Genomic DNA, 57,671 nt, shown 5'->3' with positions numbered 1-57,671 from the left:
CTCAATATTGCCTTTCTTCGCGAGCGCGCGAATACGACGGATCACCTCGCTTGCCCGGGTTGCGTCTTCGATGATCCACTCCACCGAAGAGCGCGCAGCGGCAAGATTAGGAGCTTCCCGCCCCATCCAACCGAGGCACGCATCGGCGTTGCTGATAATAGCGGCGAGTGGCTGGCTTATTTCATGGGCGATGGAAGTTGTCAGCTCTCCTAAGGTCGTTATACGCGTTACATGCGCAAGCTCCGCTTGTGCCTTTCGTAGTTCTTGTTCGGCTTGATCGGCGCGAATGGTCGCGGTGATGTCAGTGCTGACGCCACGGTAGCCGAGAAAGTTCCCCTTTCCATCGAAAAAGGGCTTGCCACTCGTGCGGACGTAGATCGGAGAACCTGTCCGATTCACGGTGCGGTAGACGAGATCCCGAAACGGAAGATGGGCCTCCAACGTCGCCCGATGCTGCCGCCACTTCTCGGGCTCCTCCTCGAGGTCGCACGCAATGTCCCAGCGAAGCAGGCCGATCAATCCTGTCGCCAAAATTCCCGCAGCGTTGGTGTGCTCGGATAAGCGAGTGACCTGATGATCCGGCCCAGTCTCCCAGAGCCAGTCGGAAGCTGTTTCGGTGTAGTCGCGAAAGCGCTGTTCGCTTTCGCGCAGCGCGGCAAGTGTGTTTTCCAGGCGCTCCCTAGCTGCGTGTTGCTCGGTGACATCCATATGTGTTCCGATCAGCTCGCTGACGTTACCATCGCTGCCGACCACCACCTGCGCAACGGAGTGTATGCGTCGTATCCCGCCATCTGGTAGAAGGATACGAAAATCATATTCGAACCGCCCCTCCTTGTGTTCAATCGCCTGGCGCTGCACCTCCTCCAGCCGCGGCAAGTCGTCCGGATGGATGCGCGATCGAATGGCCTCGATTGATACCGGCTCTTGTGGGCGAAAGCCGAACAGACGATCGATCTCGGCGGAGCGATACACGAAATCTAGACCGTAGACGTCCCAGGACCAGCTGCCCGTGTGACTGAGATGCTGGGCTTCGGCCAGATAGGCCTCGCTGCGGCGCAGCTGTCGTTCTGCTCGCCTGACCGCCGTAATATCCGTAGCTGCCCCAACAAACTCGATCTCACCAGAGGCCGTTCTCGTCGCTCGTGCCTGCGCATGGATGTGCTTTACCGAGCCGTCTGGTAGCAGAAGCCGGTATTCGTGCTCGAAATCGCTCGGGTCTCGCATCGCGCGCTCGATAATTTCTTGAACCGAAGCCCTATCATCTGGATGAGTGCGCTCAACGACGAGCTGCGGCCCCGGCGGCGTCTGGGGATCTAATTGGAAAATCCGAAATGTCTCCTCTGACCAGAAGGCCTCGCCCGTGGTGGGGTTCCAGCTGAAGCTGCCTGTGTGACTCAACTCCTGCGCCTGGGCCAAATGTGCTTCGCTCCGCTGCAGGGCAAGTTCGGTCCGCCTTCGCTCCGTGATATCTTCGCAGGCGATAAGGACAATGGGCTGCTCATCCGCCCAGAGCATGGCTTTGGCGCTTTCACGTACCCACAAGACCGAGCCGTCCTTCCTGACCTTCTGGACGTTCCAAGTGCGCGTTTGTCCGAGATCCTCCAGGCACGTCCGAACGCATTCCCGAACGAACGCGCGATCCTCCTCGAGAAATACCTCCAGCACGGATTGACCGATCAGTTCAGCACGAGCATAGCCGAGTTGTGTCGCGCCGAATGTATTGACGTTGAGAACAGTGCCGGCTTCATCGACCATGAAGTACATGGCCGGATTGTGCTCGAAAATGGCGCGCCACTGCTTTTCGCGATCCTGCAAATCGGCCGCACTCCGCTGAAGCTTGGCCGCAATCACACGCGCAGCCTCTCTTTCCTGGCGGAGCTTACCGATCAGGTGCGCTCCCACAATCGAGGCAATAAAGAATGCAACAATCACCGGCAGATCTTGGGGGTCATCGATTCGTAGGCTGAATGCCGGCGGCGCAAAGTAGTAAGCGAGAGCGGCGATGGTTACGATGCAAAGCGCAGACGACGCGATGAAGCTGCCCATCAGCAAAAACAGCAAGATCACCAACAAATACGCGAACGCCGTCGTGGCGAAATGCGCGTGAAGGTACAAGCAGGCCAGTGTTACCACGGTCAGCGTATGCTGCCGAAGATAAACTGAAGGCCCGAACGTTCTGCTGCTGATTTGGCTGCGCATTCTGATGCCATCCGGCCTGTTCTCCGGCGGGAGATAGGGCGCGTACTCATAAAGCCACGACAATACCGGGCGCCACGTCAGTTGTCCGCGCAGTTCCGGTTCAAGCGGGTTTGCGGCGCAACCATCCCTTCATTTTGAGACCGTCCCGCATGTTGAGAGCAAGAAGTGTAATGTTTGTTGCGCCGGCGACGAGCTCGATCGCCTGCACAGCATAGAACGTGGCATCGAATTCTGCCCCCTGAGCCTTGGACGCAAGGAAGAGCGCAGACGGAATAAGAATCAGGATGCCGTTTCCAGCAATGAATGGCATGCGCTTGAATTTGGCTCCGATCAGTCCGGCCCGGCGCGCCTTTGCCAAGATGACACCCGTACCACCGGTCGCAGCGAGCGCCGGAATCAGCAACAAGAAGCCCCACGGTATGGTGCTCTTAACCGCTGCAACTGTGGCATGGGACGCGAACAGCTCGCTGAGTACCGTCGATAGCCAAAATGTGCCGATCGTTGCGATAGCCAAGGCGCCAGCGACAGGATGGATCAACTTGATCATGCGTATCTTCCCTTCCTAAAAGCAGCAGGGCTAGGCAACGCAGATGCCGGGCACGGCAACTTTCTGGAACAGATGAGGGGAGGCTATCGCCGAGGCCGGATAGCTTGCGATTTTTGCTAGAAAGTCAGGATGGGTAAAGGCCGCGCGGAAGTGTGCGGTGGATTCCCAGACCGCGTAGTTCAGATAGGTCGAGCTGTCTCCGAGAGCTCTGTGCAGCTGAGTGGAAATGAAGCCCGGCTGTCGCTTCATGAACGCTGCGTCGTCCTGCCAGGACTTGAGAAAAGCCGCCTCATCGGCTTTGTCGAGAGTGAATGGGTTCACCAGGACGACAGAATTTGCATCAATAGCGATCTGGCGGTCGATCGGAAAGGAAGGGTCGAGTGGGCGTAGCAGCGACATGAGTGCCTCCATGGCTATTTAATCTATGATGCCTAATTGGTATTATGACTACATAACAAATTGACGTCATGATGTCAATATAAAACGATGGTGACAAATGAAAAGAGCCAAGCGAACCCCCGAGGGTGACGCCCTGACCGACCTTGTTCTCGATCTGTTTAGGCTCGACAGCCTACTTCTGACGGCCGGCGACCGTCTGGTCGCCCCGCTTGGCCTAACAAGCGCACGCTGGCAGGTGCTTGGCGCCATTGTGTCCGCCGAACGTCCCCAACCGGTCGCTTGGCTCGCTCGCGACCTCGGTGGCAATCGTCAAAACGTGCAGCGGATTATCAATGATCTGCACAGGGAGGGCCTCGTATCTTTTGAGGTCAACCCGCATCACCGACGGGCGCAGCTCGTCGTACTCACTGAGAATGGACAGCGCGCCTTCGAAGCCGCAATGGAATTGCAGGCTCCCTGGATCAACGATCTTTCAGAAGGGCTGTCGGTCAAGGATATACGGATTGTCCATCGCGTGATCACGGCCTTGCGGGATAAACTTGAGGGCAGCCGTGAGGACAAGTCGGCCTGACATGCACGAGGACAGCGGCTGCAGTGCTGTCATGACGTTGAGCCGGAACAATCAGGCGCGCCTCGCCGAACCAGAAAGAACAAAGACAAGCTGCCGCCGGATCGGTCAGCGGAAGAAAGCGCAATGGTACTGTGCCCAGATACGAAAGCGAAGTTACGCGACTGCTTTGTTTGCCGTAGGGCCATCACGCCCTTGATGCGGAGGACTTGTCTCTGAGTGGTTGGCCGGAATCGAGCGCGTGCAGCGACGCCGAACGTCGTACGCACAGCTACGTGCGGCATGGTACGACCACGTTGTTTGCTGCACGCGATGTCTCCTTGGGGTTCATAATTGGCAAATGCTACAAGCTCCACCGAGCGGACGAGTTCTTGAAGTTTCTCAAAGAGATCGGTGTTCAAATCCCTGAAGGGCTCGATGTCCATATCGTCATGGACAACTACGCCACCCACAAGACACCTAAGATTAAAGCGTGGCTCGCTCGCCGGCCGCACTATCATGTCCACTTCACGCCGACTTCTGCGTCCTGGATCAACCAGGTTGAGTTTGCCGAACTTACCAGAAAGTAGATCCAGCGAGGCGTTCATACCTCCGTCAGGCAGCTCGAGGCCGGCATCCGCATCTTCATCGAACTCCACAACAAAAACCCGAAGCCATTTCAAATGGACCAAGTCCGCCGACCAGATTTTGGCATCCGTCAAACGCTTCTGTCACAAAGCCCAACAGACTTTATGTGGCGAACTTTAGATTCACGTGACTAGCTGGGGTATCGATTGCTTTAGTGGGGTGACTGCTGATCTTGGAGAGGCTCTTCGACCTCATACGTCCGCGAATAAGCCACCCCGATTACATTTTTAGAAATAAGTAACTCGAGCGAAAACGTGCGATTTGCCTTGGACACGTGTCCTGATCGCGCAAAGATATCAATTTCCACGTCCTGGAACTCCAGAAACTGGCGATCCATTGGAAAGCACGCCTTATACACCGCCTCTTTCAAAACAAAGAGATCGCGCCGCTCGAGCGTGTGTAGATCGTACATTCGCCGTTCATTAGGAGTGGCAATCAATTCGATCAGATTTTCCGGCAGAGGTTCATTAGGCTCAATGTCGACGCCGAGAGCTGCAATCCTTTTCGTTCCTGCAATAGCGGCGGCTGCGACTGTATCGTGGTGGGCCAAAGATCCGACCACGCCGGCTGGCCAGACCGGAACACCAGAGCGCGTCTTGGGAATCGCCATTGGTGGGAATCCCAATTGCCCAAGAAGTGTTCGGGCAGCTACTCTTGCGGCACCGCTTTCGCGACGGACTTTGGCAACGGCGCGTCCCATGGACATAACTTCGGAAGCGTACAGAGTGGATCCGTCGCAGCGTTCTATCGGACGGATACCGACCATGATGTTCCGTTGATCAATTGTGACAATCTCCATTACTTGGTCCGGCTAGCTTTTCGAACATTTGAGGGTCGACCAGAGCGGCGACGGTCGCCCACATACGGACTGCTTCTGATCTGCGCCTGAATTTGATCGGGGGGCAGTTAGAGTCTCGGTGGTTTTGCAGCGAGATCGAAGTCTGGACCACCGAGCCGCTTGCCGACCTGTGGGGTATTTTGGGGCTTGAGACTGACCCTTCGAACCCAAGCTTTTCGAGAGAAAGTCCTTGTCTATTTAACAGTCCCGCTTAGCGCCCTTGAAATGGCCCGAGCCAGAACTTGCCGGTTTTCTGGATTGCTCACCATTGTCGTGTGATTGCCTGGCATCGGCACCGCATGAATGGCCGCGGCATCCAAAACCAAGTCCCAACCCTTCTTTGGCGAGTTTGCCTTGTGATGCGGTTGTTCGTCGAGTGGTACCCCAGAGCTGATGAGAGGCTCGCTGGCATAAAACTGATGTATCTCGATCGGGAGCGGCGGAACTCGGTACGATTGTAGCGCCCGCTGAAATGCCACGGCCCTTTGATACATCGAAACATCGCTGTGGAGATCGTGATCTGGAGGTAACGCTCCTATTTGCTGCGCCTTTTCGAGCAACTCAGAAATGGAACATTGCTCCGTGCATCCTTCGAAAGCCTCGCCGTATTCATCCTGCGAGATTCTACAACGCTCCAAAACAAATTCTCGAGCCAAATTGATGTGTGATGCGTTTGAATAATCTGCAGGTGAACCAACATCGATGAACGCCATGAATGATACAACTTCGTCGATGCTCAGCAATTGCTCGGCAATTGCATAGGCCAGGATTGCACCTGATGAGTATCCAGCAAAACGGTATGGGCCTCGTGGCTGGATCTCTTTAATCGCACGGATCACCTCTGCGGCCATCGCCTCAAGAGTGGGTGAGCAAACGTCATTGAAGGGCGGCCATGGCAGGGCGTAGACGGGGCAATCTACATCCATTTCCGCCACCAAACCGAAGACATAGGAATAATCCCCAAAACCTGAGGGGACAAAGAAGAGCGGTGGCTGCGATCCGGTTGATCGAACGGAAACTACCCCTCGGCTACTGGGCTGTGGCTCCACATGAACCTTTGATGCAAATTCCTTCAGAACAGGGGTTTGGAAGAGATCGGCAGCGCTAAAGCTCAGCCCAAGTTCTAATGCTCGACCGAGCATCTGCACGGCCAAGAGCGAGTGGCCGCCCAGTTCGAAGAAGTGGTCGTTGCGCCCGATGCGCTCGAGACCGAGAAGCTCGGCCCAGATCTGCGCCAGCGCCGTCTCGACCGCACCCTGCGGCGCCTCATAGGCCGCCAGCGCATAGGCTGCATCGGCCGGCGCCGGCAGCGCGTTCCGATCGAGCTTGCCGTTCGGCGTCAGCGGCAGCGCCGCGATCGGCACGAACGCAGCCGGCACCATGTAGTCCGGCAGCCGGCTACTTAAGTGCGCGCGCAAGGCGTCCGCAAGCCCGCCTGCATCACCCTCGTCCGCAGCCCGCGGCGCGCAGACCACATAGGCGATCAGATGCTTGTCGCCGGCGCGGCTCTGGCGTGCCACCACCACCGCCTCGCGCACAAGGGCGTGCTCGCAAAGCTTTGCGACGATCTCGCCCGGCTCGATGCGGTAGCCGCGGATCTTCACCTGGTCGTCGTTGCGGCCCAAAAACTCAATATTGCCGTCCGGCAGGTAACGCCCGAGGTCTCCGGTCCGGTACAGCCGATCGCCCTCGACAAAGGGACTGGCGATGAACCGCTCGGCCGTCAGTTCAGGGCGGTTCAAATACCCGCGCGCCACTCCCGCCCCGCCAATGTAAAGCTCGCCGACCGCACCAAACGGCACGGGCGCGCCATGACCGTCCAGCAGGTACACCCGCGTGTTGGCGATTGGACGCCCGATCGGAACCACTGTCCCATCAAAATCAGCCGGGCAATTCCAGACCGTCGCGCAAACTGTTGTCTCGGTCGGGCCATACGCGTTGACAATTGATGCCGGGGCAAGACTTCGGATGAGTTCAGCCTTCGGCAGCTCGCCAGCAAGAATGAGAACTTGCGAAGCCAAACATCCCAGATTCTTACTTGCCGGTAGCAACGCGGGGGGTAACGTCGCATGGGTGATAGCTTCGCTTCGGAGATAATCCGATAGCTTGTTACTCGCTTGACGCATCTCGTCCGCTGGCAAGTGCAACGCGGCTCCAGAGCCAAACGCCATAACAAGCTCCCAAGCGCTTGCATCAAAACCAATGGAGGCGAACTGCACGACTCGGCTCTTGGAAGAAGCGCGAAAAAGGCCGACCTGAGCCGACAGCAGATTGACCAGCTCCCGATGCTGGACCATGACGCCCTTTGGGGTTCCCGTGGATCCTGAGGTGTAGATCACATAGGCGAGATGGCTGGACGTGAGACCAAGCGCGCGTGGGTCAGGGTCCGAATCCGGCCGTTCGGCCCAGGCCGGCGTGGCCGTTGCCAGATCGACCACCGTCACGGCATTCAGCACGTCGGGGCCGAGTGCTGCGCGTCCGGCGGCATCGCAAAGCAGCAGCCGCGGCGCGGCATCGTCGACAACCTGCCGCAGCCGCTCGCCGGGATAGGCCGGGTCCAGCGGCAGATAGGCACCGCCCGCCTTGAGGATCGCCAAAAGCCCGACCACCATCGCCAGACTACGTTCCAGGCAGATCGCCACTGGCTGGTCCGGCTTGACCCCGAGGGCGATCAGATGATGCGCCAGCCGGTTGGCCCTCGCGTTGAGCTCACCATAGCTCAGCCGCTCATCTTCGCAGACCAGCGCCACCGCCTCCGGTGCCTTTTGCACCTGCGCCTCGAACAGCTCATGGATGCACCGTTCCGACGGATAAGGCGCCGCGGTTCGGTTCAATTCCTCCAGCAGATAGCTGCGCTCCTCGGCCGGCAGGATGTCGAGCTCGCGCACCGGCATGTTGGGGGCATGCTCCAGCGCCTCGGCCAGTTGCTCGAGCGCCCGCTGCATGTGGCCGCAGACCCGATCAGCAGAAACAGGCTCCGCCACCTGCGCCGTCAGGCCGAGCGCTTCGCCATAATCCTCGACCGACAAGTTTACGGGATAGTTGGTGCGCTCCTCGCCGCCGAGCCATTCCACGCCCGACAGGACATCATCCGTTCCGAGGCCGGGCGTGGCCGCCGGCCTGTTGTGACGGTAGTTCAACAGCGCGCTGAACAGCGGCGCCGGCGCCGCAACGCCGCTGCAGCGTTGCGCCAGCGCCAGCGAAGCATGCTCATGCGCAAGCAGCTCGGAAAGCTGCGCGTGGGTACTGCGCACGCTCGCCGCAACCCCGGTCTCGTCCAGGGCAAGCCGCACAGGCAGCGTGTTGATGAACAGGCCCATTGTACGGTCGGCGCCCGCGCCCGCATGCATTCGGCCGAACAGCACCGTGCCGAACACCACCTGCTCTCGGCCGCTGCTGCGCGCCACCACCTGCCCCCAGGCCAGATGGCACAGGCTGGCCAAGCTCACCCCGAGCCGTTGCGCCTGTTCGCGCAGCCGCTCGTTGAGCGCCGGCGGCAGCATCCGATGCGCCTCACTGAGCCCGCTGCCGTCGCCGTAGACCTCGCTTAGCCCAAACGGCATGGTCGGCTCGTCGATGTCGGCCAGCATCTTTCGGAAGAATTCTTCGTGCGCTTCCGCACTCACGCCCAGCCGCGTTTGCATGACCAGATTGCGGAACGGCTGCGGCTCTGACAACTCATGCGCACGCCCCTCGAGCACGGCGCGCACCTCGGTATGCATCACCTCCAGCGTCGTGTGATCGCCGATCAAATGGTGCTGCAACTGCAGCAGCAGCCAGCGCCTGCTGGCGGGCTCGCGCGCGATCACAAACCGCAACAAGGGCGCCTGGCCAATTTCGATGCGCTGCCGGCGCGGATCAAACCGGCGCCGGAGCTCATCGGCACCGGAGCTTTCGCAGCCGTCCAGCTCGACCTCGCTCACGTGTAGCGGCGCGCGCCGCCAGACGACCTGGACCGGGCTCGACAGCCCCTCCCAAACAAACGCCGTACGCAGGATATCGTGCCGATCCACCACCTGCTGAACCGCACCAAGATAACGCTCCAACAGGGCACGCTCGGCAAACGCCACCTGCGACACCATCAGGTAGGGATCGCCCCGACTGGCTAGCAGATGATGGAACAGGATGCCGTCTTGCAGCGGCGACAGGCCATAGATGTCCTGGATGTTGCTGACGCCGCCGGGCACTGTGGCGATGATCCGATCGATCTCGCCCTGTGTCAGCTCAATCAGCGGCAGCATCGGCGGCGTAATGGCGGTGTTTTGCTCGGTGATCAGGTTGACGGGGGCTGCCACCTCGTGATGGCTGCCAAGGCTGGCGGCAAGATCGGCCAGCACCGGCCTGGCGAACAAGGTGCGTACCTCGACCCCGAGCGACAGCCGCCGCAGCCGCTCCAAGACCTGCACAGCCAAGAGCGAGTGGCCGCCCAGTTCGAAGAAGTGGTCGTGGCGGCTGATGCGCTCGACACCGAGCAGCTCGGCCCAGATCCGCGCCAGCGCGGTCTCGACCGCGCCCTGCGGCGCCTCATAGGCCGCCAGCGCATAGGCTTCATCGGCCGGCGCCGGCAGCGCGTTGCGATCGAGCTTGCCGTTCGGCGTCAGCGGCAGCGCTGCGATCGGCACGAACGCAACCGGCACCATGTAGTCTGGCAGCCGGCTACTCAAGTGCGCGCGCAAGGCGCCCGCAAGCCCGCCTCCATCGCCCCCGTCCGAGCCGGCCTCGGGGGTGCCGGTCTCGGGCGCGCAGACCACATAGGCGATCAGATGCTTGTCGCCGGCGCGGCTCTGGCGCGCCACCACCACCGCCTCGCGCACAAGGGCGTGCTCGCACAGCTTTGCTACGATCTCGCCCGGCTCGATGCGGTAGCCGCGGATCTTCACCTGGTCGTCGTTGCGGCCCAAAAACTCAATATTGCCGTCCGGCAGATAACGCCCGAGGTCACCGGTCCGGTACAGCCGATCGCCCTCGCCAAAGGGACTGGCGATGAACCGCTCGGCCGTCAGTTCAGGGCGGTTCAAATACCCGCGCGCCATCCCCGCCCCGCCGATGTAAAGCTCGCCCACCGCGCCGAACGGCACGGGCGCGCCATGACCGTCCAGCAGGTACACCCGCGTGTTGGCGATCGGGCGGCCGATCGGGATCACCGATCCATCAAAATCAGTCGGACAAGTCCAGGCGGTCACGTCGATAGCAGCTTCCGTGGGACCGTACAGATTGTGCAGACCAGTCCAGGGCAATACGCGACGAACCTTCTGCGCAAGGCAGGCAGAAAGCGCCTCACCACTACAGATGAGACGCTTCAGCGATGTGCAGCGATCAACCCCCTTCGCGTCCATGAAGCTGATCAGCATCGATGGTACAAAGTGTGCTGTGGTGATGCGTTGGCTGACTATCAAGTTGACAAGCGCATCAGGGTCTCTGTGCGCACCAGGAAGCGCCAGCACCAGGCTCGCCCCTTCAAGCAACGTCCAGAAGAATTCCCAGGCCGAGACATCGAAGCCAAATGAGGTCTTCTGCAAGACAACGTCAGTCGCATTGAGTGCGTAGGCTTTTTGCATCCAGATCAGGCGATTGATAATAGCCCGATGCTCATTCTGCGCTCCTTTGGGCGTTCCGGTTGAGCCTGAGGTGTAGATCACATAGGCGAGATGGCTGGACGTGAGACCAAGCGCGCGTGGGTCAGGGTCCGAATCCGGCCGTTCGGCCCAGGCCGGCGTGGCCGTTGCCAGATCGACCACCGTCACGGCATTCAGCACGTCGGGGCCGAGTGCTGCGCGTCCGGCGGCATCGCAAAGCAGCAGCCGCGGCGCTGCATCGTCGACAACCTGCCGCAGCCGCTCGCCGGGATAGGCCGGGTCCAGCGGCAGATAGGCACCGCTCGCCTTGAGGATTGCCAAGAGCCCGATCACCATCGCCAGGCTGCGTTCCAGGCAGATCGCCACCGGCTGGTCCGGCTTGACCCCGAGGGCGATCAGATGATGCGCCAGCCGGTTGGCCCGTGCGTTGAGCTCACCATAGCTCAGCCTCTCATGTTCGCAGACCAGCGCCACCGCCTCCGGCGCCTTTTGCACCTGCGCCTCGAACAGCTCATGGATGCACCGCTCCGACGGATAAGGCGCCGCCGTCCGGTTCAACTCCTCCAAGAGATAGCTGCGCTCCTCGGCCGGCAGGATGTCGATGCGGCCGACCTCTTGCTGCGCATCGGCAGCCATCGCTTGCAGCAGCGCCAGCAGATAACCACGCTGCCGCTCGATGGTCGCGCGATCGAACAGCGCCGTAACATAACCCAGTGTTCCGGCGATCTCCCCGCCATGCTCGCCAAGGCTCAGCTCCAGGTCGAACTTGATCTGATCGATCTCGGAGACAGCCTCTACACTCAGCCCCGGCAGCTCCAATGACCCAACCGCATTGTTCTCCCAAGCCAGCATCACCTGCAACAACGGCGTGTGATCAAGAGCCCGGGGCGGCTGCACGATCTCCACCACCTGCTCGAACGGCAGGTCCTGATGCTCCTGCGCAGCCAGCACCGTGCGCCGCGTCCGCTCCAGAAGCTCCGACACGCTTGGCTCGCCTGACAGGTCCAACCGAAGCGCCAGGGTGTTAACGAAGAACCCGATCAGCTCTTCGATCTCGCGGTGCCCCCGATTGGCGCTCGGCACGCCGATCACAAGATCGTCCTGTCCCGACAGACGCGACAGCACCGCCGCCCAGGCCGCCAGCACCGTCATGAACAAGGTCGTGCCATGCTGCAGGCACAGCCGCTTCAGCTCCCGCGTCAGATCCGCATCGATGACGATCGGGACCGTGGCCGCGGCAAACGACTGCTGGGCCGGCCGCACACGGTCAGTCGGCAAGACAAGACGGGTCGTGCCTGCCAGGGCATCGCGCCAATACTGCGCCTGCTTCTGCAGCCGTTCCCCCGACAGCCATTGGCGTTGCCAGGCGGCGTAATCCGGATACTGGATCGCCAGCGCCGGCAAAGGATCGTCCTGACCAGCCCCGAATGCCCGGTAAAGCTGGCTGAGTTCACGCAGCAGCACGCCCATCGACCAGCCGTCCGAGACGATGTGATGCTGGGTCAGCAGGAAGACGTGCTCATCATCCGACATCCGCACCAGATGCCCGCGGATCAGCGGACCGCGCGCAAGATCGAATGGCGTACGCGCCTCTTCTTGGCACAGATCCAAAAGTGCCGCTTCCGCATCAGCTCTGTGCCGAAGATCGTGCTCAAGTACCGGCAATCCCGCATCCGGCGGCAGGATCTCAACGCGGGGCTTGCCTTGCGTCGCGACAAAGACGCTGCGCAGCGCCTCATGACGCGCAAACAGACGGTCAAGGCTGCGCTGCCAGGCGCGGCCGTCAAGCACTCCGCGCAGTCGCAGGGCCAGCGGAATGTGATAGTTCGTGCTGCCTACGTTCAGCTGCGCCAAAAACCATAGCCGCTGCTGCGCAAACGACAGCACCAGCGGCTCATGCCGCGACACGACCGCAATCGACGGCAGCTGTTGCGGACCGGAGCGGCTCAACAGCTCGACGATGCTTGCCGCCAGGTCAGCCAGCACCGGCCTTGCGAACAGCGTCGACAGCGGCAGTTCGACCCCAACAGCCCGTGACAGCCGGCTCGACACCTGCACGGCCAAGAGCGAGTGGCCGCCGAGTTCGAAGAAGTGGTCGTGGCGGCTGATGCGCTCGACACCGAGGAGCTCGGCCCAGATCCGCGCCAGCGCGATCTCGACCGCGCCTTGCGGCGCCTCATAGGCCGCCAGCGCATAGGCTTCATCCGCCGGCGCCGGCAGCGCGTTGCGATCGAGCTTGCCGTTCACCGTCAGCGGCAGCGCCGCGATCGGCACGAACGCCGCCGGCACCATGTAGTCCGGCAGCCGGCTACTCAAATGCGCGCGCAAGGCGCCGGCAAGCCCGCCTCCATTGCCCTCGTCCGAGCCGGTCTCTTGCGCCCCGGTCTCGGGCGCGCAGACCACATAGGCGATCAGATGCTTGTCGCCGGCGCGGCTCTCGCGCGCCACCACCACCGCCTCGCGCACAAGGGCGTGCTCGCACAGCTTTGCTACGATCTCGCCCGGTTCGATGCGGTAGCCGCGGATCTTCACCTGGTCGTCGTTGCGGCCCAGGAACTCCAGATTGCCGTCCGGCAGATAACGCCCGAGGTCGCCGGTCCGGTACAGCCGATCGCCCTCGACAAAGGGACTGGCGATGAACCGCTCGGCCGTCAGTTCAGGGCGGTTCAAATACCCGCGCGCCACCCCCGCCCCGCCAATGTAAAGCTCGCCCACTGCGCCGAACGGCACGGGCGCGCGATGACCGTCCAGCAGGTACACCCGCGTGTTGGCGATTGGACGCCCGATCGGGACCACCGACCCATCAAAATCAGCCGGACAAGTCCAGGCCGTCGCAAACGTCGTCGTCTCAGTGGGCCCGTAGCAGTGAATGAGACGTACGGGGCCTTTTTCTTTCAGCAATCTCAAAAATGAGGCGAGATCGCCGCGCTCACCTCCGCAGAGGAGGTACTTCAGCTGCGCCAACGTCGGAGCAATCGATGACGTATATTGGTTGAACAATGCTGTTGTCAGAAACAGTGATGTCACGCGGTACTGTTCTAGCACCCGGGCAAAACTGGAAGTATCCCTGACGGTGGCGGCATCCATTGCAACAATGCAACCACCGTTAAGCAGCGGTGCCCATACTTCGAATGTGCTTGCGTCGAAGGCGGGATTGCCAGCCCATGCCACCCGATCTCCTGCATCGACCTTCGCATAGCCACTGTTGATCACGAGCCGGTTGACGGCACGATGAGGAACAACAACGCCTTTCGGAAGGCCAGTTGAGCCGGAGGTGTACATGACGTATGCGGCAGTCTCAGCGCTCAACACCAGACCAGGATCGCTACTACATCCCGTTCCAACTATGAGCGGCTCAATAGCGAGAACAGGTATCGTCGCCTCAACCAGGTCATCCCCGCAAAGCACCAGGCGTGCAGCACAATCGGCCATCAACAATTCTTGTCGCGCAGATGGAAGGGCGCGATCGATCGGTACATACACTCCGCCCGCCTTCAGAATCGCCAACTGCGCCACCACAAGAGCGGCGGAGCGGTCCAGCACGGAGGCAATGCGATCCCCAGGCTTGACCCCGAGGGCGATCAGATGATGCGCCAGCCGGTTGGCCCTCGCGTTGAGTTCGCCATAGCTCAGCCGCTCATCTTCGCAGACCAGCGCCATTGCATCCGGCGCCCTTTGCACCTGCGCCTCGAACAGCTCATGGATGCATCGTTCCGACGGATAAGGCGCCGCGGTCCGGTTCAACTCCTCCAAGAGATAGCTGCGCTCCTCGGCCGGCAGGATGTCGATGCGGCCGACCACCTGGCCCGCATCGGCAGCCATCGCCCGCAGCAGCGCCAGCAAATAACCAATCTGCCGCTCGATCGTCGACTGATCAAACAGCGCCGTGACATAACCAAGGGTTCCGGCGATCTCCTCGCCATGCTCGCCAAGGCTCAGCTCCAGGTCAAACTCGACCTGGTCAATCTCCTCCCCGGCAACTTCGATACTCAGTCCCGGCAGGTCCAGTGACCCAACCGCATTGTTCTCCCAAGCCAGCATCACCTGCAACAACGGCGTGTGATCAAGAGCCCGGGGCGGCTGCACGATCTCCACCACCTGCTCGAACGGCAGGTCCTGATGCTCCTGCGCAGCCAGCACCGTGCGCCGCGTCCGCTCCAGAAGCTCCGACACGCTTGGCTCGCCTGACAGGTCCAACCGAATCGCCAGGGTGTTGACGAAGAACCCGATCAGCTCTTCGATCTCCCGATGCCCCCGATTGGCGCTCGGCACGCCGATCACAAGATCGTCCTGTCCCGACAGACGCGACAGCACCGCCGCCCAGGCCGCCAGCACCGTCATGAACAAGGTCGTGCCATGCTGCAGGCACAGCCGCTTCAGCTCCCGCGTCAGATCCGCATCGATGACGATCGGGACCGTGGCCGCGGCAAACGACTGCTGGGCCGGCCGCACACGGTCGGTCGGCAAGACAAGACGGGTCGTGCCCGCCAGGGCGCTGCGCCAATACTGCGCCTGCTTCTGCAGCCGTTCCCCCGACAGCCATTGGCGTTGCCAGGCGGCGTAATCCGGATACTGGATCGCCAGCGCCGGCAAAGGATCGTCCTGACCAGCCCCGAATGCCCGGTAAAGCTGGCTGAGTTCACGCAGCAGCACGCCCATCGACCAGCCGTCCGAGACGATGTGATGCTGGGTCAGCAGGAAGACGTGCTCATCATCCGACATCCGCACCAGATGCCCGCGGATCAGCGGACCGCGCGCAAGATCGAATGGCGTACGCGCCTCTTCTTGGCACAGATCCAAAAGTGCCGCTTCCGCATCAGCTCTGTGCCGAAGATCGTGCTCAAGTACCGGCAATCCCGCATCCGGCGGCAGGATCTCAACGCGGGGCTTGCCTTGCGTCGCGACAAAGACGCTGCGCAGCGCCTCATGACGCGCAAACAGACGGTCAAGGCTGCGCTGCCAGGCGCGGCCGTCAAGCACTCCGCGCAGTCGCAGGGCCAGCGGAATGTGATAGTTCGTGCTGCCTACGTTCAGCTGCGCCAAAAACCATAGCCGCTGCTGCGCAAACGACAGCACCAGCGGCTCATGCCGCGACACGACCGCAATCGACGGCAGCTGTTGCGGACCGGAGCGGCTCAACAGCTCGACGATGCTTGCCGCCAGGTCAGCCAGCACCGGCCTTGCGAACAGCGTCGACAGCGGCAGTTCGACCCCAACAGCCCGTGACAGCCGGCTCGACACCTGCACGGCCAAGAGCGAGTGGCCGCCGAGTTCGAAGAAGTGGTCGTGGCGGCTGATGCGCTCGACACCGAGGAGCTCGGCCCAGATCCGCGCCAGCGCGATCTCGACCGCGCCTTGCGGCGCCTCATAGGCCGCCAGCGCATAGGCTTCATCCGCCGGCGCCGGCAGCGCGTTGCGATCGAGCTTGCCATTTACCGTCAGCGGCAGCGCCGCGATCGGCACGAACGCCGCCGGCACCATGTAGTCCGGCAGCCGGCTACTCAAATGCGCGCGCAAGGCGCCGGCAAGCCCGCCTCCATTGCCCCCGTCCGAGCCGGTCTCGGGGGCGCCGGTCTCGGGCGCGCAGACCACATAGGCGATCAGATGCTTGTCGCCGGCGCGGCTCTGGCGCGCCACCACCACCGCCTCGCGCACAAGGGCGTGCTCGCACAGCTTTGCTACGATCTCGCCCGGTTCGATGCGGTAGCCGCGGATCTTCACCTGGTCGTCGTTGCGGCCCAGGAACTCCAGATTGCCGTCCGGCAGATAACGCCCGAGGTCACCGGTCCGGTACAGCCGGTCGCCCTCGACAAAGGGACTGGCGATGAACCGCTCGGCTGTCAGTTCAGGACGGTTCAAATACCCGCGCGCAACCCCTGCCCCGCCGATGTAAAGCTCGCCCACTGCGCCGAACGGCACGGGCGCGCCATGGCCATCCAGCAGGTAGACCCGCGTGTTGGCGATTGGACGCCCGATGTGAGGCATCTCGGGCCAACATGACGGATCAGCTGCAAGGTGGTGCTCGGAAATGACGCTGATTTCTGTGGACCCATATTGATTGATCAATCTCGCGTTCGGGTGTGCTTCGAAAAAAGCCCTAAGCAGTGGAGTGGCCTGCAATCGTTCGCCGGCTGTATAAAGCTCTCTTAAAGAGGGCAGCTGCACGCGCCGCGTGTTCCAGACTTCTGCAAGATGATTCAATGCCACGAATGGGAGGAAAAGCCGCTCGATCGCCTCCCGCTCGATAAACTCCAATAGGTCGGAGAAACGCCTCCGGGTCTCTTCTCCCAGGAGCACGAGTACTCCGCCGCCCTTCCAACAAATGAACAATTCCTGGCAGGACACATCGAAGTTCAGGGTCGCGAACTGAAGTGTACGCAGTTTTGAGGTGCCAATCCCCGCCAGCGAATTTACAAGCGAGCCGTGGGACATTTCAACGCCTTTGGGCGTTCCGGTTGAGCCTGAGGTGTAGATCACATAGGCGAGATGGCGCGATGTGAGACCAAGCGTGCGCGGGTCGGGATCCGAAGGCGGCCGCTCGCACCAGGCCCAGCTGCCAGTATCCAGATCGACCACGCTCACATTCGCGAGCGCCTCGCCGCCCAATGCGGTTCGACCGGCGGTATCGCAAAGCAGCAGCTGCGGTTCTGCATCGCCGACAATCTGCCGCAGCCGCGCCGGTGGATAGGTTGGATCCAGCGGCAGATAGGCGCCGCCCGCCTTCAGGATCGCCAAGACACCAACCACCATCGCCAGGCTGCGTTTAAGGCAGATCGCCACCGGCTGGTCCGGCTTGACCCCGAGCTCGATCAGATGATGCGCCAGCCGGTTGGCCTGCGCATTGAGTTCGCGATAGCTCAATCTCTCCTTCTCATGGACCACCGCCACCGCCTTCGGCGCCTTCTGCACCTGCGCCTCGAACAGCTCATGGATGCACAGCTCCGACGGATAAGGCGCCGCCGTCCGATTCAACTCCTCCAGTAGATAGGAGCGCTCGTCGGTCGACAGGATATCGATGCAGCCGAACGGCTGCCCCGCATTGGCCCTCACGTCATAAGTTTGCAAATGCTGCGTCATGCAGTCGATCTTCGCCTTGCTCAATATGTCGAGCCTGCCGGGTCGTTGAGCTTGTGGCGCTCGGTTCCGTTAAGGGGCGGGTTGAAGATGCTGACGAGGATCAGGTCCTTGTCCCGTCCCCCGCGCAGAAGATGCTTGTCATGCTTGTCAAGCACATACATGTCGCCCTTACGAATGGAGAAGACATTGCCGTCCATGTCCTCGACCTCGCCCTCTCCGGCGATGCAGTAGCAGGCTTCGAGGTGATTGCGGTATTGCAGAAGCGAAACGGTGTTAGCGCGGACCACAGTGTGGCAGACGCTAAAACCCATGCCGTCCTTATCCGTCAGAAGGCGGTGGCTCGTGCCATTGCCCCAATCGACGAAGTGATCGGTCGCTTCAACGTCGTGCAGGCTACGCACAATCATAGCGTTCGATTGCCGGATTCTCGTTGAATTCATTGTTGCGGCGGCTGGAGGTCGTTGTTTTTGATCTGCAAGCGCGGCTTCCGCGCACTGCCGAAGCATCGGCTACACCCAAAAGGCCTACCGAGCCCTCCCGGCGTCTAGACAAAAATATCGGCGTGAGGGTATTCCGCAGCCGAGCCGAAGGCGTGCACGTACCACCTTGATTTTCATCCTTCTTCGCGGTTCTGCCGCCTGCGTTGGTATGGTCGAGAACGCCGCTGGTGATGTTGCCGGCCAGACAAAGCGGCTCCGGTCGCAGATTTGGCAAGTTGTTTCCTTCCTTTCGCTGTGTCTCGCGGCGCGAATACAGCACCGCAGCCTCTCAGCTAACTGAGCAAACCCCATGCCACGGCCGCCCCAGATAAGAGACAAATGTGTGGCTGTTTCGGCCGGCTAGCGAGCGCAAAGGATTTAGCTGCGCGGCCAAGCCGGCTTCAACTTGCGACGGTAGCCAAGCCCTCAAGGCAGGCGGGGGTCTGCATTCTTCGCGCCAGCCAATGGTCAACAATTCGCAACATGTTCTTGTTGGCTTTGTCGGCTTCCAGACTTACTTAGGTTTCGGCGCACGCAGTCAGCCCAATCCATAGCGGCTTCAGGTTGACGTTGTCCTTCGTCGTTGTCGACAGGTGCAAGCGGACCTATCGCTTACGCCTCCGACATGGATGAAGGTGGGCTGCCATCGTCGGCGCTGTTTGGGTCGCTGTCCGCCTGAAACTTTGTCAGTGATCAGCCGTTTGGGATCCGTAGTACCGCTCCAGCGAGGCGTCCGACGCCGCCCCTCAAGCCCCAGGAGCGTGTCGCGCTGGAGCGTCAGGCCGCCATGTTGGACGCCATGCTCGCGTGCGCCCAACGGCTGTGCCAAGGGTGGGCATCACCTTGCTGCAACGTCGGCAAGCTGGACGTGGCGCTCAACGGCAGCAATGGAACCTCTCTTCAGGGCGCCCGTCGCCATTCGACGAGAATTGATACTGAGTCGGGCCTTCATGAAATCCGCCGAAGAACCGCACCTCGATGCAGGATTCAACACACGCTAGGCCGCTCATTGCATGAATGGGCACCAGAACATTCGTTAGGTTGATTGTTTCCGATCCAGCTCGCTCAGCATAGCGAGATCAACGCATAAGGCTCATTGATGACTGAAGGGGGTTTTGGGCAACGAGAAGGTATTCTCCCCGGAGACGATAAAGCATCCCGGGACGGTTTGTCAGCCGCGAGGATCGGCATTTGCGTGGATAGGCGCACACGAAACGGCAGCAGGCTCGGCGGGATGATCGCCATCTGGCTGCGCCGCTCGACCTTGCCCGGGCGTCGCAGATTCGAGCGATTTCCCTCACGGTCCTGGTTGAGAAACGATATCGGCTTAACCGAACACGTTGGACAATTGGCGATGGATCGAGCTGACGAGATGAGATTGAGGCATGGTGGATGGTTTTAGCTGCGCCCGACAATTAGTTTGCGGCAGGCCACTGGCTGGTTTGCATGGTCAAATGTGATCAGCAATCGCATGCCGCACTTTCTTCGCCCGGGAACTTCCGTGCCCAGCAACGCGCATTGTGGCGAAGGCCAATAACGGATTCGGTGGGTACCCTCGCCATCGCCGCAAACCCGGCCAACACGGCTGAGTTTTTGCCCGTTGGATCGCAATAATTTGGAGGTTCCGCCGGCAGGCGCGAATCAGAAACGCCCGGTCAACGCTCGCCCATCATTCACCACGGTATCCCCAGCCAAGCGAGCTCGACAGCGAGCATCCACGGAAGCAATCACTAGATCAGGTATCTGCAGGGTAAAACTTATTCACTCGCCCGCACGGAGCTGCGCAGTGCCGAAATGACGGATTCGGTTCATGCCCTGCGCTATGGAAAGTCTCCTTGCGATGCCTTGCCAACACCTCTTCCGCTCGGTGCATGGTGCAAAGTGCCCGCCGGATCTGGGAAGCGATTGAAGCAAGGTTGGTGGGAAAGAAATCGATAAACCCGAGCGCCGAGGCGAGCCAGCTCTTGCCGACGCCGGCGGGGCCGCAGATCAGCAGGTTGACGTGGTCGTCGATCCAGCGGCCCTCGACGAGGCTGGCGAACAGCGCGCGGTCGAGACCGCGCGGGGGGCGGTAGGCGACGTCCTCGACGCACGCCTGCTGGCGCAGCTTGGCGTGGCGCAGGCGGGTGGCGAGCCGCTTGTCGTGGCGCAGCGAGGCTTCGCGTTCGAGCAGTAGCGCGAGCCATTCGGCGTGACCGAGGCTATCGGCCTCGCCCGTGGCTTCGATGTCGACGAAGGCCTTGGCCATGCCATGCAGGCCGAGCGCATTGAGCCGGTCGAAGGTCGGATGAGTGAGCAAGGGATCATCTCCTAATTGTAGTAGCGCGGTCCGCGGATGTTGGCATGCAGGATCGGCGCGTCGTCCGCGGAGCGCTTGGGTGAAGGACGCCGATCGAGATTGTTGGCAAGGATCGACTTGACCGAGCCGTAGGTGCGCGCGCCGATGTCGATTGCCCGGGCGGCCGCAGCGTCGAGGCGCTCGCGCCCGTAGGACGCGGCGAGCCGCAGAATGCCGAGGCAGGCGCGGAACCCCTGTTCGGGTTGCGAGCGCTCGTCAAGGATGAGGTCGCACAACGCGCTGGTCGCCGGGCCGATCGCGGCGGCGTCCTGCCGGATGCGCGCGATGGTCCAGCCGGCGTAGCGGCGATGGCTCGAGGCCGTGTGCTCGGGCACGGTGGTATGCTTGTGATTGCCGCTCATGCGCTGATGCGCGGCGATCCGCTCGCCCTTGTGGAAGATCTCGACGGTGCGGGCGGTGAGCCGCACCTCGACCTCGGCGCGCGCGAAGCGATGCGGAACGCTGTAGTAATGCTTCTCCACGTCGACGTGGTAATCGATGCTGACGCGGACGGACCCGCCACTCGGCCGCAAACATCGCCGGCGACATGCGCATCACACCGTCCGCGATCGTTGGCCAAACAAACTTGCAACCTTCGAGGCGCTTGTGCACCAACACCAGGCCCGTTCGATCTCAGACCAAAATCTTGATCCGGTCCGCTCGCTTCGAGCGGAACACGAAGGCTGCGCCGCTGAACGGGTCGAGATCAAGCATCTCCTGCACCTTCGTCGCAAGCCCATCGTGTCCACAGCGGAAGTCAATCGGCCGCGTGGCAACGTAAATCTTCAGATCAGAACCGGCCGCGATCATCGTGACGCTCGCACCGCACGGATCACCCGGGATAGCTGGTCAGCATCTATGGCCGTATCCGTCCGCAGCACGACATCACCGATCGCGATCTCAAGCTTGATCGCCGGAGCCTGACGCTCCTCCAACGCATGGTCTACGACCAGCGGCGCAAATGTCGGCGGGGACGCCTCGCACGACGGCAACATACCTCGCTGTCGAAACCGCCGTCGCCAATCGTAGATCTGCCGGCGCGTCGCTCCGTGCTTGCGCGCCACCTCGAACACCTGAGCACCGGGTAACAGACTCTCGGCAGCGATCCGAGCTCTCTCAGCTTCCGAACGCACACGACGTCCTGACGGCCCTTCAAGGATCTCCAGCCGGCTCAGCGACCCCGCCGATGAGCCGTCTAAATGGACGTCCTTTTTGCTGTCCAATCCCATCCCAAACCTCCGTCCAACCCGGAGGCTTCTTCGCACGGCTATCCAGATCCCGAAGCAAGGGTTCTGGCTTAGCGCTTACTCCTGAGCGGACAGCGGCACAACATCAGGCCTTGTTACATCTTGTCGGTCAAGGCGACTGGTCGGATCAGCAAGCGTTGGGCAAGATCCGTGAGTTAGCGCTACCGGGCATCGAATGTCACGGAGAGATCGAAGCTTGGATCATCGATGATACGGGCTTTCCTAAGAAGGGGCGGCATTCGGTCGGCGTTGCACGGCAATTGCGGTCAGTTGGGCGAGCAAGACAATTGTCAGGTTGCCGTGACGCCTTCGCTCACGAACCATCATGCGGCTTGCCGGTTGCCTATCGACTCTATCTACCAAGGGAATGGGCGACGGACCGTGTACGTCGGCGCAAAACCGGAGTTCCCAAGGACATCACCTTCAAGACGAAGCCGGCAATTGCACTCGATCATGTGCGCTGGGCCTGTGCGTGGGCTTGCCGCGCGGCGTGGTCCTGATGGACGCCGGCTACGGCCCGATACCGCTCTGCGTGGGAGTATACCGAACTGGACCTGAGCTTGTGGCCAGCATCTTGCCAGAAACCTCGGTATGGGCGCTCAGAACCGGACCGCGGCCGCCGAAGAAGTGGTCGGGGAACGGACGATCTCCAAAACTGCTACGGCGTGATAGCAAACACCGACCGATTTCGGTCACGAAGCTTGCGATCGGTCCGCCAGCGCATGCTTGGCACAAGATCACGTGCCGTGAGGGCACGGCAGAACAGCTGTCTTCGCGTTTTGCCCGTGTGCGCGTCCGTCCGGCGCCCGTGCTGGTAAACTCGGGCGGGCCCTCTCTCGTATTGAGGAAACAGCCGTCAGGTTCGATGCGTCGAGGTCGTTTGCCGATGCAGCGGTCCCTTCGCCGCGATTAATCAAGCCCGCATCGCCGACTACAGTATGGATCTGCATATGGGGGTCCACTTGCTGCCAAGAACTAATGCCGACATTGATTGATGTACTCTTATTGGCTGCTAGTTGCACAAGAACTGAAAGGTTACGTGTGCCTTTCTGGTCGGCAAAGTCGCGAACTCACCTCCGATAGAACAACACGCGACCTAGGGGTATCAGTTGCAGCAGGTAATCGAAATCCGCGACATTGGCGGTGAGAACAGTGAATCCGGCTTTTTGGGCTTGCAGGAATAGAACGCTGTCCTGAAGCGCACGCAACTTGTCGTCCTTCTGATAGCCCTGCAGCCGGCAAAGCATGCCCGAGAGGAGCGCGGCGCGGCCAACAATCTCCACATCCGGAGCAAAGATTCGGTGAGACGGCATGCTCGAGATTGAGGCGCCGATCTGCTCGATAGCCGCGCGCGTCCCAGGATGTTTGGGATCTAGCACCCCGACTGTGTGCATCAGCTCCTGGATGGCCACAGTCGAGTGGTTGGCGTGCCGAAGGTCCAATAGGTCCGCGACGATGCTTGGTGCGCGCCCCTGAAGTCCATCGATGTAGACGCAGGTGTCGAGCAGAAGCTCCTGACCCGCCTCGGGCCTATCACCAAGGAACGGAAGTTCGTGATCGGCCTGCCTCGCCAGTGTCGCGCCAGGATCAAACCGCGCCCAACGAAGCGCCGCTGCGAAATCGAATTCCGCCACCTCAGAAGCCGAGCTTGAGGTTGGGGTCGACCGAACCCATCGTCTTCCGGAACGTCTCGCTGAAATTGTCGTCGAGCGCGAGGCTCGCGAGCGCAAATTCGATGAGATCCGTGTCCGCGGCGATACCGGTCTGCTGTTTCGCTCGCTGGATCAGCTCCCGGCTGGTCCGCCCAGCGATCCGCGCCCTCTTCTCTCCGAGCAGCCCCGAATGCTCTGCTGCGCTCATGACGGCGGTAACGCGCGAGGCCGCACCAACCCCGAGCTTACCGATCTTGGTCTTGTGGCCGAGTGTGGAACGCTTGCCGCGGGATGCGGGCTTCCTTGTGCTGATTTTCGGCATTGGTCGACCTTGTATAACAAAGCTCGATTTTGTTTAACATAGCGCCTTCCCTCCTCGCCTTCAAGTCGCAAGGGCGGTATCGTCGGAGACGATTTTCCATGAGGAGGCAGCTACCGCCGTTCCAATAGATTTTGGCGCTGCGCGTGGCTTCACGGGCAGGCACCAAGGCCCCCGCTGGACAGTAGCCAGCGAGATATCTTGAACGCGCTCGGATCGGCAGGGCTCCGGAAGGCTGTCGACGCCGTCTGAAGCGCACTCCGATGGAGGTGTAGCGAGACCGAACTTTGGACCAGTCAGAACTAGAGTTTTCGCCCTTGATCACGTTGGCGGGCTGGTGGCGCCGACATGGTTCTGCAGCAAAATCGGTGGTCTGTTGCCGATCGCCCCGTGGGGCCGTTCTTCGTTATAGTATCTGCACCAAGTCTCCACTTTTTCCTGGGCGTCCGCAAGGGACAGGAACCAGTGCGTGTTGAGGCATTCGGCCCGGAAGCGAGCGTTGAAGGCTTCGATGAACGCGTTGTCCGGCATGATGTAGCCGGTGTCCCGGTTTCCAGACTCGATCTAGCCCATTAGCGTAGACCGATCCGGGCCTCGGGGCACCGGGAGCACGCAAGTGCGGGCAGGCCGTCGCACCGACATGAACTGCGAGTTCGAGGTCGTTATCTGGCCGCCCCTACGACTAGCCCGGATGCGCTGCGAGCGCGATCCGTAATTGTCGTGTTGCCCGCAGCTCCCTTTCGCACTGACCATGGAGGGAGAGAGGGGCATCATTGGCATGGACATCCATCGCGTGGCGGCCGGGGCCGTGGCTCTGCTCGAGCGACATCTAACGAAGCTCGGCCGCATTCAGATGACCCGTGACAGCTTAGAGGCTTTCGCCAGGAAGGAACTTTACCCATGACGATCACGTGGTCGTCGAGGCGACTGGCAATGCCGCGGCCGTTGTCGAAGTTCTGGCTCCGTACGTCGACCGTGTTGTCATCGCCAACCCGAAGCAGGTGCGGTTGATCGCGCACGCAAAGATCAAGACGGATGCGATCGATGCCGCCGTGCTCGCGAAGTTATACGCCACAGGATTTCTTCCGGAGGTCTGGGTACCCGATGAGCGCACTATGGCCCTGCGACGGCAAGTTGCGCGCCGCACGCAGCTCGTGCGGCAGCGGGTACGCTTGAAAAACCTCATTCAGTCGATCCTTCACGCCCACTTCATTCCGCCCTGTCCACACCTCAACCTTGTAGGGATCAGCGGTCGCAGGTGGATCGCCGCCCAGAAGGTACCTGCCGACGAGCGTGCCGCAATGGAGCGGCACTTGGCGCAGATCGACCTGATCCAGGGTTCGTTGAAGGAGATCGAGGCGGATATCGCGCGTGAAGCGATGTCCGATCCGGTCATTCGGCGGCTGATGACGCTTTCGGGTGTGAATATGACGGTGGCTTGGGCGTGGCCGCGGCCGTCGGCGACATTCGGCGCTTTGCCGACCCGACCAGGCCTGGGCTAAACCCGAGCGTACGGCAGTCTGGCGAGGGCTCCGCCTACCTTGGCAGGATCACCAAGCAGGGCCGCGGCCAAGCTCGCGGAATGCTTGTCGAAGCAGCATGGGCTGCAGCCCGTTCGCCGGGACCGCTGCGTGCATTCTCCAGCGTGTGGCTTCACGACGCGGCAAGCACATCGCGGCAGTCGCGACGGCGCGGAAGCTGGCGATGATCATATGGCATATGCTGACCAAGAGCACCGACTAGATCTGGACCAGGCCGGCTATGCTGGCGCGCAAGTTCCGGAGCATCGAACTGCGCGCTGGACTACCTACCAGCCATGCCAAGCGTGGATCGGCCTATGACTACAATATCCCCGCGAAGAGGGCTGAGAAACGAGCACGCGTGGAATCCGCCGAGAAGGAGTATACCAGGCTCACGTCCCGGTGGCGGGCAAAGCCGCGATCCCGACAAAGCAAGGCTTCTGCGACATAGGGCTTGTCTACAACATCCGTGTCGGTTGGCTTAGCGGGCCGCGAGAAGTCCAGGGTGACACCGCGCTAGGACCGCTGTGGACGAATGATGGGTTTCGCGCGCACCTGGCCGACCGCACGTGCTTCAGCAACCCGAAGGTCCCCTCAATATCTCGGCGACATCGTCCTGGCCCCGCATGCTTGACAGCGGCCAAACCAGTTACAATCGGCAGAAGAACGGCTGGACGTTTTGCGTCGAGCTAGACACTGGCTCTGCCAAGCTGCCTAGTCTCCAACATCGTGGAGCGCCGAGCTGCAGGACAAGGCCGCCCCGTCTTGGCCGGTAAAGTGGGTCGTGGAGTCAAATCTCATCGACGAGATCCCTTAGCGAGCATTCATTCTGCAGCGTTACGGTTTTCGACCGCGCAAACGAGCAGGTCGAAGAAGGCCGCTCCTGAGAGGATGTCAGTTAGATGCCGGACCGGGTCTAAAACAGTAAACCAACATATGGCTTGAACCTCACGTAGCGTCAGATCGTAAGCTCCGAAGAGCACGCGCCATGCTCGCCGCAGCGGGTCATGACATCGGCAAGGCAGAATGTGAATGGCGTAAACTGTGATGAGTAATGATTAAGGTGCGCGTGCCAAGAGATCTGTGGACGATGTAAACGTGAGAATGCGTGAGGCCGCACCCGCGACTCAATCGTCTTATTGGCCTCGCAATCGCAAACAGCTCGAGCCGTAAATAGAAGCAGCTCGTCCCGAATAGGATTGTACATGCACTGTTGCTGAACGTGAAAACCGGAATTCCCTCTTATAGACGCTAGGCGCCTCCGGCGGAACCCAGGAATGACAGATGTTGGCACTTGACGCGGCAATAACTGAGATTGACCGTTCTCATCAAATACGTGAATTCTCAATCACCGTGCTCAAGCACGCAAAGCAGCTTCGGCCGGCGGATCAAACAGCGTTCCTGCAAAAGGCAGCTTCGCAGTTCCAGCTTAGATTTGTCGAATGCTTCGAGGAAAACATCCTCGCTGGGAAATCCTGGGACTATGCGACCACCTGCAATGCGATAAGCCGGGTGGGTGGGGGTGAGGCTGGGGTAACGGCCTGCGCGCGTATTGCTGCTCGCGTGTCACGGTTTGATAATGCGTTGATAAAGAAGATCGGATTCAGAGCCATTTCACTTCTCGCATCGTCCTTCAGTCGGCACTTCAGAGTGACCGAATGCTGTAATGGAGCGATCCGATTGGCCGAATTTTGTGGCGATCACGAGAGCGGATTCCAGGAATTGAACAGTCAAAGTCTGGCGTCGTTGGTGAATGGCTTCAGCAAGTGGCCGAAACAAGCAGCCTGCCAGCGAGCTACGGTCGTAATCGCGAAGGAAGTCATTCGCCGAGCGGGTCGTCCTGGCCGGCTCTCGGATTTTGCTCCGCAGGGACTCGCGAACTTGGTGAACGGTTTCAGCAAGTGGGAGGAGGATGCGGTCGTGCGCGAAGCCGCAGGGGTGATCGCAGCTGAGATTGTCGACGGTTCCATCGAGATATCCGAATTCACCCAGCAGCATTTGGCGAACCTGGTGAATGGTTTCAGCAAGTGGTCGGAAGACAAAGGCTCTCGGCAAGCCACAATCGTAATCGCGGACGAGATCCATCGTAGAGCCGCCGGGCAAGGCGATTTCAATCAGCAGGACCTCGCGAGCTTGGTGAACAGTTTTAGCAAGCGGCCAGAAGAGGCGGCCTGTCGGAAAGCCGGGGTCGCACTCGCCTGTCAAGTCCTTCACGCTGGGGCCGCCAGACGCTCTCAATATACTCCGCAGGGACTGACCAATCTGGTGAACGGTTTCAGCAAGTGGTGGAACGAGGCAGCTTGTCGCCAAGCCGCAGTCGCACTTGCCCATGAAATCATGGCGGCTCGGCTATCCCATTATACTGAGCAGGCATTGGCGAACCTGGTGAATGGTTTTAGCAAGTGGCCGCAAGAAGTGGCCGTTCGCGATGCCACAATTGCGATCGCGAGCGAAATCATTCGCCGTCCCCGACTCTCTCAATTTACTCAACAGGGACTGACAGACCTAGTGAACGGCTTCAGCAAGTGGCCCGAGGAGGTCGAGCTGCGGAAAGCTACGGTCGCAATCGCGAGCGATCTCGTTCACCACGACGCATGGCCTTCCAATTTTAATCAGAAGGAGCTCGCCAAGTTGGTCAACGGCTTCAGCAAGTGGCCGGAAGAGGCAGTCTTTCGTGAAGCGGTAGTTGCAATTGCGAGCAAGGTGGTCTGCCGCATCGGCTGGCTGTCCAATTTAGGGACGCAGGACCTGTCGAACCTGGTCAACGGTTTGAGCAAATGGCCCAACGAGGTGGCTTCTCGCCGAGGGACGATTGCGATCGCTGAGGAGGTCCTTCGCCGCTCCGCCAAATTATCCGATTGTACTCAGCAAGGATTGGTAAATCTGGTAAACGGCTTCAGCAAGTGGCCGGAAGATCAAGCCTGTCGCAAAGCGACGGTCGAACTGGCGCACGTCGTCCTTCGCTCTGATGTCGCTCAGTTCTCCGACTACACTCAGCAGGCGCTGGCTAATCTGGTAAACGGGTTCAGCAAGTGGCCTGAAGTAGCCACCTTATGCCAAGTGGCAGTCGAACTCGCTCGCGAGGTCCTTCGTCGCGCTGATCGTCTCTCTGATTTCACCCCGCAGGATATTGCCAATCTGGTGAACGGTTTCAGCAAATGGCCTGAGGAGGCGACCATTGGCCAAGCCGCGCTCGCACTTGCCGGCGAGGTCTATCATCGTGCCGCTCGTCTCTCAGGTTTTACTGAGCAGGGATTGGAGAATTTGATAACCGGCTTCTGCAAGTGGTCGAGAGAGCCGGCATGTCGCCAAGCTACAGTCGCGATTGCGACAGAAGTCGTTCGCCGCGCCCATCGCAAATAGTGGCTCTGCGACTTTGCTTCTCCGTGTTCGGGCTGCAGAGATGTCGTTCGCTCGGGCAAACTGGAAGACGGCCACTGATATCGTTGAAATAGCCTTGAATCGAACGCCACGTCAGGTTGTAGGCTTGGGCGCGACACCAGCCTTCTTCATGTCAGGCAGGTGAAGAAAGGATAAGTTGATGAAGGTGACGATTCTCGCTGCTCTGCTCGTTTCCGCCGGAATTGGACAGGCGAATGCTCAGACAGCGACGCGCGGACAATCGCAGTTCAATACCTGCAAGCCTTGCCACCAGGTGGGTGACAACGCCAGGAACGCCGTCGGCCCAACCCTCAACGGGCTGATTGGACGTAAGGCGGGATCGGTTGAGGGCTATTCCTATTCAGAGGCCATGAAGAACTCTGGGATCACCTGGACCGACCGCAACCTCTCCGACTACATCCACGATCCAAAGGCGACGGTTCCCGGCAATAAGATGGCTTTTGGTGGAATGAAGGACGATCAGACGATCTCAGACATCATCGACTACTTGCACACCTTCGATAAGGCGCCTGTTAAGCTTCGTCAGTGAATGGACGGGTCGGTCATGAGAACGTGAGAAAAGCTTCGAGCCGGCGGTAAGTCGTCAAGTTCGCGCTTCTCGGAGCGAGGCACCCATGATCAAGCTTGCACTGGTGCCAATATTTCCATCGGCATGGTCATCCGTAAGCCGTCGAATACGCGGCGGCTTAGCGGGTGATCGCCCGTATGTCGTGTTCTGGCGATCGAGCACAATGGCGGCGATCGCGACAAGATAGACCCTTATATCACCGGGTCTCCATGTTGTGAACCTCGAGTTCCAGACTTTTGCAGCGACCGCCCCATTCATGGTCATGACTGTCTTGGCATGGATCGCATCCCTCGTGGCTAAGGGTCACGTGCCGAGCATATCGTTGATCACCAGCGTCACCGTGTTGGCGTTCGTGTTTAGTCCCAAGCTTTGATGGTGCATTCTTGTCGCACGATTCGAAGGATGCGCTACGGGACAGGTTTTACACGGCTGCGCCACCACGACGGAGGCGGTCCGTCGAGCAATACAAAATAGTCAAGAGAACCTGATAATCGTCCTTGCTCATCGCCATGAGCGCATCACTCGTGATGCTGTGCATCGATGCAAGGTCAACCACTCTCTTGAGAGTCCTTCGGAGAAGCACCTCGACCATCTACCGAATCTCCCTTTCTCCGGCGTGATCATTGAGCATTTGCGGGATCGCGTGCTTTGGAAAATCGCTTGGCGCCTCACGGAAGTCCGAGCCGACGGCATGACCGACGGCGGGGTAAAGCCGCAACTCGCGGCGCGACCGATTGTCAGCCTGGGGATGGCGGCCGTCAGGTGTCCGCACCGGAAAGAATGGGTTCTTCGCCGAAGGGGCGGTTAATGATCGATAGCGCGTCGGGCGCGGTGAAGACGCGGTTGCGCGCATAGCCGGTACGCTCGTTCAAGATTTTATGCTCGACCAGTTGTTCTACCGCTTGCGAGGCTGCAGGCACCGTAATGCTGAGAAGCGAGGCCAGACGCTTGACGGTCAGCACCGGATAGTGCGGCAGAACATCGAGTGCGCGCAGGCTGGCTGAGCCCTGGCGAAACTTCCGCCGCTTCCGCCATAGATCGCCAAGAGCAGACAAGGCGTCGCGGGTCTTCAGGAGTTCATCTGTGGTGCCGACAATCGCGTCCGCCATGAAGCCGGCCGCTTCGTGCCATTCGAGGCGCTGCTGAACCGCCTTGAGCGATTCGTAGTAAGCTGTCTTGTGGGCTTCAATATACGGTGACAGGTAAATCGGCATCATGCCTTCAGCGGCCATCATCAATGGCAACAGCAGACGGCCAACGCGACCATTGCCATCACGAAACGGGTGGACTGCCTCGAAATGTGCATGCGCAACCGCCATTCGCACAATGAAGCTCTGGTACATCGCCTGCATGCCCTCGCAGCGCATATACTTTATCGTGTCCTCAAGACACGCGGCAATGTCCGACGGCGGCGTCGGATTGTAGGTCGAGTAAGCAATATCTCCTCTGCCGCCGATCCAGACCACAACCTGGCGAAGATCGCCGAGCTTGTCTTTGTATTCGGCGTCGCCGCGCATGACGGCGCGATGCAGATCCTGCACCAAACCGCTTGTAAAGATTTCCAGTTTCTCTTGTCTGGCCCGCGGCAGGAAGTCATCGAGCGCGAGCGCGTAGTCACGCACCTGAACTAGCGCCTCGCTCAGCTGGGAATCTTCGCTTTCTTCACCGGACAGCAATTCGTCAAGCGTGCTGTTGGTGCCTTCGATCGCCGAGCTGCTGACAGCTTCCCGCCGTGGCAAGATGCGGCTGATCAGATACGGGTCCTTTAGTTCGGCCGCGAGCGTCTCGATGCGCACCAAGGCTGTATCCGCCGCCCTGAGCCGGGCAAGGATCGACCCCACGGCAACGCCGTCCTCAGGCGGGGGCAGCGGAACCACGCCATAATGTGCCGCATAGGGCGCCGGTAGCCGCTTCAATCGTTCCCGCACGGCGTGAGTGAGATGATCGCGGTTCAACGGAAACCTTTCGCAGAGGAGCTAAGTCAAGATCCATAATAAAGGTTATTTATATATACTTCAATAAAATGGCCGACGCAGGATCCTACGTAAGGCTTGCTGAGTTCCTTTTCTAAGGAACCGCTTGCACGTGCTGTCGTTATGACTCATGTACCGTAACGACAGTACGGGGACGTTTCATCGCCGATCCTACGGTAGTCAGGCGAGTAAAACGCCAGCGCGACGTTCGCCTGGCTGAAGGCTGGCAGGAAGTTCGTGTGTGGGTGCCCACCGAGCAAGACGCAAACGACATCTGGAAGCTTCGATGCTTGTTCAGATATCGACTGCTCTATCAAGGAGACTTAGCTGACCTCCCGGAGCTTGGTTCGGGACTTTTTCCGGGACTGTGCGAGCCGCTTGACGGCGTCGGCGACGTCTTCGTCCAGGACGTGCGCATAGCGCAGCGTCGATTTGATGTCGGTGTGATTTAGAGCCTTCTTAACCAGCTCCAAGTTGCCGGTGAGGCGCAGAAGCTTCGTCCCGTGGTCGTGGCGGAAGTCATGGAAGCGGAAATCCACGAGGCCCGCGCTGGCGCGCAGCCGCTGCCAGGCGCTCTTAACCCCGTTGTAGGTCAAGCGGTAGCGCTGGCCGGCAACGCGGCCGACGCGCTTCGAATTGTCGGAGATCCAAGCAGATCGTGCGCCTCGGCAAGGGCGACAAGCGGGTGGTCGTATCGATCACTCCGACCATCCGTGAGATCCTGTTCCCGCTGCGTACGCATCCGGCCAGCACCCCGGGCAGTCGCGCCGGTCTGCCGCGGCGCCTCAGGCAGCAGCCGCTTTGGACTGTTGGGTCGCCTTCCAATTCCACGGGAGCAGGTCGGCGACTCTGTTGACGGGGTGATCTGGAAGCCTGGCCAACACGTCAGCGAGCCAGGCTTGCGGATCAACGTCGTTCATCTTGCAGGTTTCGATCAGGGTATAGACAGCGGCGGCACGATTGCCGCCAGCATCTGAACCGGCGAAGGTCCAATTTCGTCTTCCGACAGCCACACCGCGTAACGCTCGTTCGGCAGCGTTGTTCGAGAGGCAGATGCGGCCGTCGTCCAGGAAGCGGGTGAACGCGGCCCAGCGGTTGAGCAGGTAGTTGATCGCCTTTGCAGTATCGTTGCCTGATGAGAGCAACGTTCTCTGCTGGCGCATCCAGATTTCGAGATCGGCGACGATCGACCTCGACTTATCACAACGTACCGCAAGTCGCTGTTCCGGCGTTTTGCCGTTGATGGTCCGCTCGATCTCGAACAGGATATCGATGCGTCGCACGGCCTCGCTGGCAATCGGCGCCTCTCCAGATTTCGCCAGCTCGAAGAACTTTCTGCGGCCGTGGCTCCAACAGGCCGCTTCAAGGATCGGAGCCGGCTTCCTTTGGGCCTTGTAGAGCTGGTTATATCCATCAAAGGCATCGGCCTGCATCAGGCCCACATAGCCGGCAAGATGGTTTTGCGGATGCTCTCCAGCCCGGTTGCGTGAGTAGTAGAACAGGGCCGCAGGCGGATCCGAGCCGCCAAACGGCCGGTCATCGCGAACATAGGTCCAGATCCGACCGGTCACCGTCTTAAGCTTGGCCAGTACCGGCACCGTCGTATCGTCGGCGTGGATGCGTTCCGCGCTCATGACGTGGATCCGGATGGCCTCAATAATGGGATCGAGTGCTACCACGCAGGCGCCGACCCGATCCGCCAGGGTCGAGACGTCGATCTCGATCCCTTCGCGAGCATAGGTCTTGCTCTGTCGGTTCAACGGCTGATGCAGCAGGAACTTGTTGACCAGAACCATCGCCAGCAGGCTCGGCCCGGCAAAGCCTCGCGGGATCGGATGGGAGGGCGCCGGAGCCTCTGTGATCGCTTCGCAATCTCGGCAGGAGAACTTTTCGCGGACATGCTCGATAATCTTCCAGCGCCGCGGCTCGCATTCCAGGGTCTTCGATACCACCTCGCCGAGCTTGTGCAGTCGCTCGCTGCCGCACTTGCCGCATACGCAAGGCGCGGGTTCGACGACACGTTCGATGGGCAGATTGTCCGGCAGCGGATGTCGCGGCGGCCGCGGATCTTGCGCGCGCTTCTCCTTAGCGGCCCCTGGCGCGGCGATCTCCGCCTTGGTTTCCTGCTCGGCCTGGGTCTCTTCAAGATCCTCGATGGCGAGTTCGAGCTGCTCGACCAGCAGCTTGCCGCGCTCAGAAGATTGCCCGTACTGTTCGCGCCGTGCCTTGGCCAGCATCAGCTTCAGCCGCTCGATTTCCAGCCGGCCGACCGTCACCTCGCTCTTCGCCAGCGTCAGCTGCTCGCGTTGCGCAAGGATCATCGCGTGCGCAGCGGCAAGATCGGCGGGAAGCGGATCGGAGGGCATCGTCACGATGACCAACCAACCATATTCGCCGCAAAAAATCCCGCTGGATTCCTGCCGTGAGTCAAAGAGCCACAGCTTAACCGGAAGCCTGCGGACGCCAAGTTGCCTGCGGCATTCGCCAGTCGATGCCGGACAGGAGATAAGAGAGCTGCGCAACGCTGATCGTCACAACGCCGTCCGCCATTGACGGCCACAAAAAGCGGCCGCGCTCCAGCCGCTTCGTGAACAGACATGCGCCCTGGCCATCATGCCAAATGATCTTGATCAGGTCGCCGCGGCGGCCCCTAAAAACGTAAAGATCGCCAGCGTGTGGATCCCGCTTCAAGCTCTCCTGAACCAGACGCGCAAGGCTCGGGAAGCCTCGGCGCATATCGGTATGGCCGGTCGCAAGCCACACCCGTACATTACCCGGTATGGCGATCATCGGCGCTCAAGCACCTCGAGGACCCGCGCCAGTGCCTCCGGGTCGACGTGCGCATCCACCCGGATGCGTCGCCGGTTGCCAAGATCAATCTCGATCAATCCAGTACGCGCGGACGCTACGGAGCGCACCCGACCGTCACCCGCAGGCAAAAGCTTCGCAGTTTCCTCCACCTCCGTAGCGACGACCTGCACCGGCGCAAAAGATGGTACAACCTGCTCTGATGTCCGTGCTTGTCGACGCCAGGTAAACACCAGGCTGGCCGCGACTCCGTTGCGGCGCGCAACCTCAGTCACCTTCGCGCCCGGCACCAACGTCTCCTCGACAATCCGTGCCTTGTCGTCCTGCGACCAGCGCCGCCGCCGCTCCAGCCCGCCCAAAACCTCGACCCGCATCGCCTGATGACCTTAAAGCTAGACTTAAGGCTACACGCTTCGCGAATTACCTCGCGTCACGCAAGACGGCGCCCGTCGGATGCGTACCCCGCTGCAGGGGCAGCACCACGAGTTCGTGTTCAGGTTGGCCGCCGGGCCGCTTCTTGCCCTTGCCGGGCTTGGTGACGATGCCAGCCTCAGCCAGCGCGGCGCTGATGTCGCGCAGTGACGTGCGAGGCTGCTGCGCGCGCAGCTGTCGGGCCATCGCAACGGCCTCGGGATGGCTCTCGGCGATGGGCTTCCGCCCTTCTACGCGGACGCCGGTGCGGCGCTTACGCTCGCGGGCACCACGTAGCTTTGCTACCGTCATCGCCTTGTCGAATTGAGCCACGGCGCCGAGGATCTGCCGGACAAGCACGGCGGTCGGCGGCTCAAGCTCTTTGACAAGCTCGGGATGGCGATTGAGGACGGTAATGAGCTAGACCGTCGGACCGCTCGGTTCGACCAGACCTCGTTCATATTTGTCGAATGCACTCGGCCCGCCCCGGAAAACGGCGCCGGCCCTGCGTTGCGACAGACCAAGCTTGGTTCGGACCTTGCGGATCGTCTCCTCGAGCCCAGCGAAGGGCCTCGGCGAGGCGCAAAAAATTATTGGGGTTTGGGGTGTGAGCCGCCGCATGTGATGGATCGGCCTTGAGCCTCGGCTTCGATCCTGGGCGCCGACACGGTCGACGGCCATACTTCGACGACCATCGAAAAATAACGCGGGTGTGCGCGTGTGTGGGTGGCTGCGCCCACCACTCAGGCGGCTTCAGACTCTTGCGCGAGCGCGCGCTCCACGGCGTCCGGATCACGATCGATAATCGTCAGATAGGCGCGCGCGGTCTGATCGGGAGCATATCGCCCTTGCTCCCAATCTCGCAGGCTGGCGAGCTTGACAGAGAAGCGCAGGGCAAACTCCTCCTGCGTCAGTCCGACCTTCTTTCGAATTGCCTTCACATCGATCGTTGCCGGCACGAACGTCTTGTAAGTCGCCGGATCGGCCTCGCCGCGCGCGATCGCGCGGCCCTCCTTCGCCGACTGGATCAGCCGCTTACCAAGGGTGGTCATCGTTATCCCTCCAGACACACTCACACTTCATCACACCGAACACTCAAAACCCAACTACACACTCAATGACCTGAGATTGAAGCAACCTTGATCGCTACTCCTTTTCGATAGTCATCCGCATATCCCTCAAGTTCTTTCTTGAGGGCGTTCCGCTCCGCCTTGCTCAAATTTGCCGCCTCTCCCTTGTTGATTAAGGCCAGCAGCAGGACCGGCACGTCGTTGCCCGCGAAATAGTGGACGGTCCGATATCCGCCACTCTTGCCTTTACCGCGACCAGGGAAACGCACTTTGCGAGCTCCGCCGGTCCCCTTCATCATATCGCCCTGCGTCGGATCTTCGGCGATCGCGGTAACGATGGCCATCTGCTCCTCTTCCGAGAGGCCAGCCGATGCTGCGTCGGCAAGGAATGTCGGGTTCGGATCACGCTCTGCATGCGCACAATGTACGGGAAACCCGTAGTTATTTCAAGGGGGGGTCTTGGTCGTCGGATCAGAGAGGTAGACGTAGATCGACATTGGTCAGGATCGCTTTCAGTTATGCGATCCGAGCTGTGGGGATGTTTCCGGCCATTGCGGTAACGGAACCAACCTCCACCGCGCGGAATATCGCGGTTGGGATGATTCCCGTCACCAAGTGCGTCTTGGACCCGGAAGCGTCTCTTGGAATAGCCCGGCGCGGGCATCAAGAGCGTTGACCTGCTGGTTGCTCTAAAGCATCGAACTCCTGCGCCCGAAAGTGCAGGTCAGGAAACTGAATACCCTGATTCTCGGCATGCTTGGAAGCCAGCGCGCTCGCTCCGGCGGCGCGCTTCACCGCCTCATGGCGAACGCCTCGACCTCCTCGAGCGTGGCGGTGTACTGGCGGCCGGCCCAGCCGAGCAGAATGTGGCCGGATTGAAGTACCATGTAGCCGACACCGTAATGCTTGCGCAGCCAGGAGCGGGCTGGCGTCTTGGCCAGAGTATAGCCGCCCTTGGTCAGCCGCCGGCGGAGGCGATCTTCACGGATCTTGGTGGTGGTGGTGTTCATAGCAACGGTTTCCATCTATTTGGGTTTGCTACCGTTGCGATGAGCCGACTGGCGGTCAGGAGCGGATGACCGGGCGGCGGGGCATGATGCCTTGCCCATCGCTCAGAGCGATCCTGATCGCGTTTCAAGGGGGTGGCGCGACAGGATTGACGATGTCGCTGATGATGTTGGTGTCGAGAAGATAACGCGTCACAGATCGGCCTTACGCCCTTCTTCACGGGGGCGCGTCAGGTCGAGATCGGCACCAACGAGCGGCGAGCGACGCAACGCACTCAAGATGCCACCGGGCTTCGGTGGCTCGCCGGAAACGGCCTGTTGCGCCGCGCGTCGGAGATGCCCGGCTTCCGTCTGTCTGTTTCCGCTTGGACAAAGTCCCGCGCGGCCTTCTGTGCGGAATCATATGAGTTTGTCGCGGCAAGCCGTGTTGCCATCGTCGATAGGCCTGGCAGCCGTCGGATACACTGACGGGATTTCGCGGCAGGTTGACATGTCGAACGAAATCGAATCGGTCGTCGCCAAGTATTTTGGCGATGCCCGCAACGAGATGTGAGCCTGTCAGGAACCAGTCATCGGCAACGCCGTCGGAACATGTGCCTAGGTTGCGGTCTTGCCTGGTGTCGTGGGTCGCTTGGGTGTCGAATGCTGATCGAGACGGTGGCGACTACCACGCGCAGCACGGCCGACGCTTGGCAGATCACAAGCATCACCGCCAAAGGTCCGTGCTGATCGAGTCCGGCCGGGGCCCTTAGCGCTGGATCGCGCGGCGGGGCAAGCGCGTTAGTCCGCAAGGCGCTTGCGATTGTTCTGATATTGTGTTCGACCATCTCGATGTAGCTGGGAGCATTGCCATTCTCGTAGGTCAGGCTAACGGCGTTGACTTCCTTGGCGAGTAGCAAACTTTGCGGTAGCTTCAGCAAACGACGAGCCATCGGCAGCTGAAAGGGCAGCAGTATCTCCCACCTTCTCGATCGTTTTGCGCGGAAGCAACAATTCACGTCCCATCTTCCGTCACACCACCACGTGGTCCAATCCAGAAGCAAACAATCGGCGCTTCCCTCGATCGGATTGGTCGGCCAGCTTTCAAAGACCCAGAAGCTGAGCCCGTACTCGCGCATCACCTTCTTCTCTTCTCTGTCGACATTCGTGCTGAGAGGCTCGTCATAGGCGGCAAAATATAGTTCTAGTCGCCGCACCAATTCTGGCTCGGATATCAAAACGTCCAGAATGCGAGAATTCGGCGGTCCTCTCCAAGGGAGGCGTTCGCGGGTCTTTTCCGCGTTCAGCAAATCGTTTTCTGTGATTGGTCGCACGCGAAACCGTTCGTCGAACATCGTTCGAATTGAGGCCAAGCCGTCGGCATCGGTGATCAGCATTCGCCTCTATCGTAGTAGTGACGCATGAACCCAACCGGATACGGCGCCCGGAGCCCCGGCTGCAACCGTGGCCACATCGAAATCCGATCCGCGCCTGGTCAATCTGGTGCGCCTGCTTGCTCGGCAGACGAGCCATCCATTCCCAGAGGCGGACACAATCTTTCCAGTCACCTACCAAGCCTATCAATTGATCAACAAGACAGACACATGGCATGCATCCGCGTCCGTGAACCCCTCAAGAACATTGACCTCGATTTGGGTCGAGAAGAATGAAACGGCTGCTCCTGGGCACGATAGTCATCATCTTGCTGGTCGCAGCTGTCGCCGATCTGGCCGCGCGGCTCTGCCAGCGAAGCGGTTCAGACATCGGTATCAATCGCGGCGGTGGCCGTCGATGCTGGGAGTACGTCAACGCCGGAGATGTGGTCCGTGCGCAGCCTCCTGCCCTGACGTATCCTGGTGCGACAGGAGGCCCGCTCGGCGGTGAAATCGGCTTCCGCTGGCAGATCGCGAACTCGGTGTTCGGCATCGCGGTGAAAGGCAACTGCGCCAATCCCGAAGACTGTAACGCTAAACTCGTTCTGCCGGGCCTTCAGGATGAAAGCCAGATTGTTACAGGCGGCCCGGTTAAGGACCCGTTCGGTTACACCTGGAATGAGGTGCTTGTGTACGTAACAGGCGCTACTACAGTCGCCCGCAACAAATATCGGCTGCGCGAGCTTGCGACTCCGCTGCTCCTCGTCAACGGCAGCGAGGGCCAACGGGGCGGTGCAGCAGGGGTGAACGTAAAGCTTCTTTTTCTGCCCACTAGGCCGTCAGCGCTGAGTACGATTGCGTGTTCATGGGCCCTCCGATCATTGGCTTTTGCCCAACCGGAATCGCAGGCTTTTCAAACGGGCGCCGCAGGAACTGCCCGCATTGGGCAGGACATCAACATCGGATTGGTCCACGTGAACTAACGCATGGATGTCGCGGACGTCCTTGATCTTCGCTTTGGTGTGAATCTCTGTCGAGCGACGAGAGTAACTGATGTCCAGAATTTTGGCTGTTGGGACGGCTTTGCCACCGTTTCGTTTCTCTCAGACCGACGTCAAGGCATTGGCGGGTCACCACTTCGTATCCAGAATGGAGAAGCTGAAGAGATATCTTACAGTATTCGATCATGCGTTAGTCGATCAGCGCTTCTTTTGTGTTGAGCCCGAATGGCTTCTCAGCGAGCATCGCATAAGTGAGACCAACCAGATCTACTTGGATTGGGCGAAGGAGCTCGCGTGCAAAGCGACGGTGCTCTGTCTCGACCGGGCTGGGGTTAAGCCCGAGCAAGTCGATCGGGTTTTGTTCGTCTCCACGACAGGGATAGCGACCCCTAGTCTCGACGTGGACCTAATCTTCAAGGTCGGGTTGCGACCAGATGTAGGACGGACGCCGATTTTTGGCCTCGGATGCGCTGGGGGAGCATCAGGAGTTAGTTTAGCAGGAGCCCTTTGCCGGGCAACCAACGAACGCATTCTCATCGTTGCTGTGGAGCTGACTTCCCTTACATTCCAACCGAATGATCTCACCCCAAAGAACGTTGTCGCCTCAAGCCTCTTTGGAGATGGCGCTGCCGCGTTATTAATCGGGCCAGCTGAAAGCGGCTCTGGCAAGCTGGATATCGTGAGAAGTACGAGTTTGCTTCACCCGGACTCGACTTCTCTAATGGGTTGGCATTTTGGCGACTCCGGATTTGAGGTCGTGGTCTCCGAGCGCATTCCATCAATGATTAGCGAATTGATGCCAAGCGCAATGCGATCGTTGCTCGCGGAGGATGGCATCCTTCCCAGCCAAGTGAAGAGCTTTATCTTTCATCCCGGCGGGAGAAAAGTATTGGAAGTTTGTGAGCGGGGCCTCGGCAGGTCCTCTGAGAGCTTCTTTTCCAGCTATGAGACACTTCGACTTCATGGAAATATGTCCAGCGCAACTGTGCTATTCGTGCTGGAACACGTGCTGGCGCATGAGAAGCAAGCGCCTGGATCATTCGGTATCTTAGGCGCCTTCGGGCCAGGCTTCTCAGCCGAACTGACGCTACTGAAGTGGGCTGACACAGAAGCAGAACAGCCAAAGCCCGCCCACCTCGAGCTGTCGGGAAACCAATTGAAGCGGGTCGCCTAGTCGTCGCTGCTGGGTGCCGTGGAACAGAGCTGACCAGCGGCAGATCTCGGGCACGCGAGCGCTCGACAGCACCCGGCGGACAGTTTGGTGATGCCGTCTGCATGACCGCTTACAGTTTCAGCATCGCTCCGGAACCGATCTTGACTGTCCTCTCTTAGACAACCTCAGACGGCGAGTTGATCAATTTGGAGTCTCGTCACGGTTAAGGCGCTCATGCATTGCCCTGCTGGCCTTGAAGACCGGAAAGCGCTTTTGCTCGATTTGCACGTACTCGCCCGTTTGTGGATTACGGCCTAGGCGAGCCCGCCGATGGCTGACCGAAAATACTCCGAATCCCCTCAACTCGACCCGGTCACCGCGCGCGAGCCCCTCGACGATCTGATCGATGATTGCGTTCACAATATTGTTGACGACGCTCTGATAGAGATGCGGGTAGCTGTCGGCGATACGTTGAACGAGTGCGGACTTGATCATTGACACCGCTATTGCCATTTGGGGAGCGGCCATTTGCTCGAAAGCGTTGGCGACTGTCAAGATACCCCTATGCCGGCACTGAGCAAGGCATGTCATCGTGCGACGAAGAACCAGCGTTTTGCTAGCTGCCTCGCAGGTGAGCGCGACATGTCCTCGACTTACGCCTGATCGGCACACGGACCTTCAATGCCGCCGCCAAGAGATCCATAACGTTGCACGGCGGCACGCCTGTTGCAACGACCCCACCATCGGCTGCTCAAGCTCAAGCCATTTGCCAAAAACACTGTCTGTCTTTGTGTTGGTCGAATGGAATGCGAGCACCGACCGGTCAGGTGTCCGAGGCGACACGGAACGAGCCTCGGCGTCGATGGCAGCTGGATTCTCGGTCGATCATTGCAAAAAGCTTAGCTAGCATTGCTTCGCACTACAGCGACATGCAGCCATCCCGCGGCCGGTCAACTACCAATCCCAGCGATTGATCTTTCACCTTCGACTGATGAACGCTTCTCGCTCCGCCGAAGCGTCTAATCGAGCCGCCGACTCATCACCTTCGCAAAGGCTGCGCACTCTGGTCTGCTCCAGCAGCGCACTTTCCCTCCTCACGGAGACGCATGACGGCCTCTCAGCCGCAGTAGCCGGGCGCGCGGGATTCAAGGGCCTCTGGGCGGCGGGTCTATCGATCTCTTGCTCGCTGGGCTGCTGCGATGCCAATGAAGTATCGTGGAGTCAACTCGCCGACGCAGTCGAACGGATCGTTGACTCGACCGAACTGCCCGTCCTGGTCGACGGCGATAGCGGATTCGGCAATTTCGACAACGCCCGCCTGCTGGCGCGCAAACTCCATCAGCGCGGTGCTGGCGGGATTGCGCTGGAGGATAGCTGCTTTCCGAAGACAAACTCGCTTATCGGCGAGCGGCATCCCCTTGCGGATACCGCCGAGTTCGTAGGCCGTCTATGGGGGCAGTGAAAGACACAGTTGCAGAAGACTTGGTCCTGTTGGCCAGGATCGAGGCGTTGATCGCCGGCCGCGGAATAGACGACGCAATTTCGCGTGCTCATGCTTACGCGGATGCGGGTGCTGATGCTATGCTTATTCACTCCCGGAAGAGCAGCGCGGATGAGATCCTTTCGTGCGCGCACGCGTGGCGGAACCAGCTGCCTGCTCGTTCCAACGAAGTACTATCGAACACCGGCCTCTGAATATCGGAAAGCACGCATCTCCACGGTCATCTGGACCAATCATGCAAGTGGCGGCGATGCGGCGGGTCTGCCGTCGTATCCTAACCGAGGAGAGTACGACCGGCATAGAGCCCGACATCGCAACGCGCGACGAGGTGTTCGCTCGGCGCTTCATCACCCGCCCGGCATCAGTTGGGGAGGACCACGAGCCCATTGAGATCGCTGAATTTTGGCGACGGATCGAGTGCGACGCGTTTGCTCTGCATTGGGAAGCACATGGGCTCCATTACGGTCTCCTCAAGCTCATCGACAATTGGCTCGACCAGAGTCATGTCGTCGTCGCCAATGGCTCGCGCTCCGTAGTGCCCGAAGCACGTCGCCGCTATGCCAATCTACCGGTCATCCGGATTACGGCATCGCCAGCCGTGCTCGCGGAACGGCTGGCGATGCGCGGACGTGAGGGAAATAAAGCTCAAAAGGAGCGCATAGCGAGAAGCGGCACAATCAACATTGACCTCAACGACGCGCTGACGATTGACAACTCGGGCAACCTCATCTTTACCGGAAATCAGTTCATCGAAACTGTTCTGAGCGAATTGCCAGCAGATACTCATATTGAACAATATGCCGGACGCGGAAACGATGCATGAACTCAATACTGACGCGCGTTATCTGTTTGCGTCCGCCGCGCGAGCGAGTTGGATCCAAGGTCGCCGTGCCGGCACGAACGCCTCCAACGGTACCTCGATTCACCCGCTTTAATGACAATTGCGTGGCGCGAGCTCCGTCCGGAGACACGCAACTATCGCATCGATTCTTCGAGATCCAGAATGGCGGCCCGCCACCGTGGACCGCAGGTGTGGACGAGCACCTGCCAGAGACCGCAATTGAGACGACCTTCGCACTCTCTTCATTGCCCGGCGAGTACCAGGAACGAAAAATTCGTATTAGACAGGTGACCATTCAAATACCCGAGCACCGTAAATCCCTTTGTATAGGTGGATCTGGCAAAAACGTTGGTCCATTGGGTATAACCGTCACCCGCCAAACCGGTGCTGGTCAGTATCACCACCGGTGGGGTGCTGTAGCTCGTTAGCGAATTCAAACGTGAATGTCCCCGCTGCCTCACGCGAGACAGGAACCGTTTTGGCCGGAACTACGTCTAAGCCAAGTTGTGGTCCCTTACTATCATCGTAGCGGCCATAGCAAATTATCCTTGGATCGTTTGTCATTGCAAAACAGCTCCATGCTTCGGTGAGACTGGTTCGCGTGATTGAATATCCTCCCGACGTCGACTGTGTGACAGTGCGAACGACTTATCTATGGATAGGCGTAGCCATACACCCGACTTCCATTGAGCGTCCGTTCTGTACAAAGATTTGAACGCCGACAACGACACCATCTGTCAACATAACCATGCAGCGGGCATGGTCCGCACCGTGATGTTCGCTGTGAAACTGCACTCTCTCGCCCGTAGGAGCCGAAACTTGATCTGATTTGCGCCGGCGACACCTCTCAACGTTCATCTATGTGATCTGGGAAGACCTCGTTCCACAATTTCGACCAATGCAATCTGGAGCTATCTTCGACCAAGAACCGTGCACAGCTCTTTCGCTGCGGTATTGCAGCGGCATCGGCTATCTAGCGACTGAACCGATTTCGAACCTGATCCTCTCCTTACCTCCGACGGCCGACAGAACGATTGCGGATTGGCAACGAGTGAATAAGGGGGCCGCCGTCACTCGAACGTGGGATGTAAACCGGCGATTCTCTTCTGGTTGTTCATTGACATTCACTCACTCTGTGCGAGAGTAGTTGCGTTTTCGCAAAGAGGCCCTTCTGACCACTTCGAACCTATGCAGAGCTTGACGGCATTAGCAGCTCCTAACTGAGCATTTTGACCTTCGTTGTTCCGCCAATGATTTTGAGGGAGTGGATTATGATCCGGCTTGCGACGAACTTGGCCATCCTTGCCTGCGGCGCGGCTCTCAGCTGTTTTCACATAAGTGGTGCGCTTGCCTGGGGCGACGAAGGTCACGAAGTGGTGGCGCTCGTAGCGCAGTCATTCCTTGATGGAGATGTACGCAAGCGCGTCAATGCACTGCTTGCTGCCGATAACGACTCGCTTACGGCGCACGACATTGCGTCGGCGGCCACTTGGGCCGACAAGTTCCGGGACACGAACGCGAACAATGCTCGCGAGCGCACGCGGCAGTGGCATTTCGTTGACATCGAGATCACGGCTCCGAACCTTGACGATGCCTGCTTCAATCATCCCCCTGTGCCCAAGGGAACGCCCGCCTCCGATGGGCCTGCATCCGATTGTGTGGTCGACAAGATCGATCAATTCGCGAGCGAACTCGCCAACCCCGCCACCGATATCGAGGAACAAGTCGCCGCGCTCAAATTCTTGCTTCACTTCGTTGGCGACGTGCACCAGCCATTGCACAGCTCGGACGATCACGATCGTGGCGGCAATGCCAAGAGGGTCTCGGCGGCAGGGCTAAGCGCAGGCAATCTTCATCATTTTTGGGACACCGAATTCGTAGACCAGTTGGGGCCCGATCCGCAAACGATTGCCTCCGATCTCATCGGGCACATCACGAAGGATCAGCAGACGCAGTGGCAATCGGGAAGCCCCGCCGACTGGGCCAAGGAGACGTTCGCGCTGTCGAAGGACGATGCATATGGGCAGCTTCCAGCTCCCAACGCGCGTGGAAGCTTTCGGTTGACGGACGACTACGTCACGACCGCAACAAATGACGTCGGACTCCAGCTGAGCAAGGCGGGCGTGCGGCTGGCAATGATCCTGAACCAGGCACTGCACAAACCATAGGTTTTTGGCGACGGTGCGGCCTGCGAAATTCGCAGCCGGCCGAAGAGACAATGAGGCCTCCGCTCAGACGCATCGTTTCAGACCAAGGATGTAAGCTCGCTTGTCAGGACGCTATAGGCTGCCTGGAGGCGCAGGCGGTCGAGGAGAGAAATGCCATGACCCAACGCGACATCCATGCTGTTGTGCTCGTGATGCAGGACGGGCGCGAATCCGGCGTCGCATCATGGCCATGGCAATCGAAGCGACGCGGGTCGCTGACGCGACCGGGAGACGGCCGTGGCTAAGAGTGTGTTTGGCCGCTTTGGTGTTGGCATCCTGGGCGATGCGACGGTCAAGCTAGGCGCGGTCGAAACCCTGATGACGTGCTTGCCGGAAATTTCGACCGGCAGTCGGCAAAAGCTGCTTGATGGCATCATCGCTGCGGCCGCCGAACACGGGCCATTCGACTTAGAGTACGGCCAGCCTAGTAACCGACACCAGCTGACGCTCGACGCCGAACAAGTCATTTCGGTGTGCCGGGGCATTGTCGATCACGCTGATGCGACGGTGCGTCGAACCTTTGCCAATCGTCTCGCCCGTGCCGACTGGGTCGAGGCTATGCCGTTTCTAGGGTATCTAGCGACACCGACACGGGGGTTCGCCGGAGCGCCTATGCCGGCGTCAAACGACACGATCCGCCGCTCTTCCAGGCGCTAAAGACGATCGAGGAGTTACCCACCGCCGCCAGGCGATTTGCGCCATCGCCGACTTCTTTCGATGTGCTGTCTCTGTCACCTGACATCAAATTGGATACGCTGCCGGAGGACTCACCGACTAGCCAGAAGGACCCGCCGGAGGCGACGCGGCCGTTCACCGCCATCAAACGGCGTACCTGTCTCGGCTATGCCCCCGACCCCAAGGCTCCCGGCCAAGGGGAGATCACCTTGCTGCTTCGGGTGGAGGGGTCCGAGGACGCCGCACGCAGTCTGGACATCCGCGTGCCCGCTGGAAGGGATCACGCAACGCTGCTTTTGCACGTGAGCTCACAGTCCGCTTCCCTGAAGGTTGAGCCCGAGGTCCAGACGATCCGCGTTCCCCGCAATGGCGACAGCGACGAAGCCCGCCTGCGGGTCACGGCGCTGCACGCGATCAACGGCGAAGGCGAGGTGGCCATCACGGTTTTCGACGAGTTTCGCCTTGTCGGCAGCATCGCCGTCATGTTCCGAGCGGAGGTCCGTGATAGCACACTCATTCTCTTGAAGAGCCGCGATATGTTGTTCCGCGAAGCTGGCGACAGCGGAGCCGCGCCGTATATCGGTCCAACGATCCAGCTGTCGCTTACCAATGAAGCTCCTGCGCGCATCCAATTTCACATGCCGGCGCTGAACGAGTCGGGCCAATTAGAGCTGGTGCCGCTCGGCAGCTCTCGCGACGACTACGACGCTTTCGCGGTGCTCAATGCCCTCGCCGCGGCGAGCACGCGGATCGAAGGCATCGAGAAGAATCTCGGCAACCCGCGTAAGGTCGGGGTCGAGAGCGTCGACCAGGTGCTGGAACTACTGGCCATGGATTTCCATGGCATTGCGCGCGAGATCGTAGACAATCTGATCTCGCTGCAGACGCGGACCGTGCTGGCCCGCCTCGACACGAATGCGGTGGTACAATGGGTGCTCAAGAACCCGAAGCTTGACGCCGTTCCTTGGGAGCTTGGGTTTCAGACCGCCGCCCAGTCCACTCTCAAGGAGCCGATATTGCTGGTCCGGGTTCCGGTGCGTGACGACACCGGCGCAGCCGGCTCTCCGAGGACGGCCGCCAACGTGGCCGCATCACCGCAGACCAAACGGAGGCTTGTGTATGTGGTCGGCGATGGCGTGGCCTCCGACGCAACCACGCTGAATGGGGTGCTCGAGGTCGTCAACGTCGCCAGGAATAAGGACCTTGACGTTGTCCCCAACGTGACCGGCGGCGCCCGCGAGCCAATGAACCTGCTGAAGCTCAAGAACAGCGTCCCCCAGGCCGACATCATTCATTTTCTCTGTCACGGCATCGTCGAGTCCTCGGGCAATCTGTACCTCAAGATCGAGAACAACCTCGGCGGCCAATTGCTGCCGCACCACATCCGTACTTTCGCGCTTCCGAAACAGCCATTGGTGTTCGTCAATGCCTGCTCGTCGGCGGCAGCGACATTTGGCGCGGCCGGGTTCACCAGTTTCGCTCGCAGTTTTTTGGCCGCTGGTGCGTCGGCCTACATCGGAACGTTGGCCCCGGTCGTCACCGCGACGGCACTGCGCTTCGCGACCGCGTTCTTCGATGGCCTGCTGGGCAAGGGCCTCAGCATTGCCGGAGCGATGAACGCAGCGCACGAGGTTATGGCTGGCGACCCCGATCCGACGTGGCGTCTCTATGCGGTCTACGGCGACCTCGGCGTCGCCGGCGTGTCTGCGTCATGAAGACTGGGAGGGTCAGATGAATATGAAGGACTGGGTAATCGTCGTGCTGACGGCGGTGTTCGTAGCCCTGTATGTGTTTGCGCTCGCCAACAGATTAATGACACCCGGGACGAGCGGCAGCAGGCGGTAGACCAGAGAGACCGGGCGCAGATCGAGCGAAACGATGCCGTCCAGCAGCGTGAGAGGTTGGCGACGAAGATTGCCGATGCAAAGGCTGCACTGAGCGCCGCTGCACCGGCAGCTCCGCCCGAGCAACTCGCCGCAACCCTCAGCGGCGGCGGCGCCGCGGCGCCTGCCCCAGAGGCGGTGCAAAAGGCGGCCACGGCCGCCCTCAAGGTACTCGAAACCCCGTAAGCCGCCTCTACTCGACCATGTGGACGTCGCGATTCTGCTTGGCCGGGCCGGCAATTCAGAGCGTCTCAAATCGCACGATCGACGTCTTGCGCCAAGCGCTTCATGCAAACGGGTGGTATGGCAAACGCAACTTGCAAGGAGGATTTTACGATGCCGTTCGGAGACAACCAAGCGCCTCGACCTGAACGATCCTATCTCAATCTTTTTGAGCCCCCGCCACAGTTGGTTGAGCCCGCCGTCCGGGCCTGCCGGTTATTCAACACGACGCTGGACCTCATCTTCTACAATGTGCCGGCGTTAGCTATTCAGCTCGCCGAAAGAGACGCGCCGATGCGAGCCCGTGAGGAGAAACCTCCTTCCCGCATCGTCCAGTTCGATGCGCTCAGTGATCCGGAAGGCTCACTTCTCCTGATCGACGCCAATACCGCGCCCTACGTCCACAGATATACAGATGTGGAGCTGTTCCTGGCTTCACCTCACGCGGAGACGCGCGCTGTCGAGATCGCCACGATTACGGGAGTTGGGAGCTCGGCGCTCGGCAGCGCCGCGATGGCATGGGACATCTCTCGCGCGCTCGGAAAGCCCGTGCTTGCGATTGTTCCCGGATACGGCATGGCGGACGTCATGCTACAGGCACTTGGAGGGTGGTTCGGCTTCGGCCTCTACGACTATGTGCATGCAAAGAGCCTGACACTCTCGCCAATGCCACGCCCCGGACCGCGAGCATCGGCCGTCAACTGTCGGCGTCCACACCGGACGCGAAGACGCTTCATGGCGCACCCGTTTTTCGCCACGGGTCTGGCTCCTCGGACGTACTGCACGCGCTCCTCCTTCATCGCGAGACTCCGTTCAGGCTGCTGGTTGGACACAGCAAGGGCGCCCTGCAGATTGGAAATGCGATCCGTTCCCTTCCGCCGGAGCGAACGCGAGACCTCCACGTCGTGACGCTTGGCTGCCCGATCTCGAGTGATGTCGAAGGCGTGCGCTACTATCAATACCTTGGGCTGTTCGACGCCCTGGGACAGCTCAATATGTGGGGACACCTGCCAAACAAATGGCCGCCGACCTGGCACAGCACTAACCCCAAGTTGCCGCCCGCAATGGCGGCGGGAACATACACGGTAGACGCGTTCCTGCCTGCTCCAAGCCGAGATTCACCGTCCACTTAACTGCTGTGCGACATTCATCGGCAGCGAAAGCCTAGCTGATAGGGAGCTCGACAGGTCCAAGATTCCGGCCAATTCCCGTATTCCTCGTTTAGGAGGCGCTCTACATGCGACGAAAGCAACCGTGGCCAGAGGAGCGTTCAACGTTATGGAGGTCATTGGACCGGATGGAAGCTGTGCTCACCACTGCGCTCTACCTAGCTTGGCGCGAAGAGCGCGGCCACCACGAAGGTCCCCCTCTGCAAAGCGTGTGAGAAGCACAACGGTACGTTTCGTACCGGAATGCGGCGACGCCATTGCCAATTCCGAGTCTCAAACCACCAACCGTCTTGCCTCCTGTCGCGGCAGTCCCGCATAGACTTGCGAGCGTCCTTCCCGCAGAATGAAGCGAAGTTCGGATTCGGGACACTCGCGCACAGGTCCAGTCCAACCATGGCACTCGCACCGCTGATCGTCTACGCCCATGTCGGGAAGCGCTTTGCCGACGGTCACGACGGCGAACGCATCACAGCCGTTGACGATGTCTCGCTCGATATTGCCGCGGGCGAATTCCTGGCGATCGTCGGCGCATCCGGCTCCGGCAAATCCACCTTGTTGCGGCTCGCCAACCGCCTGCTCGATCCCGACAGCGGCTGCATCATGGTGGAGGGCCAGGACGTGCGCGACATCGATCCGGTGCGCTTGCGCCGGCGCATAGGCTACGTCTTCCAGAGCGGCGGGCTGTTTCCACACATGCGCGTTTTCGACAACATCGCCGTCACGCCGAGACTGCTCGGCTGGCCCACCGCCGAGATCGCCGCGCGGGTCGACGAGCTCCTCGACCTGGTGCGGCTCGATCGCTTCCTCCATCGCGATCGCCTTCCGCATGAACTGTCGGGCGGGCAGCAGCAGCGTGTAGGCGTGGCGCGGGCGCTCGCCGCCCGCCCCCGCATCATGCTGATGGATGAACCCTTCGGCGCCCTCGATCCGCTGACCCGCGATACCCTCGGCGAGGAGTACCGCGCGCTGCATCGCAGTCTCGCCTTGACCACGGTCATGGTAACCCATGACATGACAGAGGCGTTGCTGCTTGCCGATCGCATCGCGGTGATGCGGGCCGGACGGGTTATGGCGCAAGGCCAGCCGGCTGAGCTGTCAAACAATAACGACCCCTATGTGGCGGAGCTATTGCGTACGCCCAGGCGCCAGGCTGAGCGGCTAAACGCCCTGCTCCCGGGAGCAAGCGCGGGATGAGTTTCCTGACCGACCCTCGTTGGCGCGACGCTGCGGCGCACCTGCCGGATTACCTTGGCAGCCATGTTCAGGTCAGCCTGGCAGCGCTCGCGCTCGGGCTTGTGATCAGCCTGCCGCTCGCGATCCTCGCACGCAACGATGCCGTGATCCGCAGCATCCTGCTGGGCCTCGCCAGCGTCGTCCAGACCGTGCCAGGACTGGCGCTGCTCGCGCTGTTCTACCCGCTGCTGCTCGCCATTGCGTCGTTGACACTTCACTGGTTCGGCTTCGATTTCTCCGCGTTCGGATTTTTGCCCGCCATGCTGGCGCTGGCGCTTTACTCCATGCTGCCGGTGCTGCGCAACACCATCACCGGGCTGAACGGCGTCGATCCCGCGTTGCTTGAGGCGGCGCAAGGGGTCGGTATGACGCCGCGGCAATCGCTGTTCACGGTGGAATTGCCGTTGGCGCTGCCGGTGATCATGGCCGGCATTCGCACCTCGGCGGTGTGGGTGATCGGGACCGCGACATTATCGACGCCGATCGGGCAGACCAGCCTCGGCAATTACATCTTCGCCGGCTTGCAGACCCAAAATTGGGTGCTCGTGCTGTTCGGCTGCGTCGCCTCGGCGCTGCTGGCGCTCGCGGTCGATCAACTATTAACGCTCATCGAGCGCGGATTGCGCGAGCGCAAACGCCTCCGCACCATGCTCGGCAGCGTCGGGATCGCCGCACTGGTCGCGGCGACGCTGATCCCTTCGATGGCACGGACCCCATCGGCCTACGTCATCGGCGCCAAGACGTTTGCCGAGCAATATGTGCTCTCCGCGCTGATTGAGCAGCGGCTCCAGGCGGCGGGATTGCAGGCCTCGACGCGCGAGGGGCTCGGCTCCAGCGTGATTTTCCAGGCGCTCGCGGCCAACAACATCGACGTCTATGTGGATTATTCCGGCACGCTGTGGCTCAACCAGTTTCACCGCACCGATATGCCGCCGCGCGAAGCCTTGCTCGCCGAGTTGAAGGAGATCCTGGCAAAACAGGACATCACCCTGCTCGGCGCGCTCGGTTTCGAGAACGCCTATGCGCTGGTGATGCCGCGGCAGCGCGCCGATGCACTCGGTATTCACTCGATCGCCGACCTGGCCGCGCACGCGCCGACGCTGTCGATTGCGGGCGACTACGAGTTCTTCTCGCGCCCCGAATGGACCGCCCTGCACAAGGCTTACGGCCTCGCATTTCGCACGCAACGACAGATGCAGCCGGATTTCATGTATGCGGCCGTGGCGAGCGGCAACGTCGACGTCATTGCGGGTTATACCAGCGAGGGGCGGATCAAGGAATACGACCTGGTGACGCTGGCCGATCCCAAGCACGCGATCCCGCCCTATGATGCGGTCCTGCTGCTGGCACCGCGGCGGGCGCATGATGCGGCGTTGCAGGCGGCGCTGAAGCCGCTGCTTGGCCGGATCGACATCACGGCGATGCGCGAAGCTAATTTGCGTGCCAGTGGCCGCGATGCGAACTCCTCGCCCGCCGCGGTGGCGCGTTGGCTGTGGCAGGGGATCGGTGGGCCGTAGACGCAAGCTCAGAGTGTCAAAGGCGGTGGACAGAAAGCGGTTGCCCTTCGCGCTGGCCGAGCGGCGGCGAGCGAGGGCGTGATGTGCGGCCCATGGTCACGAAGATGTTAAGCATTCCAGACATTGACCTACACGGGCAAAACAGCGGAGGGGCAGCTGAGCCCCTAGCCGGCTGCTGCTGCAATGGCTGCGCGAGCGCATCGATGCGCAGATGGCCGCAGGGGACGACTGGCGCAGCGTGATCGATGCCATCAGGCCCCATACGCAGCGGCTCTGGCCTGCCGCTCGCTTCCGGGCGCCGTTTCCTCGAGCGCGCACGGGCCTGGTGCGACATCCACCGCCATCGCACGGCGTCTGAGGTGGAGATGCGCCTCGCCCACGCGTTATCATCGGAGCGTCTCGCTCTGGTGGCTGCGAAAGTCGCCGGCATCGAGCCGATGCGGCCGGCGCTCTGGTTCGCTATCGCCGGCGGGGGTCAACAAGATACCGCCAGCCTCCAGGTCGGCTTGATCGTCGATTGCACGGGCATCGTTAAGGATCCGCGGGCGACCAACAATCCAGTGATCCGTCGCCTGTTTGAGCAGGGCCTGGCACGAGCAGACGCCCTACAGATCGGCATCGACATCGCGGATGATTGCGCCGTAATCAACCGGAACGGGACTGCTTCGCGGCGTCTGTTCGCGGTGGGCCCCTGACCCGCGCCGCGTCTGGGAGATCGTCGCGATTCCCGACATCCGCAACCAGTGTGCCGAGCTGGCGGCGCGCGTCACGGCCGTCAGCGATCCGATCGTCGTTCCGCCGGACTTAGCGACGTTGAATGGAGAAGCGTCGTCGCCGACAGCGTCGATGCCCGCAACGCCGCTGTAAGGACCAGCTATACCGCGACTGCGTCTTTGGCAACCTTGAGCGGTGACGCTTTAACCGATTTGCTGGCAGGCTTGGCAGCGAATTTCATCGGCTCCTTCGTGAAGGGATTAACCCCCATGCGGGCCTCGGTAGCAGGCTTGTTCACGACCGACATTTTGACGAAGCCGGGAACGACGAACTCACCGGACTGATTCAATTCCTTGTAACCGATAGTCGCCAGCTCCTCGATGACGGCCTTTACGTCAGTCTTCGATAGCTGCGTTCCTTCAGCAATCGCGTCAATCACCTGGTTCTTGGTCATCTTGGCCATGATTAACTCCTTTGAGAGGCGCAGAACGGTTCATAACCCGATCAACCGATGTCCGAACGTGGTCGTGCCAGTGCACGAGGTCGAGCGGTTTGACCGCGAATTCGTGTCTCCTGTTCGCGATCGCCAGGCAGCGAGGGTGGCATTTCATGGCGGTCAAGAAAGAGCTCCAGGACGCCGGCGTCGAGCCCGTGTTCAATCCGAAAAAGATCGGGGCGGCGTTCTATCGGAGGGCGTTAATTTGCTGCAGCCCGGGTACTGGGACGCCAATTGCCGCGGAGCGGGACAGCCTCTTGCAAATAACATAATCTCAATTATAATAATTCAGATTATCATGGATTAGGCAAAATGACCGCTTTCATCGGACGCCACCAGGACCTTGCTGTTCTTGAACGTGAATTCGAAGCCCGCCGTGCATCATTAGTTATTCTGTACGGGCGACGCCGCGTCGGCAAATCAACGCTTATCCAAAAGGCATCCCTGGATCGGGCGGCCATCTATTTTCAAGCGACCCTTGTCGACGATTCCCTCAACCTCGCTGCCTTCAAAGGGGAGATATCCCGCGTTCTCGGGAGCGATCCGATAATCGATGGAATCTCCGATTGGCTCGGCGTCCTGCACTACGTCGCCAAAAAAGCCGAAAAAACCAAAGGGCTCATCCTTGCTCTTGACGAATTTCCTTACCTCGTCGGCGGCAACTCGGCGCTTCCGTCCATCATGCAAAAGTTCTGGGATTCGAAAGTCGCCGAGCCCGGCGCCTTGAAAATCGTTCTCTGCGGATCGTTGATCGCGCAGATGGAAGAACTCCTCGCTGAGCGCAATCCCTTATATGGCCGCAAGACGCTGGCCCGCGAAATCCTTCCCATGTCGCTCAGAGAGGCCGCCGAATTCGCGCCGCAATGGGATCCGGTCGACCAGATATCTCTCTTTTCTATCCTCGGCGGCGTTCCGTACTATTTGAGCATGTGCGACGCATCGCAGTCGCTTGCCCACAACGTCCAAAACTTGTTCCTCGTCCCCTCGGCGCCCCTTCAAGAGGAGCCGGAATTCTTACTTCGAGCCGAAGTCAATGAACCGCGTCGCTATGCGAGCGTCGCGGCCGCTATCGCAGATGGCGCGACCAAAGCCTCTGAAATCGTCGCCCGTGTCCCGGGGCTGAAAGAGGTAGCTCAGCTTTCGCCTTATCTCGTCCGCCTGCAGCAGATGCGCGTGATCGCGCGTGAGCGGTCTCTGGACGCCGATGAGCATGCGCGCAATCACAAATATTCGCTGCAGGATCCGCTCTTCAGGTTCTGGTATCGGTTCGTGCGCCCCAATCTCGGAGCTCTTGGCCGTGGATTCGGAGCCGAAGTTTGGAAGCGGAACATCCACCCTCAAATGAACAATTACATGGGACCGGCGTTCGAAACCGTCGCGCGCGATCACCTGCGTGATCATGCCCAAGAGCGCTTCGGCGTCCCGGCCTCCGAAATCGGCCGAGTCTGGGGGAATGATTTCGAGATCGACATCGCCGGCCGACTCCTCGACGGATCCGCGGTCTTCGGCGAGTGCAAGTGGGAAAACGCGATGATCGGCGAATCCATCCGGAAGCACCTCGAGGAGTGCATTGCAAAGACCCGATATGCGGAAGAGTCTCAAGCGAGACACCTTGTTTTCTTCGCTCGCAAGGGCTTTTCTGACGCCTTGCGGAAAGCGTCCGAGATTGACAGTAGCGTTCAGTTGATCGACCTGGAGGAGTTGGTGCAAACACCAGAACCGCATCCCGCGCCTCGCGGACCCTGAGGTTTTTGACATGTCGTGGATCGACGAAGTGAAAGACAGGCCCGACCGTCCAGCAGTTCATCGAAATCGCTGGTAAGGAGCGCATTGCCAAATTGCCTCATCGTTCCCCTGCGCTTCATTGCTGTTGGGAAGCAATCTATGTGAGGCAACAACTCAGCATTCAAGACCTTTCTGGCGACGCAATGCGTTTACGTTTTGAAAGGGTTTGCTGCTCTGTCCGATACGCGAGTGCCGAGCCGCGTCACTTACTGACTTCACTGTACAGCGCGCGCGGTAGGGACAGCGTCGGCTTCAATCGGCCGGCGACACTGTCGTGCGCAAAACGGGGACAGCAGAAGCCAGCAGATCCACGCTGAAGGTCCAGTGAGCGTTGAGGGTGCCAGTGTGGGAACAATCGATAAGCGGATTTGTGAAACGAGCATCGACGCAATTTCGGCGCGGCGGCGATGCATCAAGAGAGTGAGAAAGTCCCTGCCCCATCTCGCCCCGATGCGCCCGCTTGCGGTAATTGAGGCGAAGAACAGGGCCAGATTGCCTGTCTGGAACCGAGCTTCGTCCAGCACGACGACTGGCAAAGCCGCCTCCGATCGCAGATCAAGAGCATCGCCAAAATATTGATGGCCGTTGCTATGCTGCTCGCCGCGGCGGGCCTGGTCATCGAACGCGGAAAAAACGTGTTATGCGACACGTTGAATGTGTGCCCATCCAAAACCAGTCGCGCCATCGCGATTTGGCCGTTTGCCTCGCGTGCGGCGTCCCCGCCTGTTCTGGCCACCTACGAATCTTCCTGGGTAAGCGGCGGCGATACTGCCGAAGCCGCCTGCGCTTCGCGACGCCAGATGTACGCTAAGCAATATCCGGCTTACTCGATTGCCGTGGAAAGCCGGAGCGCGAGCAGGAAGGAGTTTCTCGGACACGTAAGCTACCGATTTTCGTGCCTCTATCATGCTTTGCCAAATGCAGGGAGTAGCTGATAGCGGCCGTTCCGAGTGTCGCTTGGCAGAACGACGAAGGCCCCGGTTTCAACCAGGGCGTTTTTGCTAATTCGCTCAAGCCTCATCGACGATAAATCCGTCATGCTTCCTGGTACTATCCGGCCGGAGGCAAGATCGGAGTGGAATATGGACAGCGAAACGTTTGCGCGCTTCTCGTGGAGAAAGTCACCCTGGTGGGACTGATCAAATTTCTCGATCAGAAGGGAATACTCAGCCAAGACCTCATCATCGAATTTCTCGAAAACGAGGCGGCCACCAGCGAGGCCGCGAGGGATGAGTTGTCCCCACTCATCGCCGACGCATTGAGGCTATGATTGCCTCGATTAGAGAGACCCAGCCATGGAAACCGACCGCGATCCAGGTGGGAAGCAATGAGGTTAGACTCGGCCCATCCCCAAGAACTCGTGAGGATCGACGTCCCACGCTTCGCCGCGATAAACATTCTCGGCAGAGTCCACGCAAACGGGCGTGAGCTTGACTTTTCCGGTCTGGCCGTTGGCCATCAAAGCCTCCGCGATATCCGAATACGGCAGTAGCAGGTGGGCACTTTGGCCGTCCGACAACGACACTGGCAAACGGGTATCGGGCATTCCGGGAAAGCGATCGGCGAGCATGGGCGCCAGGCGGGCGCCGCTCGGTGTCTCGAATGTTAGGGTCTTGACGGTTACGACCCGATGGCCGGTATTGACCGCCTCCAGTTTGGCATACGGCGGTCCAAGTTGATCGCCGTAGGTAGGCATTGCCGATGATGCGGTAACGGTAATCTCGCGCCGATCTTTTTTCAGGGCCTGCCGCCAGTTGAACGTCGAAAGCGCCGCGCCATAGATGGCGATCACGAACAGCACTACGTCCCTAACGACGGGAAACCACGCCTCCACTGACATCCCCAATTCCTGCTTTGACTGTAGCACAAGCCGCAACGCGTTAAGCTGATATTGAAGGAGGGCCAGTTTGCCTGCGTGAGCAAGCGGCGGCCGTTTTTCTTGGGTATCTGCGCTGCTCATCACTAGTCAAAATCCAAAGACAAGCATAGTGTACCGCAAGTATTTGAGACAATTTATGATTGAACCGCTGAATGGCTGTAATTCGCCACATAAAGATTGGCCGATTCCGGAGTATTTTTGAACTGGATTGGTATCCTGCCCCGGGAATCAACTGCCTGGTCGGGCCCGGCGATAGCGGGAAATCCACAATACTTGACGCTATCGACTACTGCCTAAATCCCCGTAGGTATCTGCAATTCTTCGAGAGTGACTTCCACCAGCTCAACAGCGCTGATTCGATCGTCATCGACATAACCATCGGAGACCTGGAACAAGAGCTGTTGAAACTTGAGTCCTATCTGAATTTCATGCGGGGTTTTAATGCCGCAGCGAAACGTATTGAGGACGAACCCGGACTGAACCTCGAACCAGTTTTAACGGTTCGGATGGAAGTCCTGGACGACCTTGTTCCCCGGTGGAGATTGTTTTCTGAAAGGACCGAAGCTCAAGCTGAAGCGCGCGACCTGGCCTACGGCGACCGAATTCGCATCTCGCCCAGTCGGCTTGGTTCTTACGCGGATTCACAACTGGCATGGGGCCAGCGGTCGATTCTAAACAAATTAGGCAGTCAACGCCCCGATGCTGGTAAAGCTCTTGCTGCTGCTCGGAAGCAGGCTCGCATAGCCTTTATCGACAGCACGAAAGGTACGTTCGACGATGTGCTCGAGGTGGTTTCCGAGGTTGCAAAAGAACTGGCTGTGGATGTGGGAATCCGGCCAAAGGCGATTCTTGACACAGGTGAGGTCGCTATCGCGACCGGTTCTGTGGCCTTGCACGATGCAGATGAGATCCCTCTCCACGCTTTAGGATTAGGGTCCTCAAGGCTTCTCGTTGCGGGTTTGCAGCGGCGAGCCAGCCAGTCTCAGATAGCCATCATCGATGAATTGGAGCATGGGCTCGAGCCATACCGCATCGTTCAACTGCTGCATGTGCTTGGTTCAAAGTCCGGCCAAAAGAACCAGACGTTTATTACAACACACTCTCCCGTTGTCGTTCGCGAGCTATCAGCAGAGCAGATTGTCGTTATTCGACGTCCTGATGGTTCCTATAAGCCTCATCGAGCGATCGATGCTGGTGGCCACGTCAGGAACCAAAAAGTCATCCGAGCCTGCGCGGAAGCCCTTTTGACACCGCGAATTCTCGTCTGCGAGGGCAAGACAGAGGTTGGATTTGTTCGTGGGCTAGACTTGATTCGACATGAAGGCCAACGACCGACACTCGCTCATTGCGGCGTCTACGCGGCCGATGGCGGAGGCTCTGAGGCTTCTAGCCGAGCGCTTGCCTTTCGGCAGCTTGGC

The 57,671-nt window shown here is 60.1% G+C and carries 40 protein-coding genes and 7 pseudogenes (2 of these 47 only partly in view); 19 read left to right on the top strand and 28 right to left on the bottom strand.

Annotated features, from left to right (window positions below):
- From ACVMIH_RS38590 to ACVMIH_RS38580, 3 genes are all read right to left on the bottom strand, one after another.
- Positions 1-2,199: the 5' portion of a PAS domain S-box protein gene (locus ACVMIH_RS38590; protein ID WP_456865771.1), read on the bottom strand. Its footprint begins 471 nt before the window's first position; 2,199 of the gene's 2,670 nt are visible here — the first part of the coding sequence; its start codon is at positions 2,197-2,199; its stop codon lies beyond the left edge, outside the window.
- A 100-nt stretch (positions 2,200-2,299) separates the two neighbouring features.
- Complete coding sequence (locus ACVMIH_RS38585) at positions 2,300-2,746, bottom strand: hypothetical protein (protein ID WP_456827048.1); 447 nt, start codon at positions 2,744-2,746, stop codon at positions 2,300-2,302.
- Between the two features lie 30 nt (positions 2,747-2,776).
- Complete coding sequence (locus ACVMIH_RS38580; RefSeq protein ID WP_456827047.1) at positions 2,777-3,145, bottom strand: antibiotic biosynthesis monooxygenase family protein; 369 nt, start codon at positions 3,143-3,145, stop codon at positions 2,777-2,779.
- 97 nt (positions 3,146-3,242) lie between these two features.
- Between ACVMIH_RS38580 and ACVMIH_RS38575 the strand changes: the two genes are divergently transcribed.
- Together ACVMIH_RS38575 and ACVMIH_RS38570 are read left to right on the top strand one after the other, a co-directional pair.
- The gene (locus ACVMIH_RS38575; protein ID WP_253624398.1) at positions 3,243-3,716 is read left to right on the top strand and encodes a MarR family winged helix-turn-helix transcriptional regulator; all 474 of its coding nucleotides are present in this window, start codon (positions 3,243-3,245) and stop codon (positions 3,714-3,716) included.
- 251 nt (positions 3,717-3,967) lie between these two features.
- Positions 3,968-4,460 (top strand): annotated as a pseudogene (locus tag ACVMIH_RS38570) (transposase); the annotation flags it as partial.
- Positions 4,461-4,491: 31 nt separating this feature from the next.
- On the opposite strand, the gene ACVMIH_RS38565 reads toward ACVMIH_RS38570, so the two are convergent.
- From ACVMIH_RS38565 to tnpA (ACVMIH_RS38530), 8 genes and pseudogenes are all read right to left on the bottom strand, one after another.
- Positions 4,492-5,139 carry a 4'-phosphopantetheinyl transferase family protein gene (locus tag ACVMIH_RS38565; RefSeq protein WP_456865768.1) on the bottom strand — a complete coding sequence of 216 codons (648 nt, stop codon included), beginning with the start codon at positions 5,137-5,139 and terminating at the stop codon, positions 4,492-4,494.
- 233 nt (positions 5,140-5,372) lie between these two features.
- Positions 5,373-17,855, bottom strand: a complete 12,483-nt coding sequence (locus tag ACVMIH_RS38560; protein WP_456865766.1) for an amino acid adenylation domain-containing protein — start codon at positions 17,853-17,855, stop codon at positions 5,373-5,375.
- Complete coding sequence (locus tag ACVMIH_RS38555; protein WP_157348798.1) at positions 17,852-18,238, bottom strand: ectoine synthase; 387 nt, start codon at positions 18,236-18,238, stop codon at positions 17,852-17,854. Before ACVMIH_RS38555 ends, ACVMIH_RS38560 begins: the two co-directional genes overlap by 4 nt.
- Positions 18,225-18,590, bottom strand: coding sequence for a hypothetical protein (locus ACVMIH_RS38550; RefSeq protein WP_456865763.1), 366 nt, complete (start codon positions 18,588-18,590; stop codon positions 18,225-18,227). The genes ACVMIH_RS38555 and ACVMIH_RS38550 overlap by 14 nt, the downstream gene beginning before the upstream one ends.
- Positions 18,591-20,249: 1,659 nt before the next feature.
- Positions 20,250-20,609: pseudogene (locus ACVMIH_RS38545) on the bottom strand (ATP-binding protein); the annotation flags it as partial.
- A gap of 11 nt (positions 20,610-20,620) precedes the next feature.
- Positions 20,621-21,176 (bottom strand): annotated as a pseudogene (locus ACVMIH_RS38540) (Mu transposase domain-containing protein); the annotation flags it as partial.
- 105 nt (positions 21,177-21,281) lie between these two features.
- Positions 21,282-21,458, bottom strand: a complete 177-nt coding sequence (gene tnpB, locus ACVMIH_RS38535; RefSeq protein ID WP_456827043.1) for an IS66 family insertion sequence element accessory protein TnpB — start codon at positions 21,456-21,458, stop codon at positions 21,282-21,284.
- Positions 21,455-21,877, bottom strand: coding sequence for an IS66-like element accessory protein TnpA (tnpA, locus tag ACVMIH_RS38530; protein ID WP_456865760.1), 423 nt, complete (start codon positions 21,875-21,877; stop codon positions 21,455-21,457). Before tnpA (ACVMIH_RS38530) ends, tnpB (ACVMIH_RS38535) begins: the two co-directional genes overlap by 4 nt.
- Between tnpA (ACVMIH_RS38530) and ACVMIH_RS38525 the strand changes: the two are divergent.
- Positions 21,835-22,808: pseudogene (locus tag ACVMIH_RS38525) on the top strand (IS701 family transposase). The gene tnpA (ACVMIH_RS38530) and the pseudogene ACVMIH_RS38525 overlap by 43 nt on opposite strands.
- 157 nt (positions 22,809-22,965) lie before the next feature.
- Here the strand turns inward: ACVMIH_RS38525 and ACVMIH_RS38520 are convergent.
- The 3 genes and pseudogenes from ACVMIH_RS38520 to ACVMIH_RS38510 all read right to left on the bottom strand — a co-directional run.
- Positions 22,966-23,529 (bottom strand): type II toxin-antitoxin system VapC family toxin, encoded by a 564-nt coding sequence (locus tag ACVMIH_RS38520; RefSeq protein ID WP_456865757.1) that lies wholly within the window; start codon positions 23,527-23,529, stop codon positions 22,966-22,968.
- 1 nt (position 23,530) lies between these two features.
- A complete protein-coding gene (locus tag ACVMIH_RS38515) occupies positions 23,531-23,869 on the bottom strand; it encodes a hypothetical protein (protein WP_456865754.1) in 339 nt (112 codons plus the stop codon).
- Between the two features lie 318 nt (positions 23,870-24,187).
- Positions 24,188-24,391 (bottom strand): annotated as a pseudogene (locus ACVMIH_RS38510) (integrase core domain-containing protein); the annotation flags it as partial.
- A 226-nt stretch (positions 24,392-24,617) separates the two neighbouring features.
- On the opposite strand from ACVMIH_RS38510, the pseudogene ACVMIH_RS38505 reads away from it, so the two are divergent.
- The 3 genes and pseudogenes from ACVMIH_RS38505 (at position 24,618) to ACVMIH_RS38495 (ending at position 29,317) form a co-directional block, all read left to right on the top strand.
- Positions 24,618-25,837 (top strand): annotated as a pseudogene (locus ACVMIH_RS38505) (IS110 family RNA-guided transposase).
- A gap of 833 nt (positions 25,838-26,670) precedes the next feature.
- Entirely contained in the window at positions 26,671-28,749 is a 2,079-nt protein-coding gene (locus ACVMIH_RS38500) for a hypothetical protein (RefSeq protein ID WP_456865751.1), read from the top strand.
- A 178-nt stretch (positions 28,750-28,927) separates the two neighbouring features.
- Positions 28,928-29,317, top strand: coding sequence for a c-type cytochrome (locus ACVMIH_RS38495; RefSeq protein WP_456827039.1), 390 nt, complete (start codon positions 28,928-28,930; stop codon positions 29,315-29,317).
- Between the two features lie 797 nt (positions 29,318-30,114).
- Here the strand turns inward: ACVMIH_RS38495 and ACVMIH_RS38490 are convergent.
- The 11 genes from ACVMIH_RS38490 to ACVMIH_RS38440 all read right to left on the bottom strand — a co-directional run bounded on the left by ACVMIH_RS38490 (position 30,115) and on the right by ACVMIH_RS38440 (position 38,001).
- A complete protein-coding gene (locus tag ACVMIH_RS38490) occupies positions 30,115-31,311 on the bottom strand; it encodes a Fic family protein (protein WP_456865748.1) in 1,197 nt (398 codons plus the stop codon).
- A 341-nt stretch (positions 31,312-31,652) separates the two neighbouring features.
- A complete protein-coding gene (locus tag ACVMIH_RS38485) occupies positions 31,653-31,925 on the bottom strand; it encodes a tyrosine-type recombinase/integrase (RefSeq protein WP_456865745.1) in 273 nt (90 codons plus the stop codon).
- Between the two features lie 189 nt (positions 31,926-32,114).
- Positions 32,115-33,695, bottom strand: coding sequence for an IS66 family transposase (gene tnpC / locus ACVMIH_RS38480; protein ID WP_456866671.1), 1,581 nt, complete (start codon positions 33,693-33,695; stop codon positions 32,115-32,117).
- 76 nt (positions 33,696-33,771) lie between these two features.
- On the bottom strand, positions 33,772-34,119 hold the full coding sequence (tnpB, locus tag ACVMIH_RS38475; RefSeq protein ID WP_050382259.1) for an IS66 family insertion sequence element accessory protein TnpB: 348 nt from the start codon (positions 34,117-34,119) through the stop codon (positions 33,772-33,774).
- Positions 34,116-34,511, bottom strand: a complete 396-nt coding sequence (gene tnpA, locus ACVMIH_RS38470; RefSeq protein ID WP_253589780.1) for an IS66-like element accessory protein TnpA — start codon at positions 34,509-34,511, stop codon at positions 34,116-34,118. Before tnpA (ACVMIH_RS38470) ends, tnpB (ACVMIH_RS38475) begins: the two co-directional genes overlap by 4 nt.
- A 46-nt stretch (positions 34,512-34,557) precedes the next feature.
- Complete coding sequence (locus ACVMIH_RS38465; RefSeq protein ID WP_456865742.1) at positions 34,558-34,908, bottom strand: hypothetical protein; 351 nt, start codon at positions 34,906-34,908, stop codon at positions 34,558-34,560.
- A gap of 60 nt (positions 34,909-34,968) precedes the next feature.
- Positions 34,969-35,169: a type II toxin-antitoxin system MqsA family antitoxin gene (locus ACVMIH_RS38460; protein WP_456865740.1), complete on the bottom strand. Its 201-nt coding sequence runs from the start codon at positions 35,167-35,169 to the stop codon at positions 34,969-34,971.
- A 122-nt stretch (positions 35,170-35,291) separates the two neighbouring features.
- The gene (locus ACVMIH_RS38455) at positions 35,292-35,600 is read right to left on the bottom strand and encodes a helix-turn-helix domain-containing protein (protein ID WP_456827036.1); all 309 of its coding nucleotides are present in this window, start codon (positions 35,598-35,600) and stop codon (positions 35,292-35,294) included.
- Between the two features lie 62 nt (positions 35,601-35,662).
- A complete protein-coding gene (locus tag ACVMIH_RS38450) occupies positions 35,663-35,962 on the bottom strand; it encodes a type II toxin-antitoxin system RelE/ParE family toxin (RefSeq protein WP_456827035.1) in 300 nt (99 codons plus the stop codon).
- 447 nt (positions 35,963-36,409) lie between these two features.
- Complete coding sequence (locus tag ACVMIH_RS38445) at positions 36,410-36,628, bottom strand: hypothetical protein (RefSeq protein ID WP_456865737.1); 219 nt, start codon at positions 36,626-36,628, stop codon at positions 36,410-36,412.
- Positions 36,629-37,194: 566 nt separating this feature from the next.
- Positions 37,195-38,001 (bottom strand): hypothetical protein, encoded by an 807-nt coding sequence (locus tag ACVMIH_RS38440; protein WP_456865735.1) that lies wholly within the window; start codon positions 37,999-38,001, stop codon positions 37,195-37,197.
- 269 nt (positions 38,002-38,270) lie between these two features.
- Between ACVMIH_RS38440 and ACVMIH_RS38435 the strand changes: the two genes are divergently transcribed.
- Positions 38,271-38,960 carry an outer membrane protein gene (locus tag ACVMIH_RS38435; RefSeq protein ID WP_456865732.1) on the top strand — a complete coding sequence of 230 codons (690 nt, stop codon included), beginning with the start codon at positions 38,271-38,273 and terminating at the stop codon, positions 38,958-38,960.
- 70 nt (positions 38,961-39,030) lie between these two features.
- Positions 39,031-40,152, top strand: a complete 1,122-nt coding sequence (locus ACVMIH_RS38430) for a type III polyketide synthase (RefSeq protein WP_456865729.1) — start codon at positions 39,031-39,033, stop codon at positions 40,150-40,152.
- Positions 40,153-40,332: 180 nt separating this feature from the next.
- On the opposite strand, the gene ACVMIH_RS38425 is transcribed toward ACVMIH_RS38430, so the two are convergent.
- Entirely contained in the window at positions 40,333-40,626 is a 294-nt protein-coding gene (locus tag ACVMIH_RS38425) for an integration host factor subunit beta (protein WP_456866668.1), read from the bottom strand.
- Positions 40,627-41,122: 496 nt separating this feature from the next.
- On the opposite strand from ACVMIH_RS38425, the pseudogene ACVMIH_RS38420 reads away from it, so the two are divergent.
- The 8 genes and pseudogenes from ACVMIH_RS38420 to ACVMIH_RS38385 all read left to right on the top strand — a co-directional run bounded on the left by ACVMIH_RS38420 (position 41,123) and on the right by ACVMIH_RS38385 (position 52,074).
- Positions 41,123-42,455 (top strand): annotated as a pseudogene (locus ACVMIH_RS38420) (isocitrate lyase/phosphoenolpyruvate mutase family protein).
- A 1,289-nt stretch (positions 42,456-43,744) separates the two neighbouring features.
- Complete coding sequence (locus ACVMIH_RS38415) at positions 43,745-44,641, top strand: S1/P1 nuclease (RefSeq protein WP_456865726.1); 897 nt, start codon at positions 43,745-43,747, stop codon at positions 44,639-44,641.
- 276 nt (positions 44,642-44,917) lie between these two features.
- Entirely contained in the window at positions 44,918-45,337 is a 420-nt protein-coding gene (locus tag ACVMIH_RS38410) for a hypothetical protein (RefSeq protein ID WP_456865725.1), read from the top strand.
- A gap of 89 nt (positions 45,338-45,426) precedes the next feature.
- Positions 45,427-47,070, top strand: coding sequence for a CHAT domain-containing protein (locus ACVMIH_RS38405; RefSeq protein ID WP_456865722.1), 1,644 nt, complete (start codon positions 45,427-45,429; stop codon positions 47,068-47,070).
- Between the two features lie 504 nt (positions 47,071-47,574).
- Positions 47,575-48,369 (top strand): hypothetical protein, encoded by a 795-nt coding sequence (locus ACVMIH_RS38400; protein ID WP_456865720.1) that lies wholly within the window; start codon positions 47,575-47,577, stop codon positions 48,367-48,369.
- Positions 48,370-49,022: 653 nt separating this feature from the next.
- Positions 49,023-49,823 (top strand): ATP-binding cassette domain-containing protein, encoded by an 801-nt coding sequence (locus ACVMIH_RS38395; RefSeq protein ID WP_456865717.1) that lies wholly within the window; start codon positions 49,023-49,025, stop codon positions 49,821-49,823.
- Positions 49,820-51,379: an ABC transporter permease/substrate-binding protein gene (locus tag ACVMIH_RS38390; protein WP_456865714.1), complete on the top strand. Its 1,560-nt coding sequence runs from the start codon at positions 49,820-49,822 to the stop codon at positions 51,377-51,379. The genes ACVMIH_RS38395 and ACVMIH_RS38390 overlap by 4 nt, the downstream gene beginning before the upstream one ends.
- Positions 51,380-51,744: 365 nt before the next feature.
- Positions 51,745-52,074: an FAD/NAD(P)-binding protein gene (locus ACVMIH_RS38385; RefSeq protein ID WP_253624427.1), complete on the top strand. Its 330-nt coding sequence runs from the start codon at positions 51,745-51,747 to the stop codon at positions 52,072-52,074.
- 179 nt (positions 52,075-52,253) lie between these two features.
- Here the strand turns inward: ACVMIH_RS38385 and ACVMIH_RS38380 are convergent, their stop codons facing one another.
- On the bottom strand, positions 52,254-52,556 hold the full coding sequence (locus ACVMIH_RS38380) for an HU family DNA-binding protein (RefSeq protein ID WP_253624428.1): 303 nt from the start codon (positions 52,554-52,556) through the stop codon (positions 52,254-52,256).
- A 345-nt stretch (positions 52,557-52,901) separates the two neighbouring features.
- On the opposite strand from ACVMIH_RS38380, the gene ACVMIH_RS38375 reads away from it, so the two are divergent.
- Both ACVMIH_RS38375 and ACVMIH_RS38370 read left to right on the top strand, forming a co-directional pair.
- Positions 52,902-54,335, top strand: coding sequence for an ATP-binding protein (locus tag ACVMIH_RS38375; protein WP_456865712.1), 1,434 nt, complete (start codon positions 52,902-52,904; stop codon positions 54,333-54,335).
- Between the two features lie 1,150 nt (positions 54,336-55,485).
- The gene (locus ACVMIH_RS38370; RefSeq protein ID WP_456865709.1) at positions 55,486-55,644 is read left to right on the top strand and encodes a hypothetical protein; all 159 of its coding nucleotides are present in this window, start codon (positions 55,486-55,488) and stop codon (positions 55,642-55,644) included.
- A 63-nt stretch (positions 55,645-55,707) separates the two neighbouring features.
- Here the strand turns inward: ACVMIH_RS38370 and ACVMIH_RS38365 are convergent, their stop codons facing one another.
- Positions 55,708-56,334, bottom strand: coding sequence for a hypothetical protein (locus ACVMIH_RS38365; RefSeq protein WP_456865707.1), 627 nt, complete (start codon positions 56,332-56,334; stop codon positions 55,708-55,710).
- Between the two features lie 71 nt (positions 56,335-56,405).
- Between ACVMIH_RS38365 and ACVMIH_RS38360 the strand changes: the two genes are divergently transcribed.
- Positions 56,406-57,671: the 5' portion of an ATP-dependent nuclease gene (locus ACVMIH_RS38360; RefSeq protein WP_456865705.1), read on the top strand. 489 nt of this gene lie beyond the right edge of the window; 1,266 of the gene's 1,755 nt are visible here — the first part of the coding sequence; it begins with the start codon at positions 56,406-56,408; its stop codon lies beyond the right edge, outside the window.

This window comes from Bradyrhizobium sp. USDA 4503, assembly GCF_054055815.1.
The sequence above is the reverse complement of the archived record's forward strand: the minus strand, read 5'-3'. Positions and strand labels throughout refer to the sequence as shown.

Bases quoted from the DNA above. Each gene is read 5' to 3' on its own strand.
- ACVMIH_RS38585 (WP_456827048.1), bottom strand. From the start codon at position 2,746: ATGATCAAGTTGATCCATCCTGTCGCTGGCGCCTTGGCTATCGCAACG.
- ACVMIH_RS38580 (WP_456827047.1), bottom strand. From the start codon at position 3,145: ATGTCGCTGCTACGCCCACTCGACCCTTCCTTTCCGATCGACCGCCAG.
- ACVMIH_RS38575 (WP_253624398.1), top strand. From the start codon at position 3,243: ATGAAAAGAGCCAAGCGAACCCCCGAGGGTGACGCCCTGACCGACCTT.
- ACVMIH_RS38565 (WP_456865768.1), bottom strand. From the start codon at position 5,139: ATGGAGATTGTCACAATTGATCAACGGAACATCATGGTCGGTATCCGT.
- ACVMIH_RS38555 (WP_157348798.1), bottom strand. From the start codon at position 18,238: ATGATTGTGCGTAGCCTGCACGACGTTGAAGCGACCGATCACTTCGTC.
- tnpB (WP_456827043.1), bottom strand. From the start codon at position 21,458: ATGATCGCGGCCGGTTCTGATCTGAAGATTTACGTTGCCACGCGGCCG.
- tnpA (WP_456865760.1), bottom strand. From the start codon at position 21,877: ATGGGATTGGACAGCAAAAAGGACGTCCATTTAGACGGCTCATCGGCG.
- ACVMIH_RS38515 (WP_456865754.1), bottom strand. From the start codon at position 23,869: ATGCCGAAAATCAGCACAAGGAAGCCCGCATCCCGCGGCAAGCGTTCC.
- ACVMIH_RS38500 (WP_456865751.1), top strand. From the start codon at position 26,671: ATGTTGGCACTTGACGCGGCAATAACTGAGATTGACCGTTCTCATCAA.
- ACVMIH_RS38495 (WP_456827039.1), top strand. From the start codon at position 28,928: ATGAAGGTGACGATTCTCGCTGCTCTGCTCGTTTCCGCCGGAATTGGA.
- tnpC (WP_456866671.1), bottom strand. From the start codon at position 33,695: ATGCCCTCCGATCCGCTTCCCGCCGATCTTGCCGCTGCGCACGCGATG.
- tnpB (WP_050382259.1), bottom strand. From the start codon at position 34,119: ATGATCGCCATACCGGGTAATGTACGGGTGTGGCTTGCGACCGGCCAT.
- tnpA (WP_253589780.1), bottom strand. From the start codon at position 34,511: ATGCGGGTCGAGGTTTTGGGCGGGCTGGAGCGGCGGCGGCGCTGGTCG.
- ACVMIH_RS38460 (WP_456865740.1), bottom strand. From the start codon at position 35,169: ATGCGGCGGCTCACACCCCAAACCCCAATAATTTTTTGCGCCTCGCCG.
- ACVMIH_RS38455 (WP_456827036.1), bottom strand. From the start codon at position 35,600: ATGACCACCCTTGGTAAGCGGCTGATCCAGTCGGCGAAGGAGGGCCGC.
- ACVMIH_RS38450 (WP_456827035.1), bottom strand. From the start codon at position 35,962: ATGGCCATCGTTACCGCGATCGCCGAAGATCCGACGCAGGGCGATATG.
- ACVMIH_RS38445 (WP_456865737.1), bottom strand. From the start codon at position 36,628: ATGAACACCACCACCACCAAGATCCGTGAAGATCGCCTCCGCCGGCGG.
- ACVMIH_RS38440 (WP_456865735.1), bottom strand. From the start codon at position 38,001: ATGCTGATCACCGATGCCGACGGCTTGGCCTCAATTCGAACGATGTTC.
- ACVMIH_RS38435 (WP_456865732.1), top strand. From the start codon at position 38,271: ATGAAACGGCTGCTCCTGGGCACGATAGTCATCATCTTGCTGGTCGCA.
- ACVMIH_RS38430 (WP_456865729.1), top strand. From the start codon at position 39,031: ATGTCCAGAATTTTGGCTGTTGGGACGGCTTTGCCACCGTTTCGTTTC.
- ACVMIH_RS38425 (WP_456866668.1), bottom strand. From the start codon at position 40,626: ATGATCAAGTCCGCACTCGTTCAACGTATCGCCGACAGCTACCCGCAT.
- ACVMIH_RS38415 (WP_456865726.1), top strand. From the start codon at position 43,745: ATGATCCGGCTTGCGACGAACTTGGCCATCCTTGCCTGCGGCGCGGCT.
- ACVMIH_RS38400 (WP_456865720.1), top strand. From the start codon at position 47,575: ATGCCGTTCGGAGACAACCAAGCGCCTCGACCTGAACGATCCTATCTC.
- ACVMIH_RS38395 (WP_456865717.1), top strand. From the start codon at position 49,023: ATGGCACTCGCACCGCTGATCGTCTACGCCCATGTCGGGAAGCGCTTT.
- ACVMIH_RS38390 (WP_456865714.1), top strand. From the start codon at position 49,820: ATGAGTTTCCTGACCGACCCTCGTTGGCGCGACGCTGCGGCGCACCTG.
- ACVMIH_RS38385 (WP_253624427.1), top strand. From the start codon at position 51,745: ATGCGCCTCGCCCACGCGTTATCATCGGAGCGTCTCGCTCTGGTGGCT.
- ACVMIH_RS38380 (WP_253624428.1), bottom strand. From the start codon at position 52,556: ATGGCCAAGATGACCAAGAACCAGGTGATTGACGCGATTGCTGAAGGA.
- ACVMIH_RS38375 (WP_456865712.1), top strand. From the start codon at position 52,902: ATGACCGCTTTCATCGGACGCCACCAGGACCTTGCTGTTCTTGAACGT.
- ACVMIH_RS38365 (WP_456865707.1), bottom strand. From the start codon at position 56,334: ATGAGCAGCGCAGATACCCAAGAAAAACGGCCGCCGCTTGCTCACGCA.